Below are 56108 nucleotides of genomic sequence, written 5' to 3'. Positions count from 1 at the left end.
TCGCGAATCCGCCCCTCAGGCGGCGCGGGATTGCTTGCCCGCCGGCTTCGCGCGGTCCACGTCGCCCCGCTGCGCGATCTCGCGAAGGGCTTTCACCATCTGGTCCGTTTGATCATTGACCGGTTCATCGTCTTCGCAATCCTCGCCGGCCCAATCCTCACCGCGGCGCGCCATCAGGACGAAGGCTGCCACGGCGGCGCAGAGGCTCCCCCCGGGAATGGCGCAGGCCAGCGCGGTGCCGAGACCGTAGGACAACATCAGGGCACCGATCCCCACGCCGCCGCCGATCGCCGATAGGACAATGAACGCCATGACGCATCTCCTTCACCCCGCTCTCGCGGGACCAACGCCGCCACACGCACGAACCGAGGAGCGCGCTGAACCTACCAGAACAACCGGCCGGTTCTTGGCCGATGATACCTTCGCCTCATCTCTGCGCAAATCGGCTTAATGCGTCGCTAATAGAACGGACCGGTATTGTCGTGAATCGACGCCACCATGGTCCGCTGTCCGGGGCAAGATCGCGGAGGCCGCGGACGACGGGGGAAGCAAATCAACGCCTCGCGTTCGCGCCCGCCGATGCGAACGCCCGCACGGCGGTCCCTCCCCAGGGGCAAGTCTCGGCGGCCGGGGGACGCATCCTCCGAAGCGGTCACATCACCGTCTCTGCTCAGGAAGGCCTGCGCCGGAGGATGGTCGGGCCGGTCAGCCGACGGCCGTCTCTGATGTCGCGTCGGGAAGCCCTCGGAGCACGGCTTCGTGCAGGACTCTCAGCCAGTGCAGGGCTTCCTTGGCCTTGGCCTCGGCGATCTCCGCGCGCCGTTCGGCAGCGAGGGTGGACGTCCGACTCGAAGCCGCAGCCTCCACGATCTTTTCGACATTCGCGAGGGTGACCGACCAGTCGAACTCGTCCCCGGCAGTCGGCTTGTCAGCCTCGTCGCGTTGGGAGAGCGTGCTCGTAAAATTCTTTGGCAGGAGACGATCGAGGTCACTTTCGGGTTGCCGAAAAGACTTCACGAAGATGTCGCGAACGCGCTCGGCCTCGTCATCGACCGATGGCGTGTAATCTGGTTTTATTTCTGCTTTCATGGTGAGGTGGTCCTAAGCCTCAGGCTGAAGCCGCACAGTTAAGCAGGTTTCCGGTGGATATTTGGTTACAGGAAGCTGGATGGAGGGCTCTGCTTCGTCGATCGACGGGATTTATCGCAATCGACGTCGCGAACGCATGGATAAAGTCGCTCTCCGGTTGATCGGAACCGGCGGTGGATCACCAAATCCCGGCGGTGTTCGCGCGACGCCCGCAGCTTGCCGGTGACGAAGCTGACCTTGCGCGCCGTGAACAGTCGGGTCTCGCCCTCGGTTAAATGGGCCACGGGCGGGAAGGTGGCCGCCCCGGCGCGCTCCGCCTCGTCGCGGGCGCGGTGAGCCGAGAGTTCGTCCAGCGCGTTCAGGATGATGTCGAGGCTCGCCCGAGTCTGGGTTTCGTCGAGACGGATCAGCACGTCACCGGCCTGAACCCGTGCCCCTTCTCGCACCCGCAGCGCGCGGCCGCCGGTGGGATGCTGCACCTTCTTGATGTCGGGCTCGACCACGAGCTGGCCCGGCGCGATCACGGCGCCCGAGATCTCGAATCGTCCCTGGGCTGGATTCTTTAGAAAGCCGGATTCTTTAGAAATCGGAGCCGTCGGCAGACGCAGGTTCGCGCAGTTCCGCGCAACCTGGATCGGTCGCCTCGGCGGGCGGTCCTGCGGCTCTCTCGGGCACCGCTCCGTCCCGCGGCGAGACGACCGACGCTCTCCTGCCGCCGGCTCAGGCTTGGCGATATTCCTCCAGGATCCGCGGCTTCAGACAGTAAACGAACGCGCCGGCATGCAGGGCGCCGCGGGCGAGCCACCAGATCGCACGGGTCGGCCGCGGCAGGACAAGGGCCGCCCTCAGGACCGAGTAGACGGCCTTGGCGGTGGAGGTCAGCGGCAGCCGGGCGCGCGCCCGCTTGTCGAACCGCGACAGCATCAGGGCATGCGTCTGCCCGGACCGGAACTTACGCCGCATCACCCAGGACAAGGTCGCGCGCCCGGGCGTGACGTCCTCGTAGACGATGCTGTCCGGCCGGTAGGCCATGCCGCCGCCGGCGGTCGTGATGCTGCGGAAGAACAACGTATCTTCGCCGCCGGTCACCCCGCATTCCACCGCGAACCGGATCTGGTGTCGACGCACGAAATCGAGGTCGATCAGGGCATTCGAAGTATAGGCGTTGTCGATCCGTCCGGCATCGGCGATCCGGTTGCTGTGGAAATCCAGGCGGGGAGCCCAGCCGGGCAGCCCTTCCCCGTACACCGCGACCACCTGCCCGATGACGGCGGCCTGCCCGTCCCGGCCGGCGATCAGACGTTCGAGCCAATCGTGGGCGGCGACTTCATCGTCGTCGAGAAACGCGAGCCAGCGCGTCGGCGTGGCGTCCAGGGCGGCGTTGCGGGCGATCGAAATGTTGCGGTCGGGGGCGTGCACATAGGTCACGGCGCAGGGCAAATGCTCGTCGCACCACGCCACCAGGGACCGGGCCGATCCGGCCGCATCGTTGTCGATCACCACGACGTGGCGACATTGGGTGGCGACAGACTGTATCGCCTGCACAAGGGTCGCCCGCCGATAGGTGCAGATGCAGACCGTGACGTCGTCGGGGGCGAGGCCATCCATTCGCGTGGGATCCTGAGTTTGACCGTAGCCGTGTGATCGATCGTAGAGGATGTGCTGCTCCGAATCCGCTCCGCAACCCGATATCTCACGGCGTGCAGGCGGCATCACGACATCGGGCGCGCAGGGCCGCCTTCAGTCGCGCGGGATTGACCCGCGTCAGCAGGACTTCGCTCTCGCCCTCGCCGGCGAAGCTCGCGAAGGCGAAGCGCCCCTGCGCGTCCCAGGCATCGTATCCGGTATGGACGTTCAGGGCGCCGAGCCGGGGATCGAGGTCGGCGAGGCTGCATAGGCGCGTCGAGCGTCCGGTCGCGAGGTCGACCTCGTAGAGCAAGGCGGGTCCAGCATCGGGCGCGTAGCTCGTCGCGGCCGCATAGGCCGTCGCCCCAGCGGGATCGACCTGGAACATCCAGAGGAACGAGCCGGGCCGTTCCATCGTCACTTGGCCGATGGCAGTCCAGGCGATCGTGTCGCCTGCCGCATCCTCGCTGAAGCGGTAGAGGTGGCCCCGGCTATCGGCGGCGAAGCAGAGATGGCGATCAGGAAAGCAGCGGCCGGTCTCGAGGGCGCGGGGCTCGACCAGCGGCGAGATCGGGCCGCGGCACCGGGCCAACTCCCGGCTCGTAGCGGTAGAGATGGGCATAGATCCCGGCTGCGTAGCCCGACCCTGCTCCGGCCGAACCGTACAGGCGTCCCTTCGCGTCGGTGAACATGAAGCGGTTCAGGTAGAGGAACGGGCGATCGTAGCCCGCGGGGCGGCCAAGCGATGCGGTCACGCTGCCGGTCGCGTCGTATCGCACGACCTCGCCGGTCGGCACGATGGCGCCGAACAGCGCGTTCCGGGCGGGGTCCGCGGCGAGGGTGACCACGCTTCCGTGCGGAAGGCCGGTGCCGCCCTTCTCCCGTGCGCTGAGGTCGGTGAAGTGGTCCGTGTCGGGATCGTAGGCGTACCAGTGGAAGCCCCGCTTCGCCTTGTAATCGGCATCGAGACCCGAGGAATCCATGGTCGCGACATAGACCTTTCCGTTCATGAAGGTCGGGCGGGTGTGGAACTTCTCCGCTGTCTCGCCCCGGTGCCAATTGCCCGCGGCCTCCGAGGCCGAGCGGGCGTCGCCGACGAGGCGCAGGTCATCCCGGCCTGCTGGCAGGCGGTACAGGGCCGCATTGGTGCGATGATCCATGCCGGCCACGTAGAGATCGCCGTTCGGCGCCGATCCGGTCGCATGCCAGCTCTGGGAGGGGACGAGGCCGTTGGGCGTGGACGGCAGCTTCCACAACTGCACGCCCTCGATGCGGCCCGCCTGCGGGGATGCCATCACACCCGGTTCGGCCTGCGCCGGGCTCATCACGAGGGCAAGGCCGAGGGCGAGCCCGCGCGCCACGGCGCCGCCGGACAGGCTCGGCGGACGGTCGAATCGCGCCATGGCCGAAACCCCTGACGGTGCGGACGGAGGAGAGTCGGAGGGGGCCGTGCGCAACACGATCTCAGCCCGGCAGCTTCCAGGCGCTGACGCGCTGGATCACGAATTCCCCGGGCCAGGGTGTCGTCTCGTCCGGCCAGCCGCCCCACTTGCCGCCGATGGCGAGGTTGAGAAGGAGGTACATCGGAACCTGCTTCATGTCGGACGGCGTCGGGACGCGACGGACCTCCTTCCGATCGACGTACCAGACGATCTCGTCGGCCGACCAGGCGACCCCGTAGCTGTGCCAATCCGCGCCCGGGCCGCCGACCTTGAACGGCAGCTTGATCGGCATGGACGAGGTCAGGTGATCGGCGCCCGAGATGATGCCGGCATGGATCTGCTCCGGCTCGCCCAATCCCTCGAAAACGTCGAGTTCACCATTCTGGGGCCAGGCCCCCCGAACCGGAAGAAGCCAGAACGCCGGCCAGAACCCTTTGCCGACCGGGAGCTTCGCAGTGATCTCGAAATAGCCGAACAATTGCGAGAAGCTGAACTTCGTGGTCAGCACGCCCGCCCAGTAGGGGCGATCGAACATGATCGGCAGCAGCGCCATCGGCGTCTTGGAGCCGACGATGGCGAGCGAGGCGCCCGGATCGATCCGGAAGGGATTCAGACCCAGGGGCTTGTCGAGAACCCGCCCCTCCGCGACCCCGGCGAAAGTCGCGTCGACATAGATGCTCGAACCGCTGCCAGTGCGGTAGACGGCCTTGCTCGGGTCGCCCGCACCGAGAACCGTTCTCCAGCGCGTCGGCGCTGCGGGCCGCTTCGCCATCTCCGAGGCGTCGAGCCGCTCCCAGTGTTCGTCGAAGGTCTTGCCGCCGAGGGTGTCCGGATTGATCTGGCTCGGCAGCGGCTGCGCGAGACCTTGGAGCGGCCTCGCAGCCCCGGCGACACAGAGCAGGCAGCCAAGGACGGCAAGGACCCGCTTCATGCTGAGACCAATCGATACATGCAGGAACATGCGGATGATCGAACCTTCGGTAATAATTTAACCTTCGGCGGTGGCCTGAGCTACCGGATGCCGAGGTGGGCGCGAGGACATCGCTCCTGCCTTTGCAGAATTCGCGCCTTCATCCGTTGAACAATGCCCTGAATTGCCCTTCGTCGCGATGCGGGACCATCACGTAGTTCGTACGCGTCGCCTCGAAAGTGGGAGCGCCGAAGGTCATCGCCTCCTCGATCTTGAAGCCCGGCAGTGCTCGGAAACGGAGATAGCCGGCCTCTTCGAGCAATGCTTCCAATTGGAGGCAGCGCTCTTTCCGCCGCTCCATCGTCGCGGCTTCAGCCTCGGCGACCTCGGTCAGGTAGGGAAGGATCTCCATCACGATGATCGGCTGATCACGGCCGAGGGTGCTTCTCAGGCCGCGCAGCACCTCCAGCTCTCCGCCCTCGACGTCGATCTTGATCACGCCCACGGGCCCGGTGCCGGCCGCATCGAGAATCGTATCGCCGGATTCCACGTAGACGCGACGCTCGAACTTGCGCCGGTTGGCGGCCGTCCAGAAGTCGCCGACGAGGGTCGCCTGCGGATCCGATTGGTCGGAGAAATGCAGAGTGATCGTTCCGCGCGATTCGCTGAGTCCGAGCGGCACGACGATGCTGTTCTTGATGTCGTTCTGATCGATGATCTGATTGACGTAGTCGCAGCACGATACGGAAACCTCGAAGCCGATATAATCGCGCTCTCGGTCGAACGAGCGCAGCTTCAGAAGGATCTGTCCCACATTCACGCCGACATCGACGAAGGTGCCGCCCTTCATCTCGACAATCGCTTTGATGAAATCGTTTAGATAATCCTCGTGCCCGTCGAGGTGACTGACATGGAAATTGCCCTTGTGCGGAATGGCGAATGTCCGACCATCGATCTTGACCGGCGATACTTTTCTCAGTCGTCTCCGAAGTCTCGTTACGGCATGAATGAGATTTGCCATTAAATTTAACTCCAGATATGGTCGCGCAATGAAATTGTTCATGTTTCTAGGCTGATTCAACGTGTAAGTCTACTGTGGATCAATAATGCAAGGTCGGCATGATTGAGTTTATGACGGCCTATGCGGAGAATATGGCATGAACATACGCGGATTGATATTTTTATCCGCGAGTTATTGTTACGGAGCGGTGCTTCAATAATAAGGAATGATCGTGCATTAAAAGCTATAGATAGAGCAAGGGTATCATATATATACGGAGTATGTCTGCCGGAAAATTTATTGACGAACGTTCGAGGCGTGATCTGGAAAGATCTTGACCTTCGCTTGTCCCGGCGGCATGGCCGAGAACTTGCGTTTAACGTTGCCCGGGCAGTTTACCCCTGCGGCGCCAGAATCATGCGGGGCATGGAAGCGGATGGCACTTCGTCACCGGAACGATGACCGCAGTCGCCCAAGGCCCACGAGCCTTTGAGGATCCATGTCCCGTCCCGAATCCGTGCGGATCGCCTACTTCGTCCACGACCTGAACGATCCGGCGGTTCGCCGCCGGATCCGCATGTTCAAGGCCGGAGGCGCCGAGATCTATCTCGCCGGTTTCCGGCGCGGCCTGCCCGTCACGTCGATCGAAGGCGTTCCGGCTCATGACCTCGGCCGGACGGCCGATGGACGGTTCCTGAAGCGCGTGGCGGCAACGGCGTGGGCGGCGCTCAACGGAAGCCGCTGGGCAGGCGGCGTCGAGGGTGCGGATCTCATCGTCGCGCGGAACCTTGAGATGCTGGCGGTGGCCCAAGCGGTGCGGGGCGGGCGCACGCGAATCCCCGTGATCTACGAATGCCTGGACATCCACCGGCTCATGCTCTCTCAGGGGCCGGCTGGGCGTGGGTTGCGCTGGCTCGAGGGCGCTCTCGCCCGCCGGTCCGCGGCCCTCATCACCAGTTCGCCGGCCTTCGTGGAGAATTACTTCGAACCCCATTCGCAGGTCGGGCTGCCGGTCGAGCTCGTCGAGAACAAGGTGTTCATCGAGCAGGCCCTGCCGCCGCCTGCAGCGCGGACCAACCGGGGAGATGGAGCGCCCTGGCGAATCGGCTGGTTCGGTGCGATTCGCTGCCTGAAGAGCTTCCGCATCCTCTCCGCCGTATCCCGCCGCCTCGACGGGGCGCTCGAAGTCGTCCTCCGTGGACGTCCGGCCCATCGTGAGTTTCCGGATTTCGACGCGATGATCGCCGCCGAGCCCTACATGCGCTTCGAGGGACCGTATCGGAATCCCGAAGAGCTTCCACGCATCTACGGCGAGGTCGATTTCGCCTGGGTGATCGACTTCTTCGAGGAAGGCCAGAACTCGGAGTGGCTCCTGCCGAATCGCCTCTACGAAAGCGGCTGGGTTGGCACGGTGCCGATCGCGCTGGAGCGCACGGCCATCGGTCACTGGCTGGCCGCCCGGCGCATCGGCCTTTGCCTGGGAGACGATCTCGAAACGGCGTTGACCGAGACCCTGCAGGCGCTGGATCGTGAACAGTTCCGGTCGCTTCAGGAGGCCGTCGGCGCGCGCGTGACCGAGGACTGGGTCCATACACCGACGGAGTGTCGGCACCTGATCGCGCGCCTCATGGACGCCGCTCCCGCGGCCGACCGCTAGCGATCGGGCCGTGTCGCCGATCCGACCGAGGCGCGTAGTCCTCGTGGTGCTCGCCTTGGGCGCCTCCTGCGGGGCGGGCGGCGCGCAGGAGGGGCGCCCGATCCACCCCGCAGAGTCGCCCGGCGCCCGCGCTCGGCTCGGAACAGCCCAGAGCGCGCGCGCGCGACTAGCCCCCCCGGCGCTTGCGACGTCCCTGCGATCGAACCTGGTCGGGCGCTGGGAGGGATCCGATTTGACGCTGACGGTCGATCAGGATGCGATGCAAGCCAATCGCGACCCGGAAAGGCCGTTCCAATGGGATCCGCTGCATATCCTCGATGCCCGCGAGAACATGTTGGTGTTCGAGCTGGGCGGCGACCGCTACATCGCCCTGATCACAGGGGAAAGCATGACCCTGACCCAGGCGGGGTTGGCGGGCTACCGAAGTCTCACGCGCAAACGTTAGATCGCGTGTTTCGGCATGCGGACCACCCTGATGGCCGGCGGGAACGGCGCCAAGGCCCGGGCGCCTTCCGCACCTGGGCCGCGCGGTCAGTACGAGCGGGTCGCGGCGACGGCGCTCGCATTGCTGGTCAGTCCCGACAGGCTCGCCGTGAAGCGCTGAAGCCCGACAGCCGGAGCCTCCGCCACGAAGATGATGTCCCGGCTACGCATCAGGAACTCGCTCGAAACGAAGAACGCATCCGAACGGCCGAAGTCGCAGGTATAGATCGTCGGGATCTCGTTGCCGGCATAGCCGGTCAGATCCACGCCCATCTCCTCGAGCGCCCGGCGGGACTCGAGCCGGTACAGGAAGACGGCGCCGGGATCGGCACGGTTCGGATCGAGGCCACCGGACTTCGCGGCGGCTTCGGCAAGGCTCATCGTATCATTCTCGAAGGTGAAGCGGCGGTTGTTCAAGCCACCGAGCGAGCCCGGAGCCGGGGTCGCACCCAACGTTAGATAAAAGCGTGGCTCCTTGGTCAGGAAAACGATATCGCCCGGCGAAAGATAGGGATTCTGGTCCGGGATCTTCACGACGCTGCTCAGGAGGGTCTGGGTCGTGCGGTTGCCCCGCTTGAGCGTGACGATCGTCTCGTAGGGGGCGCTGCGTGGCCCCCCGCCCCGGGTAATGGCTTCGAGCAAGCGCAGGCCGCCGGGATCGATCTCCACCCGCGTCGGCTGGTTGACGTCACCAAGGACGCTGACCGAACCCGAACGGCGATCTCCGATGGAGACGACGACCTGCGGCTCGACGGCACGCTGCTTCAGGCGCTCCGTGATGTCGCGCGCCACCTGCTGCGGAGTTCGTCCCGCCGCCGCGACCTGACCGGCATAGGGCACCGTGATTGAGCCGCTTGCCTCAACCTGCTGCGGAGGAATCGCCACGAAGTTGCCGCCCCGCGGCGCACCGCCTTCCGAGGCGATGAACAGGCCACCCGCACTGGCCTCGAAGATCGTGATGTTCACGACGTCGCCTACGCCGATGCTGCCGTGCCGGCTCTCAGAGCCGCTGAGGACACGTGCCATCAGCGGCGTCAGCGCATGGGTCTGCGCATTGGCCGCGTTCACGGCGGCGGCGCTGAGATCGAGCTGGACGAACCCGACGGGCGCGCGCCGTTCCGATTTGATGACAGCGCCCGTCTCGACCGTCGCGCGGGCGGGACCGTCACTGGACAGGTAGGTACAGGCCGCGAGCGCCTCCATCAGCAGCAATCCAGCAAGGGCTGGAGCGACGAGCCGACGGCACATGCCCTGCCATCCGCCGGACGCGGACATCGACCCATTCGAATCGCCTCGGCAGGACATGTTCATGCGCTTCAAAGTCTAGCTCCCTGCCCATCCCGCCACCTTCGCGAAGCATCGAGCAGTCATTTCAATAATGTCGCGCGCCGTGATTGTCCTTAGCTTGATAGCCGTTATCCGCGTTATGCATAGCCTAATGGCTGATGAGCAACAGAGGTCTATAAAAATCGCTAGATTTTGGAAATTGTAGAGTTGACTGGGCTATCGGGTTTAATTCCGCCGGTCCGGTGATTATCGACCCGCGCTGAGGTATCGCGTTCCATCGGCGGAGATGCCTCCAGTCCGGGGCGGGTGCTGCCGACCGGTCCTTTGTCTGGATCGCGCCGGCTTTGACAGGGCCGGACGGTGCGCCTCGAACCCGAGTCTTTAGATCGTGGCCGAAAACCCCAACTAAATGTTCGCGGTGCAGGATGATGGCGTCGCAATCCCGGCTGCGACGAGGCCTGCGTCGGTTCATTGCGCGAGCGCGATACGCCGGTACATGCTCGTCGACGCCACGTTGGGATGCAGCCCGAGGTCGACACGACCGCTTTCCCTCGTGACACGCACCCGACGCAAACGTCGGACCACCTTTCCGCGAGCGGCCTTGCCCGTACAGTCCGGGGTGAGATGTCGGCGCGCTGAAGGCCCACTTCTGTCGCGCTGATATATTTTTCTTACAATACGAGATTGGCGCTGTGACGAGGCGCGACTTAAGCCGGTGCCAATTTTGCAACGAGTGCTAGGCATGAATTGAGAATCCGGCGATCTATTGTCTGATTTGATCTCGCCATGTCGCCATCAGCACGGCCGAATATCGATCAAAAGTACGTAGGATCTGGTTTTTTATTTCGATATCAGCCGTTTCAGCACACATTCGGGCCACAATCGGAAAATTTGTCTCAAAATAGGCTGTCATCGCAAGATTTGTACTGAATTCATTGGTTGACAAATCCTTAAGGCTGTCGATACAAAGCGCCGTCAGGCTTTCGAGTTTGAAAACCTTTTCGAGCGCAGGAGAATTCAAATGGCACTTCCTTCCACTGGTCCTGTCCTGACCGGCGTCAAGTACTTCGGCACCAATGGAGCCGATACCATTACCGGCACAGCCGGCGGCGATCTCATCGACGGCCAGCTCGGTAACGACCTGATCAACGGCAACGGTGGCGCCGACAAGCTGTACGGCGGCGCGGGCAACGATCGTCTGAGCGGTGGCGCAGGCAACGACCTGCTGCAGGGCGGCAAGGGCGTCGACGCGCTGTACGGCGGTGCCGGCAACGATACGTTTGCCTTTTCGAAGGCGGATTTCGACGTGTCTCTGGGCGCTAAGCCCCAGGATTTCGTGTGGGACTTTGAAGGTGCCGGCGTTGCAGGCGGCGACTTTCTGCGGTTCAGCGGTTTCGGTGCCGACTCGACGCTGACGAAGGTCACCACCGATTCTGTCGTGAATGCGCTGGCCAAGTACAATCCTGGCCTCGACTACTACACGCTCAAGGACAGCAACGACGGCGCATCCTACACCATCGCGATCAAGACCGGCGGCGTGGCGCTGAGCGACTCCTTCGACTACCACTTCTACGACACGGGCGCACTCTTGGTCTGATACAAGCCTCGCCCGGCAGCGGGGTTGCGCGGCGGTGATCCCGGAGGGTCGCCGTCGCGCCTATTGTATGGTCGTCGAGCGTCCGCCGTCCGAGATCGCGCCGCTAGCCGTTCCGCCGGCTGATGCGGAAGAATGTGACGGCGAGGGAGATCTCGTTCCGGAAGGCGTGGCTTCAGTCGATCGTCGATCGGATCGAGGTCGGCGCGGACGTGATCCGCATTATCGGCGACAAGACCATTCTAGAGGCCGCCGTCATCGGCGCAGGCTCATCAGTCGCGCCGAGTGTTCGCAGTTCTGCGTGGAAATGGCGCACCCGACACGATTCGAACGTGTGACCTTTGCCTTCGGAGGGCAACGCTCTATCCAGCTGAGCTACGGGTGCTGACCGTGGCTCGTGAGTAGCCCAACTGGGCGGCGGACGCAACGGTGCTGCGCGGGCCGAGCGAATGCCCTGATCGCTCAAAGGGATGGTAGCGTAGCCCTCCTCAGGCAAAGGTCACACATTCGAATCGTGTCGGGTGCGCCAGGGAGGGGTAGAGGGGCCGCTCGCGCGCCGGCAATGTGTCCGCGGTTGCGGACGCGGCGCCGATGGTGTGCCTTGGGTGCGCCGCTCTATCCTGTCTGCTGTCGGCACAGCAGCGGCGTAGGGGCTGGGATGATGGGCGCAATCGATCGCGGGACGCTCGACCGGCTGATTGCTCTGGGCCGATCTCGCGGGGAGCTGACCGCCGAGGAACTCCGCGCTGTGTTGCCAGTCGACAGCATGGACGTGGATGCCCTCGTCCTGGTGATGCTGGAACTGGAGGAAGCCGGTGTGAGCGTCGAGCCGGAGGCGTTCGGGCCTCGGGCTGACCGGCCTGTGCCCCTCGCGCCGGACTTGCCCTCGTCCGCCGGCGGTGCTCGGCCACTGTCCATGAGCACCGTAAGCGTTGGGTCGGCAGCGATGACGGCTCAGTCCACGGGCGAAGTCACCGAGGCTCCGGAGCCGGCAGGCGATCCCGGCGAGAGGATTCAGGTAGACCGGATTGTCCTTCTCTCTGGCCTCGCGGCCTTCCTCGTCCTGGTGATGGTGCTGATTCTGCTGTGATCCGCGGCTCTCTGCTGCGGCCTGCATCGCGGAAGGAGGCATTCAGCCGTTCGCTGCCGACGCAATGCGGTTGTGCGGTCAGCTCCCCGATGCGCATGGCTGGCAGCCGCACACGAGCTTCACATCCGTCGCCCGGCATCTCGGCTCAAGCGTTCCAGCGTCGAAAGCGCGTCACTCGTGGCCGCAAACTCCGCCGTGTTGTCGAAGATGCACCAGTTCGGCAGCCCGTCCTTCGCCTCAGCCACGAGACGCTCCGCTAGTGCGTCGAGCACATCCGGCCTGTAGGCCGAGTAGTAGATCCGAGGAGACCCGTGCAGCCGATGGTAGGCCAGGCCTTGCCAGCCGCCTGGTTCGCTCGCTTGAGGCACCGGTGCCGGATCGACTGCGACGCGAGCAATCAGCAGGTCTGCTAAGAGCGTGTTGACGCTGGGCGCAAACCAACTCGGATGCCGCGGTTCGCAGACGATGCTTCCCGAGAATGCCCGCCTGAAGCGCTGCAGGAACTCACCACTCGTCCCGTTCTGAAAGGCAAGGCTCGGCGGCAGTTGCAGCAAGAGTGGGCCCAGCTTGAGGCCGAGCCCGGCGATCTCATCGAGGAATCGCGCGAGCGGTTCGTCCACGTTCTCGAGCCGCCGCTCGTGCGTGATTGTGCGTGGGACCTTCACAGCAAAGCGGAATTGCTCGGGCACGGCCGCGGCCCACCGCTCGTAGGTCGCGACGCGATGCGGCCGATAGAAGGAGGTATTGATCTCCACCGCATTGAAGCGCTGTGCGTAGCGTTCGAGATGACTCCCGGTTTGTGGAAACCGATCGGCGTAAGCCCGCGGCACGTTCCAGCCCGCCGTCCCAACAGAAGTGACGCTCAGCAATTTCATCCCTGATCAGCCAGCTGTGCTGTCTTGGCGTTCCCCATCGGGTTCCAGTCGACATTGGTTGATACGCCGCGGGCAGCAGCGGCAGCTACGAGACGTTGACGGACGTCCAAGCTCGCCCGAGCAACCATGTAGCCCGCCTCACGATCGCCGATCATGATCGAGGCGTCGCGTGGGGCCAAGTGCCAGTGCAGGCCAATCAGCGCACACAGCACGGTATCGAGTCTGTCCTGATCAGCCTTCCACGGGGCCGCGATGCCGGCGAGGCCGTCAGCCTGTCTCTCGCGCTGGAACTGCCGCCTATTGCCGGCCATGTCTCAATGCCGATCGTGCAAGCTGCAGAAGGCACGCCGACAGGGGACCAGCCTAGGCCGGAAGTTCCGGCCTCAACGATCCATACGCCAAGATTTGGAATTCACGCCGAACTGTATCGAATGAGCAATAAACTACGCCTCGTCCGGCGAAACATTCTCATGAATATCGGTGTTCGTTTCCGTCCCACTGAAGCCGCCTGACTTTATTTTAGAGCCAACATTGGCAACGGCCTGCTTGAGAGCCTTATCGAATCTGATCATCGACTCACTCAAGACTTCAATCATTTCCTCCCAGCGCTCCCGATCAAAAACATTCGCTTCAAACTCGAATTTGATGCGGCACGCCCGTTTTGTTTCTAAAAGTTGCCACACAAGGGCCTGGCCAAAAATTGTCTCGATGGAATCCTTTTGCTTCCACAGATCATTGTAGATATCTTCGTTCACAACTTTGTTGCCGCGATCGATATAAAGCTCAACTCGACAAAAGGATTGGGTTGCTACAAAATTCAAGCTGAGCCCACGCACACCGGACGATGTGCCAAGCCAGCTCTGCTTCGTTGGGGCAACAGACGTGTAAAGACCTGAGATCGAATTCATCCTTTTGATCAACTTAGCCCAGAATTCACGCCGAAGAGCATATCGCCCCTTCTCAGCCTCAGCATCTCCCACTTCGTCGAGGGCCTTATTAGCCAGCCCTACCATGAAGTCCTCGGTATCCTTTGTGGGGATAATCTGCTCGATGCTCAAAAACAAATCATCGCCTAAGCGGTAGGGCCTTGTTCTGAAGCATTGAATCCTAATTTTAAAATTCATCAGCCAGAGAACTGTTGATGTAACCTCTTTACGGAAGTTCGCCGCAACCAAAATGATTCTCTGTGTGACACCCTTGTTCAGCTTAAGATCTTCGACATCATCAACCTCGAAGAAATCACAAAGCTTTTCGTCGGCGCTGTCAGGGCTCGCATTCTTGAGCAGATAGTCTTGATAAATTTTTCTAATGTCATCGCGGCCTAATCGAGCGCAATAAGATGCATACTTTAGCGCCTGCCAGGTTACATCACGGCCGGCATCGTCCAGTTTGTTCTCGATAAGAACCAAGGCTCCTTCTTTGTCGAGCGCTAAAAGATCGAGACGCTCATTGGTATCCGAGAAGCCGGCGAATTCCTTTTGTATGATCAGCAAATCCTCACCCAAAGCGCTGGGATGATGTGCAATCCACTCCTGTATATGGGCGCGCTCTTTGAATCCCAGCGCAGAAAATGTTGGGACTTCGAGCGCAATAATCCGGTTTTTATATCTGTCTATTTTATACATCACAACAAAATCCCTAGCGCTTACGCTTGTTTAAGATATCGATAGGTGAAGCCACATCCACAAGGAAACTGAGTTGAAATGCTCCGGCGCGAGGCTTTTACACAGGTGATGTGCATCATGAGGATAGCTGGCGCAATGCTCGGATGCCCTTATTCTCAGCGCTCTCGCAGCACGTCGCCTAGCCGTTTTCGGTCGGTTGTCCGGCTCCAGTCTCCATGGCCGGTCGAGCTACGTCCTTTCACGAGCGCTGAGGCCGGAGAGGGACTCGTGAAGGCGATATCCCTTGTCAATCGCAGGCAGTCATCCTGCGGCACGAGTGCCCTTTCTTCGAGGAGTTGCGCCCGCAGCTTGGCGACGTTCGCCGGGAGACTGTCGGTTGGGCTTGTGCTGATCAGCGACCCCGCCCGCAGCACGTAGCCATCTCCAACCATGTCGAGATAGGCCTTGTGGATCTCGCTGCGGGGCTGCGCGCTCGTGGAAAAGCTTTGCACCGCCGCGGTTATAACAGGGACGGTGAGCGCCTCAGACGTGTCGATCGAGGTTGTGCCGGGCTCCTCGAAGAAGGCGAACCCCAGCGCCTCCAACACGTAGGTCATGTTGCTGAGGAAGGTGCCCATACTCGCGGTCTCAGCCTCAGGCAGCTTTGACCCGGTTGGCGTCGCGCGGTTGGCAAGCTGCACCTTGCCCTCGTTTCGGCCGCTGGGTGCGGCTCCACCCCTACAACATCGCCAAGAAGGTCGAGATCGTAGTCGAGCACTACCGCGAGAACGTCCAGCCGCTGCTTCAGGGCATGGCGAAGGCGATGGTCGTGCTCGGGAGCCGCAAGGAGGCGGTGCGCTGGAAGCTCGCTATCGACGGCTACATCAAATCGAAGGGCTACGGGCTCGGCACGCTGGCGGCGTTCTCAGGGGAGGTGAGCGACGCGGAGTCGAGCGAGGAGCCGCTCACGGAGGCGAGCGCCGCGCTCAATCCGGGGCTCAAGGGGCGCGACATCCGGGAAGCCTTCGCGGGCGCCGACTTCCACCTCCTGCTGGTCGCCAACAAGTTTCAGACCGGCTTCGACCAGCCGCTGCTATGCGGAATGTATGTCGATCGGCGGCTTGCGGGGATTCAAGCGGTCCAGACGCTGTCGCGCCTCAACCGCGCCCATCCCGGCAAGGACACCACCTACGTTCTCGACTTCGTGAATTCCTCCGAAGAGATCCTGAACGCGTTCCGCACCTACTACGATACGGCGGAACTGGAGGGCGTCACAGACCCGAATATCGTCCGCGACCTCAAGGCCAAGCTCGACGCCAGCGGGCACTACGACGAGTTCGAGGTGGACCGGGTCGCCGCCATCGCGATGAACCCGAGGGCCAAACAGGGCGATCTGGTTGCGGCGATCGCGCCTGTGGCGGATCGACTGCTCAAGCGCTTCAGGGCTGCGCAGGAGCGCCGACAGCGAGCGACGGACCAGGAGGACGACAGGGGCGCAAGCGAGGCGAAGGATGAGCTCGACGCGCTTCTGCTGCTGAAGAGCGACATGATCACCTTCCAGAGTGCCTATAGCTTCCTGTCCCAGATCTTCGACTACGCGAACACGGCCGTCGAGAAGCGCTTCCTGTTCTATAAGCATCTGGTGCCACTGCTCGACTTCGGGCGCGAGCGAGAAGGGGTCGATCTCTCGAAGGTGACGCTGACCCACCACAGCCTCAAAAATGAGGGTCAGCGCCGGCTCGATGTCTCGGGCCGCGACGAGACGAAGCTGATGCCGATGACCGGGATGGGATCGGGCTCGGTGCAGGAGAAGGAAAAAGCGCTCCTCGCCGAGATCATCGCACGCGTGAATGACCTGTTCGGCGGCGACACGACCGACGGCGACCAGTTGAGCTACGTAACGACGCTTCGGGATAAAATGCTCGAGTCTGAGGCTCTCGTGACGCAGGCTGCCAACAACACCAAGGCCCAATTCGACAATTCGCCCACGCTAAAGGCCGAACTGATGAACGCCATCATCGATGCGTTCGAAGCTCACGCGGCTCTCAGTAAGCAAGCACTCGACTCGCAGAAGGTTCGTGAGGGGCTAAGAGAGGTCTTGCTTGGGCCAGCTCAGCTTTACGAGGCCCTTCGAGCCCGTGCAGGTCAGGAACATGCGGATGCATGAGGCCAGCACAGAGCACGAGCATCGCAGACCTGTAGGCAATTTAATATGCGAGGAGAAGTAGAGCCAGGTCTGCTCTACGAGAGACCCTTCACGGACGTGGCGCCTCAGGGGCCGGAGCAGGACTTTGACGGTGCGTAGACGAACCGGCTGTTCGAGGTCATCGACGCGCTGAACAGGCGCGCGGTGGCATAGGGTTCTGGTCCGATACAAGCGACACAGCTGAAGTTGCCCTCAGGGCACCGCAGGCTGGCCCTAAAGCTGGACCGCTGTGTCACGGACTCTGAGAAGGATAGAAGCTGCTAGTGCGGCCCTGATGCGATCTGAAGGGCATCCTACGCCAAGGATGCTGCCTTTTTGGATGGGGAGGCAGACGGCACTCCCTTTCGGCATCCGCGGCCATCTAGGACTTCGTGTCTTTGCCGACGCTGGTTCTCACCGTCCCGGCGGTTTCTGCGTTCCGGAACAGCACTCCTAGAATCGCCGGCCAGCATAAGCCTGGCGGAGCGCTGGGAGCGCGCAGCGCGACCGGAGCAGCCGCGAGAGGTTGCTGCATGTGTCCTGTAGCTGAGCGGGCGCAGCCCGCGAAGCGCTAGCCGGAGGGTGTCTGGAGCCTGTGCTCTCGAACGACTCCCGGCGATGGAAGCTGCGGACCGATGGTGAGCGAAGCGAACCTCGGTCCGGCGAGCGAAGCGAGCTTGCTGTAGATATAGATAAGTAGATGCATAGAATACATACATACTAAGGAAAAACTTGCCATGCCCTCATCGCGAAAAATCCTGCGAAGACAGCAGTTTGGCTCTCGAGGGTCACGCACCCCTTCTCTGGGAGGGTCACGCAGCAATCTTGCTCAAAAAACCAGGCTCCAACCGCTATAAGCAGACCGACAGGAGCCTTTTGTGAACAAGGCAGCCTTAAAAATTCCAACGTCAAGTGCAGAGCGATACATTCTCCTCAGAACGAACTGGACCGCTTGCTGGAGGAACTTGTGCTCTTCGATGCGGACAAGTGCATGGATGAGCCTGCATCTGAAGTAGAGAACGGAGCGCTGCCACCCATATGGAGAAAAAACCGAATACCTGAGAAACATCTGATCGCCAGGTTGAAAAACCCGACTCATCCGGCTGTTCAAAAATACGTGGAAGTTCGAAAAAAACAGGCGGAGAAGAAAAGGCGCAAATCCAACGAAAATGGCAATGAAAAAAAGAGAGATAGCAGAGCTGATTATAAGCTATCTCCAGAACATGAGATTGCGCAGGAAGCTGGGCGGAGACTGAAAGCGCTGATCCGCGCCGTCAAATGGCGATACGGGGACAAGTTCTTGGAGCAACTCGCCGGCCGCGAGGAAGAGCTAACGCTGTTTTGGCAGTCGATGCGTCTTGCTGCTCTGCAGACATCCGGCCGCGCCCCAAGTGATCATGAGATTGCGACTAAGTTTTCAGAACTTTCGAAAAAAAACCTACACCCGACACCAAGCTCGCGCGCGCCGGGGTATCGTTGAGAAGCTTCAGCAGCGAGCGGGGATCTGGCTTGGAATGAGCTGAGTTGTTGAACGTCGTTGCCGGTTATCCGAGGCGCTTTGCTAGATCATCAGCTCGCAGGTGTGTGTAGCGTGTCAACATCCTCAGCTCTCGATGCCCGGAAATCGAGGCGACCTCGACGACGTTGAGGCCTTTTTCAAACAGCCGGGATACTGCCTCGTGCCGCAGATCGTGCAGGTGCAGATCCTCGAGCCCCACACGTCGCCTCAGGCGCTCCCAGGCAAGCCTGACAGCGTTCGGGGCAGCGGTGAACACCGTCACGCTCTCGCTCGTCCTGAGACTCCTGAGCGTCTCCACGGCGCGTGTGGACAGGGGCACATCCCGGCTGGTCCCGTTCTTCGTGAGCGGCAGATGCGCAACACGCCGGTTGAGATCGATATTGTCCCAGCGCAAGCTCAGAAGTTCACCTCGACGCATTCCGGTCTCGACAGTAAGCTCGATCAGCGGGCGCAGGTAGGGCACCCGGCCCTTGTCAGCAGCAGCGAGCAGGAGCTTCTCCTCGTTGCCCTCTAAACGACGAGTGCGGCCCTTCGGGGGAGATGGTCGGCGCACGAGTTTGCAAGGGTTTGTCGCGATGTGGATGCCCCACTCACGCCGAGCGGTGTCGATGGCGTGTGAGATCGTGTTCAGCTCGCGGATCACGGTCGCGGGCGCCACGGTCTTGAGGCGAGATCAGGTTGAATGCATCGATCGTCTCATCCGCGAAGCGGTCGGGATCAAAGCGATCCGGCGCGTGCCACAGGCGCGGGTCATGATTGGTCCCGTAGAGATCCATGAGCACCCACTCGCCCCCATGGAAGTCGTGGCCGCCCCAGGTGAACGGTTCCCGCACGCGACCGCCGATGAAGGGGATGAACGGAAAGAACCTGCGCACTTCGTAGGTGAAGCGGTCGGCCGCCTCCTCGTCCTCTGCGATGGCCGTGCGCCAGCCCGGATAAACGTGTCATCCTGACCGGCCTGCCCCGCAGGAACTGGGCCGAGCCGCAGAAGCGGTGCTGGGCCGAGCGCCACTTCCCCGGCACGCCGACAATCACGACGACCGCTGCGCTGAAGCGCGAGCATTGTCGTCCGGGCGACGCGCTGGTCGACGACCGGGACACCCATCGGCACCGTTGGGAAGAGGCCGGTGGCCACTTCATCCATCATCAGGGCGCGGCCACGTCGATCCGAGCGCTGCGCGCCCACGGCTTCCTCTGATCACCGGGCGCCAGAGACAACCTCAACGAGCGTTCGGGCAGCACTAGGGAGCAGCCTGGGGCGTGTCCGGGCATTAGGAGCAGACGTTCATTCGAACAAGCCTTGCGGGGAGCCTCTTTACTGGAGCTGACCAAAAGACAGGCTATCGCTGAGCTTGCATGGATGCAGCCTTCCACCCTGATACTTCGGTGAAGTAGCAAGTTAACCCCAACACCCTAGGTCGCCCCCGATGCGCATCGCTGCCTCCCCTACGCGGCCGTAGCCTGAGACTGCTTCGAGGCAAGCTCCGCGGCGCGGACGTAAGGTCAGCAATTGCCAGTCCGATGAGTAAGTTGCTCGATGCTCACTTGCGCCGGGCAGGCGTCTTGTGGGGAAATCCGATGAAATGCCTTCGATGCGCCAAGGACAGTTCGGCGAAGCTCGTGGGCGCAGAAGGCACTCCCTTGCCGGACAAGCAGCTTTTCTAGGATCTTCGCTCTGTCCCCTTTCTCCGCCCCTCAGGATGCTCGATCCGGTCACGGCCCGCCTGCGTTAGCTTCTGCCGAGCTTGCACTCACCGCGGTCTGAATCGTCCGCATGCGCGCGTCGGCGACCATCGCAGTGTGAGCGAGCTTGAGCGGATCGACCTTAGGTGCCGGAGGCCCGTTGAAGGGGCGCCCGTGCATCGCGACCATTCCGAGCATCGTGATCATGGCGGTTGGGAAGATTGCGAGCGTGGTCGCCTGGGCTGAGGGCCGCTCCGAGTGGACGAGGGCAATCGCTGTCAGTGTCAGCACGGCTAGCACGGTCAGCGTCATACATTTGCTCTTGTCGCTCTATGCGGCGCTTAGAGCGGCGGGCTCACCGCAGGTGCGTGACCGTGTCGAGCAACGCCGTGCGCACGATCTGGCCTGCCTCGTCCGCCATGTGTGGCAACTTCGATGCGAGCGGGTGCCGTGCGCAGGGCAGCAGTCACTATGGCGGAAGCGGATTTGTGAGGTCCTGCATGAGGCGACGCTCATCCATCACGGGTCCCCTGAGGCCTCTAGGTCAGAACCCAGTAGATCACAGGATCAGATGATAGGTTGGGCACCAGTGACTGCGATGGTCGCACCTGAGACGTAGCTCGCTTCCGGGCTCGCGAGCATGACGTAGACCGGTGCGAACTCGCAGGGCTGGCCGGGCCGCTGCATCGGCACCAGCAAGCCGAAGGTCCGCCAATTTAACAATCTATGGCCGACCGCATCGGGGCGGCATCTGCAAACCTACGTGCCACCCCATCGTCGCGGTGACCGGCTAGTGCGGGGAGAGTATGGCTGGATTATTGGAAGACTATTCTAATTATCTTTTCTTTTGAGCAACAGAGCATTGTTGATCCTCCAGAATCCAGGCTTCTCTACGATACGACCATCTGACCCGAGAGAAAGCTGAGCCGAGGGACCGCCATCTAAATTCAAGGCAGAGTCGCAACCAAGCCCTCCGCTGCCCTCAGGGGATACTAAAAGTTCAGAGAGATCATACAAACTTAACCCAGATCCGCCGACAAACACCAAGATCAGGATATCTTTATTGACGCATATTGCGGCTCTCTCGAGCCGAACACGATCATTTCGGTAAACACCCATTCTTCCGCCGGTTTCCACAAGTATCGGTCCGGATTGGAGGCCAAATGTCAGGCTGCTGAGGCTGCTCGATCGCGCATCCGCGATGCTGGTCATATCTTCGCTGATTGCCAGCACTCCTGTTCCCGCGCCCTGAGTAACCTGCTTGATCACGGCCTTGTCTACTATGACGAGGCCAGAGGGACTGAGATTATTATTGGGATCGCGCTCAAAGAAGCCGCCAGGCAAAGCCGCAACGGAGCCGGTTTTCTCTCTTAGGGCTTTGGCAGTAGATCCCATCGGTTGATCTGCAATTGTCACACCCAGACCATATATGCCAGCGTCAGCTTTCACCGAAACCATTTCCAAATTATATAATCTAGAGCGAATTTCTTTCAGCCACAGGCCATCACCAATCGTCTGCCATTTTGAGTTCAGCATTTCGGTGCGAACTGCGGGCAATGGATCTACGGCCTGATATACAATCGATCTTTTAGGGTGATCAGGGTTTATTGATTTTGCCCTCTCTATAGCTATATCGGCTGTGTTAACATCTCGATTCTGCGATCTTAGTTCAGATATGTTAAATAATGCGGCAGAAAAATCTGGGTCTATCTCCACCGCTCGCAACAGAAATGTGAGTGCAAGATCCTTCTCATTCGATTTCGCTCGGCGATGTGCCTCCAACCAAAAGGCGTAGGCCAATGGTGATCTGGAGAAGCGTGATGATATCTCGGCTTGCAGGCACCCGGGAGAAGACGGCTGCATAGAGTTAATGAGAGCAGCTGGAAGAGATTGGTAAACCTGTTTAAAGTCTGATAGTGCGCCGTCTACGGTGGACTTCGCTCTCCAGACTCCATCCACGGAGCATTCGACAGTGATCGTGATGTCTCTGGCTCGAGAATGCGACCCCTCGGATAGTTCGATTACTCCGGATATTATCGCATCTATCGGTCGTCTTGACGGATTGGTGATGTTGCCCGCTAAGATTCTCGCTCCAAGTTCACTTAAGAACATTGCAATGTTCGTCTCCACCTTGTTTCTCAGCCAGCCTAGTTCATCATCTCCTGCTGGTGAGGAAAATCTCGTTACCTGAACTGTTGCTCCGGCGGAGAGGTGTGTCTGGCCTGATCTCTGCTCGCCCGCGCTACAGCTAGAATGAGAAACAGGTGTGAATGCAATCGCGGCTGTCAAGATCAGGCACTTGATCAGAGTTTGGAGGCTCCGAACCGCTGCTCGGCGCGGATTGCTGAATCTGCCGACGTTGCCACCTTTGAGGTGGCACTGGTTTTTCCTGCCGTCTGCGAGCCTTCCCGGCATCGACCTACTCCGAGCGACAAGTTTGTGGGGTTAGATTTTAGATGGCTTGATCGTGCTGGAAAAGCCCGATGCTTCGGGTTCTTAGTAAATCGTGCTTCCTCGTTTCTGTCGGCATCGCTGCGGAATGACCCTAATAACCTTGGCGGCAGAGATATCGATTCCTTCGTGCGCATCCGAGATAACGAGCTTTCCCCCGGCGCAGACAGCAGCACGTCCATTTCGGGAGGAGAGGCTTCCAGAAGATCTCGGCCTTGCTGGAGCGCCGTCCATGCTCTGCGCCTCGAGTCAACCGTCGGTGTTCATGCTCTTGCCAAGATCACGGCCGCTTAGACATCCTGCCGTCTCGGCGCACCTATACGAAGTTCGCGTCGATTGAGAGATCCGGCCGCTCCCTCGGCCGAGCGGTCACGATGTGCATTCACCCGCTAGTCGATCTCCCAGAGCCGTTTCTGATCAGCGTGAATCGGTTGTGGTTTCGGCGCGGTCCGGGATGTAACTGGATGCGCGGCTTACCGATGAGGAGAGCCGCATGCCCTCAGCCCTATCCACCGATTCGCGCGAGCAGGTTGTCGCCACGATCGAGGGCGGAGCCTCGCGACGGGAGGCGGCGCGGCGCTTCGCGGTCAGCCCAGCTAGCGCAATGCGCTGGCACGAAGCCTTCATGCGGGAGGGCCGCACGCGCGCCAAGCCGACGGACGGCGACCAGCGCCAACATGCGGTTGAAGCCCAGACTGAACTCATCCGACAGATCCACGAGGCGCAGCCTAGGTTGTTTCTGCTAGAGTATCGCACCCAACTGTCCGAGCGCGGAACACGGATCGGCGTGAGCAGTCTGCTCCGCTTGGTGCCAGAAACCTGTCCTATGCGACAATCGCAAGCTTCCAGCATTGCAATGGACCGTGACCCTGGCTGCTCAATCACCGGGATGGGGCACGGCGAACTGCTGCGCAGGCCCACAGAGCGAGAGGATGCAGCTCACCACAAACGACCGCTCAGCACCGAGGGCCTAACGAACCTGTGAGTGTTCGCGACTTCGAGAGACGCGGGCCCTCCGCGCCTATCCGTCCCATGTCACTGACGAAGAATGGGCGCTGGTCGCCCCATACTTGAAGCTACAGCCTGAGGTGGCCCGACAGCGCGAACAAAGCCGGCGGAAGGTGTTCAACCGGCCGCGCTACGTGGTTCGTTACGGCGTGGCTTAGCGCGCGATGCTCCGCGACCTGCCACCCCGGCACACCATGTATGATTAGGCTCAACGCGGGCTCAGGGCTCACTCCTTCGCGAGCTTGTCCGCCAACCTGCGCGCCGTGTTGCACCTGGCCGCAGGCCATGCGGAGGAGCTCACGACCGTGGTGCTCGACAGCCGCACCTGGCGATCGCTGCCGGATCGGAGCGCTCGCTCCGCCTGTGATGGACACAAGCGCACCCGCGGCACCAAACTGCATACGGCGGTCAATACGCAGGAACGAGTCCTGACACTGCATCTTAAGCTCGCCGATGCAGATGACCACGCCGCGGGGCCATTCTGGCAGATGCCGCGCAGGAGGCGATCGGCGACAGCGCGGATGCCGCTTATGTCAATCACGGCTATTTAAGCCAGGCTCGTCGCCCGCCCGCAGTCAAACCGACAGAAATAAGTCCGTTGTGAAAAAACCACTGCCCGCAATTATTGGAACAACTCTCGGAGAGCTATTTTCCGTCAGGCTCCCAATCAAATACTAACCGATTTTCGTCTGCAGATTGAACCTTCACCTTTGCGAACCGGTCTCCTGACCTCAGCCTCAGGCAGTAGGTAGCTCCGATAACGGCATCTTGCCAGTGTGCTTTATAGCCAGCTTCAGGACACCGCACAATTTTGTTCAGGTCATCTTCTTTCATTGCGATAACGCCACCCTTAGCTTCTTGATCACGAGGTCCATTATAAGGATCGGAACTGTTAGGTATAAAAAATGAAAGCTTCTTGTCAGTTGTCCTGTCTGCTTTTGCCACAAGTAGATCAGCATCTGGGGAGTCCCACGCCACCACCTTGGCTTTAGAAAAACTAAACCCACTTCGATTGTAATTCGTCCATCCGTCGAACACGATTGCACTTCCGCCCGCCTGAATGGCATTGTGGGTAGCAGTTGGTAGAGAAGAAGGCGCAGGCGGCCGACGATACCATTGAGCAAGCGCAGCATATGGCTCGAGTGCAGACTCCGGATACATGTAATTAACGCTAGTTGCAGGAACGCCGCCGGTTACTACACCGATCACTTCACCAGCGGAGTTGAAGACCGGTGCCCCGCTGCTTCCGTTTGTTACGCCAGCGCTCAACTCCCAAAGAGTATTTCCTCCTGGTCCGCCTCCATGGTTGGAAGTCAGGACTCCCGGACTTAAGCCAATAGGTCCAGTGAGCCGGAATCCGACTACATACAAAAAGTCTCCTATCGCCGAAGAGCGAGAGTCACCCCGTTTTAAAACGGGATACTCTGAAATTCCGTAGCTACTTGGATGTCGTAAGTTCAGTATGGCAATATCCAAGCCTATATCGAACATCTGCGGCTCTGCTGAGACTTCCTTCCCGTCGAGGGACCCTATTCGAACTTTGATTGGCGTCTCCTGACTATTTTTGTAAGCGCTCAGCAAATGTTTAGCCGTAACTGCAATACCATATTTGCCGATGATGAAGCCCGATCCAATGACCGAATTTTTGCTCGGGGAGTCGGGTGCAGCCGGAATCTCGACACGAATAACCGCCCCAGAATTCTCAGAAAAAATTTTTTTTGCTGGAGAAATCGCCTCTTGCCCATTCGCATCTTGCATTCCTAGCGCCAGGCAAGCCAGGAATAATAAAGTCCAGGATGATGGGCCGCAAGTTTTCATCTTAGCCTCACGGAAATAGAATCTTTACGGACTTTATATCTTTTTGACTCAACTTCCCGTTGTTGTTATAAACGGCGTTGCAGTAGTTCATAATCGAGTCTGGGTCATATGATGTGAGCGTCGTCTCATGGCCGGTTGGCCATTCCCACTGGCCAGTTCTCTGCAAGTGTTCTTTACACTCTGGCGAAGCATCCGGATGTAGCTGCTCGTGCTGGAACCCGATTGCATGTCCAAATTCATGTGCTGCAATCGAAATGATACACGATTTGCGATTACTTTGACATGAAGGCGACCAGCTCATGAAAGAGAAGTTTAGCCACATGCTAGGGTTTTTTGCTTGACTGTCCTTCCCGACATGTGACCTGGGATTGGAGTCGTCTATTTTGATTTTTATACCGGAAGGATTTTTAGCGCAGTGAGACCACCCCGTGAATCTTACGTTAGAGTTGGCTTCCCACGTATCTGCAATCGCTTGCCTGACCCAACCCCGTTCTTCTTCATGATCCGGACCCATTGACACCCAGCAAACGGGTATCACGTTGTTAGTCCACCGAGCCTCCCAGCTTACTGTGCCATACCGCGAAAGTTCCGGATCTACATCGGAAAATCTGATACTCTCCTGTGACGAAGCCGGCACGCTAATCAACAGAAACGTTGTTACTCCAATTATCATGCATGCGCCCGAGTTCATTGTATCCTCCCTAATCCGGAAGCCGGCGGCTGTAGGATCAAAAAGTTTGCATGCGAATCCAGCTTACGATAGCCGATTTTCTGGTCGGATGCTACCACTTTGTGGTGATACCGTTCGCAGCAATCGCTGTAGCCTGTCTATCGCATCGACCGCTCGTTTCCCGGGGCCGGTAATTCTGAGCTATAATAGGAAAACAGTTGCATTGCGCTCCAAGCAGATCGCGTGTTTCGCTGACGCTGCGGCCACCTGTTTCCGGAGAAGAAGCCATGATGCTGGGATCAAAACCTGAGATGGGTGACCCTATGAGCGAGCTGATGAGGTGGCTTCAGTTCGGAAAGAAAGCTGCCTATTTGACTGTGACTGATAGTTTAGGTTTGATTTTGATCGCAGCAGGCGCATTGACCTTATTGATGTTTACTTTGTCAATTTACAAGTTGATTTCTCATGCTGCCGCTTGGCGCAAGGGCGCTAACGTTATCCTAGGGATTGCTTCTCTCTGCCTAATTTCAGCAGGCCCGGCGGTTTCGTTGCTCCGGTATGGCAAATCTCAGGAAGAACTTGCCAAGCAGCGTGGTGATGCAATTGCTTCAATACTGAAGAATGACTTGAAGCCGCACGATATATCGGAACGCTTGAGGGAAAACCGAAAAGTTAAGTATGTGATTCGGCTGATATCGTATGACCCTACGTTGCAGCCTGAGCTTGCATTAGATAGACTATCTTCTGCTTTCCTCGGACCGCCGCAGCAGCGATTCACGTTTGTTGGCGATTACGATGAACTTAAAGGCTACACAGCTGCAGAAGCTGTGCGTCGCACCGGACTTCCGTTCCAAGAGGGGCAGAGAGTAACAGCGGTTATCTTCCCTGTCTTGAGCCCTCGGCAGCTGCTTCCAGTAAACGCCCGAGGGCTTCTTCAATTGATTGACATGACTGAGGCAAACTCGACGAAGATGAAATTCGATGTAAAATCTCGCCTGAGCAAGCCGGCATATGAAAGTCTTTCTGAGCGCCAAAAGAGCAGCTCCTGGGCATTTGAGGCGTATAAAAGGCACTATGGGGAATACTGTGAAGCTTCTTTCAAGTTCGTGTGCAATAAATCTGACTTCAATACGTCTAATTTAATCGGAAACGTAACACACGATTGGCATCCGTTAGGATTTGCCCGATCTGAGGCGCTTGCTATAGATCCATGCGATCAAGAGGAACTGAGAAAGTCTTACTGCATCATAAAAGAATGGCCATCGGAAGACACCAGAATTCTCGATCATATTGGGAGCCGGGTATTCATGACTGAAAATTCGGCCATAAGCAGCCTGGATGGCAGAATACTTATCGACTTCAACTACCCCTCGCGTCAAAAAATCCCCGCAATTAATTATGAGGATGGAACGGGTAGATAGACGTTGGCTTGCCGGTTGAATCGAATTTCTGCGGCAGGGTTGCTTCAACTAGCTCTGCGCAAGCTTGGTGCAGCGTCAAGCGTGGCCTTCAACCTGAGGCTGCCTGGCGATCGGCTACGGTGTGCGCCATGCTGCGTGACCAGTTCTACACGAAGTGCCGCAAGCGCAAGGTGGAGGATGCAGACGGAGCCGTAGCCGTAGCCGATCAGCTGGTGATGCTCGCAGCTCAGAAGCATGTGTCATATCTGCAGGTAGTCGGTGTGCACGTGGCGGGCTTGGGGCGTCTGATCTCGGCGCCGTGCCCGCCCATGCAGCGGTGCGTAGGCTGTGCCTTACTGGGCAAATCGTCGTCTTAGCCAACAGCCTCAGCGTGATCTTGAGCAAGCCTGAGAGTTGAACCCTCGTTGTGAGCACTGATTGAGTGCACTCTCCAGCTGATTCGGTTCCAACCCGCGCCGCTCGTAGCTTCCCCATGCTAATGAAATGACTTCGGAGAGCCAAGGATAGCTCGGCGAAGCTCGTGGGCGCAGAAGGCACTCCCTTGTCGGGCAGGCGACTTTTCTAGGACTTCGCTCTGTCCTGCACTGCATAGGAAGCGGCTCGGCCTGAATTGCACCGCACGGAATCTGCCTACTCGCATACGCATCAGGAGCGCCGATGTCGGGTTTTTGGTTTCCACTCCCGAGCGCTCGGGGATGTGGCCCTATTGCGCCGTGTAGCGCTCACAGCAGTTGAGTCGAAGATGCTCGGCGAGCTAAGTCTTTGATGTGGCAGGAAGCACTTAGTGGTCTGGAGAGCCGGGTCCTCCGCCTTCGGAGGGCAACGCTCTATCCAGCTGAGCTACGGGTGCTGACCGTGGCTCGTGAGTAGCCCAACTGAGCGGCGGACGCAACGGTGCTGCGCGGGCCGAGCGGATGCCCTGATCACTCAAAGGGATGGCTGCGCGCCCCTCCTCAGGCAAAGGTCACACGTTCGAATCGTGTCGGGTGTGCCAGTAAGCGGTGGAGGGGCCGCTCAAGCGCCGGCCATGTGCCCCGGATGCGGACGCGGCGCCGATGGTATGCCGCTGCTAGGGGCAGGTCGCTGCCGCGCATGCGCCGCCGGACCGCAGCGGCATCAGTCGGTGATCCTTATCGATCAAAGCTCAAGCCGATCGACGGCATGCTCGATCCGCAGTTGCCGAGAGCACCAAGGCAGATCACGTCGGAGAACATGGAGATGGCCGATGACGTGCCCGAACCCGTTACACGCTAGGCATGAAGCGCGAGACACTTTCGGCCCGACCTGCCGGCACGTTCCCGTAAGCGAGGGTGTTTAGCTGTCCGCACTCTCACCAAGCGAGATCATCCGCTCAACGACGTGCTCGAGTGGCGCGTTCTCGGCCACGAGTGTCAGGCGCAGCTTCCTTGTTGATCCCGAGCGCGCTTTTGCGGGTTGCAGGGTGAGGCTTGGTCTGGGGAAGCGCTTTGATCCGTATTCTCATTGCGACCGCGGCCGTGCTCACGATGGCTCTGCACCCTGCCGTGGCGCGGCCGCCTAAGCGCCTCAGCACCGAGAAGGCCGAGATCGCCATAGAGACCGTTGCCTGCAATCTTGACCATCCCTGGGGTCTAGCCTTTCTGCCGGATGGAGGCATGCTGGTCACCGAGCGCGCTGGCCGCCTGCACATCGTCTCAGCAGGGGGACAAGTCTCAGCCCCTCTCCGCGGAACTCCACCCGTCCATACCGGCGAAGGTGGGCTTCTAGACGTAGCGGCAGATCCCAACTTCTCAGAGAACCGCTTTATCTATCTAACCTACGGCGAACCGCGCGAGAACGGAGCGGCTACAGCCGCTGGGCGCGGAAGGCTCAACTCAGACCAAACCGCGTTGGAGGACTTCCAAGTCATTTTCCGACAGCAGCCGGTGGGTAGCAGTGACGCTGGCCACTTTGGCTCTCGCCTTCTCTTCGCGCCCGACGGCAAGCTCTTCATCTCAACCGGCGACCGGTTCACTCCGGACCTTGCCCAGGACCTCTCGACCGACGTCGGTAAGCTCATCCGCGTCAACCCGGATGGCTCCATGCCACCCGACAATCCGTTCGCGAACCATAAGGGCGCTCGGCCCGAGATCTGGTCCTACGGTCACCGCAACATCCAAGGCCTCGCGGCCCAGCCACAAACCGGTGCTCTGTGGGCAGGCGAGTTCGGACCGACCGGTGGGGACGAGATCAACATCATTGAGCCCGGGCGCAACTATGGCTGGCCTCTGGTCAGTTGGGGTCAGCACATGGATGGAAGCGCAATTCCAAGGCCACCGGCACGGCCGGACCTTGACGATGCCGCTTACCACTGGTCGCCCTCGATCTCATTCTCAGGAATAGCGTTCTACTCCGGCAGCTCTTTTCCGAGCTGGCGTGGGAACCTGTTTCTTGCTGGACTGACTTCACAGGCTGTCATTCGTCTGACGCTCGTCGCGTCGCGCGTCACCGGTGAGGAGCGCATTCCAATGGGTGAGCGCATCCGGCAGGTTGTTCAAGGACCAGACGGTCTCCTCTACCTCCTGACCGACGAAGATCAGGGATGCATCCTGCGTTTCAGGCCGGGCCGCTGAACGAGCTGACCGGCTGGCTTTGGGCCGAGTTGTCTACGTCGCTTGGAGCGACGGCTCTCGGCGGGCGCTCGCCTCGCAAGCAGCCCGGCGAACTTCTTCGAGACCGGCCAACACTCTGTGCGGTGCGGTGTGATGAACCATGTGGCCACACTCCTCCACAAGGTGCAGGCTGCTCTGCAGCACCTCGCCGTGGAGGCGACGGGATTGACCGTCGACATCGACCATCCTGTCACCGATCCCGGCGATGATGGCGATAGGCATCCTCAGCTTACGATAGTGCCTTTGGAGCACCGCCGCGTTCGGAACCATCAAGGCGGACTCTGCCGCACTCGCGTGAAGCTGCGACGGACGCATCGCCATCGATGAGGGAAATCGTGCAAACGAGGGAGCGACGGCGGCTGGGCTGAACAGGTTGCGCCGCATGATCGGCCATAGCAGGCGCGCTGTCAGCGGATATGCCGTGTAGCGCAGCACGTCACCGATCAACGGGAGGGCCGCTATCGAGAACAGGGCAAGATCGGCACGGGGTGACGGATAGTAGTAGCCACTCTCCAGAACCAGCCCGCGAACGGCGTCTGGGTGGCGTAGGGCTGCTACGATCGCAACCGAAGCGCCCCAGGAATGGCCGAGGGCGATCACTCGGTTGACGCCAATCTGAGCCAGCGCACCGATCAAGAGGTCGGCTTGCGCCGCTGGCGTCCAGACTTTGCTGTGCGGGCGCTCGCTGTAGCCGTAGCCCGGACGATCGAACACGATGACGCGGAAATGCTGCGCAGCCAAGGTGGCGAAGCCACTGAGGATGAATTCCTCCGCCATGCTCCCGTTGCCGTGGAAGATGACCAGCGGCTCGCCGGCACCGCACTCGATATAGTGAAGGCGCACGCCGTCGGCCTCGACGAAACGGCCCAGGGGCGGATGCGCGTCCTCGGCCTGTTTTGCCCGGGCACGGACGATGAGACCGGTGGCCATGGCTGCAGCCGCCACAGTTCCGAGAGCGACACGGGAGTGCACAGACGGTCTTCGTCGCGGAGACACGGTTGCGATTACCGAATGGAGCAGCCGGAAGGCAGGGAGAACGCTGGTGATCCCGTCTATGTTGCTCCGTAGCCATAGAGGGCAACAAGCAGATCGTCCGTCACTGAAAACCTGGCACGCGCAAAGCTCACACGATCGAACCGTGTCGGGGGCGCCAGGGAGCGGCGAAGGGCCCGCTCAAGCACCCGGCACTGTGTCCGCGGATGCGGATCACGTCAGTGAACACGGACATGGCTGATGACATGCCCGAGCCCGCTACACGCTGGGCATGAAGCGCCAGACGCTTTCAGCCGGACCTGCCACCAACTTCCCGTAAGCGAGAGTGTTTAGCTGTCTGCACCCTCACCAAGCGAGATCGTCCGCTCGACGACGTGCTCGAGCGGCGCATTCTCGGCCGTGAGTGTCATACGCAGCTTCAACGTGCCGCCCTGCGCGAGACCCTCGCGGGCGACACGTTCGATCTCACGCTGCGAGGTGACGCCGACTTCCTTCAAAAACTTGCGCAACTCGATGTTAAAGCGATCTTCGTCCATGGCATTTCTCCCGGTGTGATGTGCTCAGTCGTCAACTCGCAGAGCCGACGATCGATGCCACGCCTGCGGCACACAGCTCCCCATCATTCCGGCGCGGCATAACGAGCGCCTAAAGAGGGAGCTCCGCGGTCAAGACCAATGGCGCAGCATGCGCCAACCATGAGAATTCGCAGAGGGCTCACCCGCGGCAAACCTTTCGCTCCTGAGCCGGCGCGCACACGCATCTTCGGCATCGACCCGTCAACGCTTGCCTCGAATGCTGATGTTGAAAGGAGCCGCGATAGCGCGTCCCCCGCCGGCCCTGTTGTCGATAACAGAAGGCGTGGGAGATGAGCGATTTCGCGGGTGTTATGGTCTTGCCGAAATTTAGCTTCGCAGCCTAAGATCTGGATAAAATTCCTCGTGGGAGGGGCTGGTCGTTTTCTTTGCGCGACGCGTAACGGGAGCACCGGTGCGGGCATGCCCGTTGAGAGGGGACGATGAGCGACCGATCGAGTGGCGCTGGGTCGGGCCATGCGCTTTCGCGCGTGCCGCAGAACGTGGCAGCTGGCCTTGGCCTCGTCCTGCTCGGAATGTCCGGCGTCTGGGCCGCGGGCGATCTATCGCGAGGCACCCTCGGTGCGATGGGGCCCGGCATGCTGCCGCACTGGGTTGCAATCGGCGTGGCCGCCTGCGGGGTCTTGCTTGCCGCGACGGGCTTCGTCCGTGGCGGCGCAGGGCTTCAGACGTTTGGCCTGCGCGGCCCGATCGTCGTCGTCCTGGCGATTCTCGCCTTTGCCGCGACGATCCGGCCGACCGCCCTCGGCCCCATCACGACACCCGGCCTCGGCCTGATCGTCGCCGGCCCCCTCGCGGTCATTCTCGCGGGCTACGCGTCTCCTGAAGCGCGGTTTCGCGAGCTTGTGATCCTGGCGCTGCTTCTCACGGCCGGGTGCATGCTGCTGTTCGGCGATCTGCTCAACCTGCCGATCCCGCTCTTTCCCAACGCGCTCATCAAGGCGGCGAGCGGAACGGTCTCCTCACGGGTGCTCTTGCGACTGGCGGCCGGGGCGCTCGCCCTGGTGGGACTGGGTCTGCTGCTCCTGCTGCGCCGGTCTGCGCGGCGGGGCGGGACCGATGTCGCCCGGCACGCGATGACCGGTTGATGGGGAGCGCAAGCCCGTGCCGGATCTCCTCTCCAATCTGGGTCTCGGCTTCGGCGTCGCGCTGAGCCTGCAGAACCTGCTGCTCTGCTTCCTCGGCTGCCTCGTCGGCACGCTGATCGGCGTGTTGCCCGGCGTCGGGCCGATTGCAACCATCGCCATGCTCCTGCCGATCACCTTCGGCCTCGATCCGGTAGGCGCGCTGATCATGCTCGCGGGCATCTATTACGGGGCGCAGTATGGCGGCTCGACCACCGCGATCCTTGTCAACATCCCGGGAGAGGCGACCTCTGTCGTCACCACCCTCGACGGGCATCAGATGGCGCGCCAGGGCCGGGCCGGCATTGCGCTCGGCACCGCCGCGCTTGCCTCGTTCTTCGCCGGCACCGTTGCCACCGTCCTGATCGCGGCGCTCGGCGCACCGCTCACACGCCTCGCGCTGATCTTCGGACCGGCGGAATACTTTGCCCTGATGGTCATGGGGCTGGCCTTTGCCGTCGTCCTCGCGCACGGCTCCGTTCTGAAGGCCGTGGCGATGATCCTGGTCGGCATCCTGTTCGCGTGCGTCGGCACCGACCTTGAGACCGGCGAGGAACGGATGACCTTCGGCTTCACCTTCCTGACAGACGGCGTCGACTTCTCCGTGCTGGCGATGGGCCTGTTCGGGGTGGCCGAGATCCTGCGCAACTTGGATCAGTCCGACACGCGAGAAATCGCGCAGGCCCGTATCGGCCGCCTGCTGCCGGGGCTGGCGGAACTACGGCAGGCGGCGCCCTCTGTCTTCCGCGGCACCGCAATTGGGGCGCTGCTCGGAATCCTGCCCGGCAACGGCGCCGTCCTCGGCCCCTTCGCAGCCTACACCGTCGAGAAGCGCATCGCCCGCGACCCGAGCCGCTTCGGCCGCGGTGCCATCGAGGGCGTCGCCGGTCCGGAGAGCGCCAACAATGCCGGCGCACAGACGGCCTTCATCCCGCTCCTCACCCTCGGCATCCCGCCCAATGCCGTGATGGCGCTGATGGTCGGCGCGATGACCATCCACGGCATCATCCCGGGGCCCGGCGTGATGACCAAGAACCCCAATCTCTTCTGGGGCATGATCGCCTCGATGTGGATCGGCAACCTGATGTTGCTCGTCATCAACCTGCCGCTGGTCGGCATCTGGGTGCGCCTTCTGAAGGTGCCCTACAGGCTGATGTTCCCCGCGATCCTGATGTTCTGCTCGATCGGCATCTACTCGATCAACGCTCTGCCGACCGACGTGATGCTGATCGCGGCCTTCGGGGTGTTCGGCTACGCGCTCATCAAGTTCGGCTTCGAGCCGGCACCGCTTCTGCTGGGTTTCGTGCTGGGCAAGCTGATGGAAGAATACCTGCGCCGTGCGCTTACGCTGTCGCGCGGTGATCCCATGGTCTTCCTGGAGCGTCCGCTCAGTGCGCTGCTGTTCCTCGTCGCCTTTACCATTCTCTCGGCGGCGCTGCTGCCGTCGCTGCGGCGAAGCCGCGACGAGGTGTTTACGGAAGCCTGACCGGCTCGGCGCCCGGTGGGCGCAGGGATCTCCGGCGACAGGAAAACAAGAAAGGGATGAGGAACATGAGAAGGGCTTTCGCCATCGGCCTCCTGTCGGCGCTCGCCGCATTCGGCGCTGCGGCCGACACCTATCCCCAGCGCCCGATCACCATGGTGGTACCCTTCGCGGCCGGCGGCCCGACCGACGTCATCGCGCGGATCGTCGCTGAGCCGATGTCACAGGCTCTCGGTCAGCAGGTCGTCATCGAGAACGTGACCGGCGCCGGCGGCACGACGGGCATCACGCGGGCTTCGCAGGCCTCGCCCGACGGCTACACCATCATGATGGGCCATATGGGCACGCACGGTGCAGCACCGGCTCTGTTCAAGGGCCTGAAATACGATCCCGCCAAAAGCTTCGATCCCATTGGCCTCGCCGCCGGCACGCCGATCGTCATCGTCGCCAAAAAGGCCATGCCGGCGCAGGACCTCAAGGGCTTCATCGAGGGGCTCAAGGCCGGTGGCGCCTCGATCAACCAGGCCCATGCGGGCGTCGGCTCCGTCTCGCACTCGACCGGCGTGCTGTTCGACTCGATCGTCGGTGCCAAGCCCACCCTCGTCGTCTATCGTGGCACCGGGCCGGCGCTGAACGACCTGATGGCCGGACAGGTCGATTTCATGACCGATCAGATCGTCAACGTCGCCCCGCAGATCGCCGGCGGCACAATCAAGGCTTACGCCATCGCGACGCCCGAGCGCTCCCCGAGCCTGCCCGATGTGCCGACCACCAAGGAAGCGGGCCTGCCCGACTACGAGGTCAGCGCCTGGAACGCCGTCTTCGCACCGAAGGGGCTGCCGGTGGATGTCAGGGCCAAGCTCGTCGCCGCCCTCGATGCGGCGCTCAAGGATCCGGGCGCGAAGAGGCGTATCCTCGAGCTCGGCGGCACGGTGCCGAAAGACGCGGAGGCCGGACCCGACGCGCTGCAGAAGCTCGTCGAGCGCGAGGTTGCCCGCTGGACGCCGGTCCTTAGATCAGCCGTCGACGCCAATCCTTGAGGCTTGCCTAAGGGCCCGCTCCGAGCAGAGTGCCATCGGAGCTGGCTCAAGCCGCGCGAACATCTCCCACATGAAATCCTGATTGCGGATTCACCGAACCCGGGCGAAAGGGCGCCCTGAACCAGATCCTATTGCAGGCCGCGCGGCGCATCGCTTCGCCGATGCGATGAGGGGCCTCACACCCTACGCGTTCATCTGTCAGGCCTGGACGAAAGAGCCCAAACGCTTCAGGCTCGACCCGTCACACCACATCCGGGGATCGTTACACCGAGAGCGCCCAACAGAAGTGCCGGCCTGAGAGGAGAACCTCGTGGCACAGCCCGAAACCAGGGTCGCAATCGTCACGGGGGCTGCCTCTGGCATCGGCCTGGAGACCGCCAGAGCCTTGAAGGCCGCGGGCTACCGGGTGTTCGGCACGAGCCGAAAAGTCGACCAAGTCGTGGAGGGCGACATCACGATGCTGCCCTGCGACCTTACCTCGGATGCGTCGGTCGCCGGCGTAGTCGAGACAATCTCCTCGCGGACCGGGCGGATCGACCTGCTGGTCAACAACGCCGGCTTCGGCATCAGCGGCGGCGCGGAGGAGTCCTCCATCGAGCAGGCGCAGGCCCTGTTCGACGTCAACCTGTTCGGGGCCATCCGCATGACCCGCGCCGTCTTGCCCTTGATGCGAGCCGGCAGGGGCGGCCGCATCGTCAACATCAGCTCGCTCTTCGGGCTCGTCCCCGCGCCCTACATGGCGCTCTACGCCGCGAGCAAGCACGCGCTCGAAGGCTATTCCGAATCCCTCGATCACGAAGTCAGGACACAGGGCATCAGGGTCGTCCTCGTCGAACCTGCCTACACGCGCACCGCATTCGACCAGAACCTCGTCTCTCCGGACGCGCCACTCGCCGTCTACGACGCCGCGCGCGCCGGTCAGGAGCGCCTGATGCGCGACGTCATGGCGGCCGCCGACGCGCCAGCGGCGGTGGCCGAGACGGTCGTGAAGGCGGCGAAAGCGACGGTGCCGAAGGTCCGCTATACAGTCGGCAAGATGGCCCGGCGGGTTAGCCTGCTACGTCGTTTCGTGCCGGCAGGGGCCTTCGACAAAGGCATCCGCAAGCAGATGCGGCTTCCGCAATAACCGGGGCGCACTTCCACGGGGCATTCCCCAGGAGCGCTCCACGAGCCGCGACGCCGCAGGGGGACATCCGGACGTGGCGGCTCCTCGAAGCGCCGCTCATGTCGACCTTGGCAAGTCTCGCCCTTCCCAACGTCCTCGTCATACCGAGAGCACCCGGCGTGTTCCTCTTAGAGTCAAAGCGATCCGAGCCGAACGCACCAAGGTTGATTTCGGCCTCGCGCGAGATTTCCCGCTGGCCTTGAGCAAAAGAAAAGCCCCGCCAGGATCTGGCAGGGCTCATCAATTTGCAGGGTCAGTGCAGCGTGAGGGCTGGCTTATGCAGCGAGCTTAGCAGCCTGGGCCGGAACGTTCTCGTTGCCGGCCCGGACAGCACGGGCCTGGGCAGCAGCAGGAGTGGTCTCGGTGATGGCAACGAACTCGCCAGCGGCGCTACCGTTCGGAGATACACGGTCAGCCATGAAGGCGACCAAGGCAACGTTGGCAGCACCAGCAGCGACAGCGGCAGCAGCGAGAAGAGCGATCATGGTAGGCGTCCCGTTTGGTTGCTTGCGTTGGCAGGGTTATGCCACCGCCCGAGACTATCTGGTATACCAGATACCAAATACCAGATACCAAATGCCGATTATGCGCTCGGCGCATAGGTTGCCGCGCCTCTTGGCTGAGACTCAACAATTTTGCATCATGCTACTGCGACGATCGCGATCACGCATTATCTTTCCGACGGGCTCAGCCTCATCGCTCCACTCGTTCGCCTAATCATCACGAGCTGCGCAGCCCTCCGCTGCGCGTCTCCGTCAGATGCCCGGCTCACTAGCTCACTCGCTGGAGGTCCATGAAATTGGCCGAGGCATGTGAGGGGCTGGTGGTGTCCCTGCTGAGGTCGTGAGAGATCCGTACGCAGCCAGGCATGTCATCGGGTTGCACGAAGCAGGTGGCGGCCTCGAGGTCTCCCGGCCGGCGCAGTTCCCAGCTCATGTCGCCCTCGATGGTGCCAATCGGTGTCCAAAAGGGACTGACCGGCCACTTTACATGAGCGCCGACACAGGGGCCGATGTCGCGCAGCCGGTCGGGTCGAGCGGAGCGGCATCCGCCGCGACTCGCCCCTACGCGAGACGACCCGATTTCTGAGGCTTCCTCTCTAACTCGAACAAGCGATCGCAGCGGCCCGGACGAGCGTTTGATCATCTGTGTTGCTGCGGTAGATGAGCATCTCCGCTGTACCAATGTTGACATCTTCGATGTCTGCGGGGGCGACTTGATCGAGTTGCATGAGCAGGGATCGTAGCGAGTTTCCGTGAGCTACGACGAGCACGCATTCGCCGCTTTGAACGCGAGGTGCGATGGCACGCTCGAAGAACGGCCACAGGCGCGCTGCCGTCATGGCCAAGCTCTCGCCGCCGGGCGGCACCGCGTCGGAAGATTTCCGCCAGGAGCGGACCTGCTCGACGCCGAACCGGGCACGAGCCTCCGTCTTGTTCAAACCGGCAAGCGCGCCGTAGTCTCGTTCATTCAAGGCCGCGTCCGCATGCACGGGCAGGTCGGTTTGGCTCAGTTCATCAAGGATCAGCGCGAGCGTGTGCTGAGCACGCTGGAGCCGGCTCGTGAACGCGTGGTCGAAGCGATATCCGAGCGTCTTCAGCCTGCGGCCGGCGGCACGCGCTTCGTTGACGCCGCGAGCGGTCAGGGCAGGGTCTCGCAAGCCTGAAAACAGCTCCCGCTCGTTGTCCTCGCTCTGGCCGTGCCGCACGAGCACGAGAGTATGTGTGGTGCTGTCCATGTCCGTCCGCCCGCTTGGTGCCGCCATCGCGTCTCGACGCGATGGCGCGACGGCACGCGCGGAGGTCACCTATGGCTCCGCCCCGTCGCTGTCCGGCTGCGACGCCTATGACGTTGGCGGTCCGGCGCTTCAAGTCTCGATCCGAGCGCAGTGTCGCGCTTCATGTTGCCCGTGATCCGAAACCCGCGCCGCCTCGTTACACATCTGGCCGCGCTCGCGCGACCGCCAAAGCAGGACAATGAGAGAGTGGGGCGCGAGGATGCCGACGGTGTTTCTTGACTGCGACGGGGTCCTCGCCGACTTCAACGGCGGAGCGTCACGCGTACTCGGGATGTCCCCGGAGGATTTTCAGCGCCGGTTCGGAATGAAGCAATTTTGGAGCCGGCTGGCGGCGGAGCCCGACTTCTTCGCGGAGCTCGCACTGTTGCCGGACGCGCGGGAGCTCTACGAGGCCGTCAGGTCCTGCGAACCTGTCATCCTCACCGGTTTGCCCCGCGGAAACTGGGCCGAGCCGCAGAAGCGGTGCTGGGCCGAGCGCCACTTCCCTGGCACGCCGATGATCACGACGACCGCTGCGCTGAAGCGCGAGCATTGTCGTCCGGGCGACGCGTTGGTCGACGACTGGGACACCCATCGGCACCGCTGGGAAGAGGCCGGTGGCGTCTTCATCCATCATCAGGGCGCGGCCACGTCGATCCGAGCCCTGCGCGCCCACGGCTTCCTCTGATCACCCGGGGCTGAGGCACGCTCAACGAACGTTCGGGCAGCGCGAGAGGGAGCTAGCAGCCGACGACGCGTCTCCCGTGCTTTCGCCGTTCCTCAGAAGCTCAAGGAGCGAGAATTGCTGTTTGCCCCGTGGCCGTCCGGAAGCGACCGGATTGGCATCGGAACCTGACTGTTGCGGAAGGTCACGAGCATCCGCGCAATCGCGGCTGCCGTCGCTCTGGCGGCTAACGCTCGGCGCGTAGGCTTTTGAGGAAGCGTCGGGCCACCTCCCGCACCGCCTCGTCGTCTCGATCGTCGCCATGGGCCTTGTCCCACAGGTGGTCGAGGCTGCCGTCGAGTTCATCCAGGAGATCGGGATGACGCTTGGCGACGAAGCGGATTGTGCCGAACAGGAGATGCTCGATCGCCATCTCGCGACGGCGCGCGTCGATGGCTTGGTCGGAGGCTGGGGCAGACGATGGGTCGGACATACGTGCACAACGACGTCTCCCTCCTCTCGGTTCGCGCTCCGCACGTGCCGTAAGTGCCGCATCTCGCCCTGCACCGATTTTCGAAAAATGAGGGGAAGCGCCTCTCGTGGCACAGGCTCGCCGAGGCGTGCGGGGGAGCGGATCGTGTTGGATCGCGTTGAACGCGTATCCCCGATGCCCAGGATAACCGCGATGGACGTGAACCGATTGAACGAGACCGAAGCCGTTCTGGCTCGAACCGATCGCGCGTGGCGATCCGAGATGGTCCGCCTCTACGGTCCCGACGGCGTCCTCCGGTTCGGCTACGGTTGCGAGGGACGGGGGGAAGACGGCACACCCGTTCGGCGGGCCTTCGAGGCGCGACAGCACGCGATTGCGTCCTGGCGGTGGGAACGGCGTGCGCAGGCCTGAGCGCGAAGCGGGGCCGTGCCGACCTTGACCAGCGCCGTCTTGAGCCTGTGGTCCGCCTACTGGGCGGCGATCTTCGCACAAGTCGCCCACTTGCGAGCGCTTGATGATGGCGTGGGCGTCAGCGCGTTTGCCCGACTCTCGAGAAGCCTCCTGGCCGTGGGGTTCGGGTTCCTCCTGATCGCCAAGCTCATGTGAGGGTGCGTGTCCGGCAGATGGCGGATTGGGCGCGTTCCGACGCGTGGCGCAAGGCAGGCCATGCCGGCGGCGACCGGTCGATGAACTTGCAAGGCGAGCGCCGGGTTGGCCCCTCAAAGCGCGGCCGATGACCTGCCGGCCGGCCCGACCAAGGATCTCGCCGATGGCTCGCCCCGATGTCGATCCCGATCGTCCTGGAACAGACAAGCGCAGTGGGGCGGCCGGCGGTGTCCTGGTCCGAGGTCTGTTGGCAGGGGCGGCCGGAGTGGCGGCCATGACCATCGCCGAGAAGATCGAGCAGAGCCTGACCGGCCGGCCGAACTCGTTCGTGCCGGCCCATACCCTGCAACGGCTGCTTGGTCGCTCGCAGCCCGACCGAGACGATATCGTGATGAACTGGGCCATGCACTGGGGCCAGGGCATCGCCCTCGGCCCGCTTCGAGCCCTCATGGCCGAGCACGGCATGCGAGGTTCGGTCGCCTCGTTCCTGTTCCTGAACGCACGGCTCTTCAACGATCAGGCCCTGGAGAACGTCACGGGAGCCGGTGCCCCGCCGTGGACCTGGCCACTCGACGAGCAACGCGTCGATCTCCTGCATAAGGCGATCTATGCCTTCGTGACCGGCTACGTGGCGGACCGGCTCGCGGCGGGCGAGGACCGAAACAGGGAGCACGGACGCGCCTTCTACGACGAGGGCGCCCCTTGATGGCCTTGCGATCGAGAACGAATGCCGCCTCGCCCGGTTAGCCCTGCGAGATGGCCTCGACGCCCGCAGTGGCCGCAGCGACCGATGAGCGACGACGTGGAGAGCCCAGCGCATGACCCGGTTCAGCGGCAAGGTGGTGATCGTGACGGGATCAGGCTCCGGCATCGGGGCCGCGACGGCGCGGCGCTTCGCGCAGGACGGCGCATCGGTCGTGCTCAACGGCCGCACGCGGGAGAAGCTTGAGCGCGTCACCGCCGATCTCGAACCGGATCGCGTTCTGGTGCAGACCGGCGACGTGTCCGATCAGGGTGATGCCGAGGCTCTGATCGCCGCCGCCGTCGAGCGCTTCGGCCGCCTCGACATCCTCGTCAACAATGCCGGCATCGTTCCGACCGGCCCGCTCCTTGAGGCGTCCGTCGCCGATTGGCGCAAGGTCATGGCCATCGACGTGGACGGCGTATTTTTCTGCACGCGCGCCGCCCTGCCGCATCTGATCCGGAGCGGCGGCAACATCGTCAACGTCTCATCCGTATCGGGGCTCGGCGGCGACTGGAACATGAGCTTCTACAACGCGGCCAAGGGTGCGGTGTCGAACTTCACGCGCTCGCTGGCCCTTGAACTCGGCGAGAGAGGCGTGCGGGTCAACGCGGTCAATCCCGGCCTGACCTTCACCGACCTGACCGAGGACATGAAGGGCGATGCGGGCCTGATGAAGCGCTTCGCGGAGCGGATCCCCCTCGGCCGTGGAGCTGAACCCGATGAGGTTGCCGACGTGATCGCCTTCTTGGCGAGCGGGGATGCGCGCTACGTCACCGGCGTGAACCTTCCGGTGGATGGCGGCCTCACGGCATCGAACGGGCAGCCGAAACAGGCGTGAGACCTCGCAGGGGCGTGTCTCTCAACCTGCGCGACCGCGACGCTTGGACATGCGACGTCGGACGACCCGATATGGAGGATACATCATGGACCTGCAGACCACGCTCAGGGACGCCATCCTGACGGAACTTCAGCGTCAAGCGGAGGCGACGGATGCTGCACCGAAGGTCAGCCTCGCGGAGGACGGCTTTGTCGACATCCAAGGGCGGATCGATATCGACGCGTTGATTATGGTGATTACGGGCTCTCTCGCCGGAGGACCGTAAATCCGCTCCCAGCAGAGCAACCGCGACGGCCGCGATACTGATCAGGAATGGTAGACAATGAACAAGGCCTACGGTGTGCAGGTGACGGCGCGGGGACTTGACGGAGGCGAACCGAGGACCGTGCCGGTTCTGGTGGTCGCAGGCGACGAGCAGGACGCCCTTCTGGTCGTCTCCGAGGCGGTCGGTGCCGACGCCGAATCCGAGGTGCTGCGCGAACTTACCGATGCGGAGATCCGGGAGCACGGCCTCGATCTGGAGCAGCGCGGGGCCGCGAAATCGCTCGCGGTGTTGAAACTCTGAGATGTTCGGGCGGCCGGAACGCTCCGCGGCTGAGGGTTTAAGAGACGGCACGCAGTCGCGGGGGGCGGCTTGTCGCATCCCGGCCGTTCAACGACCGTCGAGACTGCTCTGGCTCCAGAACCGAAGGGACGATCGAGGCGCGTAGCGGGCGCGTCTGCGAAGGGCTGCAGGCACTCGGCCACGCTTCACGCCAAAACGAACGATCGGCTCATACGCGCTCAAGGATCAGCCCGGAGAGCACGTCGACGGATGCCTCGGATGGACGAGCGGGCTTGGCCAAGAAGCGCCGCAGCATCGAATCCAAGGAGACGACGGTCGCGCTTCACGAACCGGCCGCCGACCATGACGTCCGCGACATCCTCCGGGCGGGGCCGAGTAGACCAGCAGTCCCGATGGATCGCCGCCGTCGAAGCCGGCGAGGTGCCATGCGTCGAGCCGAACGATCTGCAGATCAGCCGCGCGGCCCGGCACGAGGGCGCCGATCTCCGCGTCCAGGCCCAGAGCCCGGGCGCCGCCGACCGTCGCCAGTTCCAGGAGCCGACGGGGCGAAACGGCCGTCTCGTCACGCGTGGCGCCGGCCTGGGTGAGTGCGACGAGGCGCATGAGGGCGAACATATCGGTGAAGCCCGCCAGCGCGCTCCCGTCGATGGCCGAAACCGAGGCGCCGAGTCCCGGCGAAGCGATCGATCCGGGTGAGGCCGTAGCCGACCCGATGCTCGGTCAGGGGCGTGACCACGAGGCCGGAGCCGGCCTCCTCCAGCGCGGCGAGTTGGTCGTCCCGGGCGTCCGTCGCGTGAATGACCTGCAGACTCGGATGCAGCATCCGCCGGCCGATCAGGGCGTCGAACATCGCCGCCGCCCGTCCCGGCACCGTGCCGCTGACATGGACCTGCATCGGCAGCCCGAGCCGTCGGGCCGCGTCCCATTCCCTCTGTTTGATCGTCCAGGCCTGCGCGTCGTCGAGGTCCTGCGGCAGGCGCCAGGCGAGTCCGAGGGAGAGGCGGCCGCCCGCCGAGCGCTGTGCCCAGCCCCGCTGCCATTCCTCGACATGAGCAAGATCGATCGGGTCCGCCGTGGTCTTGCTCTTCATCCCGTAGAGCAGCCTCGCCCGGATCGGCGCGTCCTGCAGCGCCCTGAGGCCGGCCTCGGCCGTGATCGCGGTCGCGCACGATGTCGAAGAAGTCTGCGGTGGTGGTGATGCCGGACGCCACGTTCTCCACGGCGCTCAGCAGCATGCCGAGATAGGTGTCCTCCGGCGTGTAGTGCGCCGAGAGCCGGTTGGTGACGGGGAAGAAAGCGGTCTCGGGCGTGTTGCCGTAGAGGCCCCGCATCTGGCTGATCGAGCCATGGGTGTGGGCATCGACGAAGCCCGGCAGGACCACCGCGCCCGCCGCGTCGACGATGTCGGCGCCCGCCGGTACCGGCAGAGCGCGATCGAGTGCAGCGATGCGCCCGTCACGCACGAGGATGTCGGCTTCGGGCAGGTCGCCCCGCGTGGCATCCATGGTCATGACGTAGGCGCCGCGGATCAGGGTCACGTTTCCGCCTGGGGCACCTTTGGGCGTGGCACCTCCGGGCGCGGCCTCGGCCGCCGCATCCGTCGAGGCCCCCGCCAGCACGGCGCCGTACATTGCCTTCCCGAGGTCGCGCCGACTCATCGCCATCGTCCTGACGAACCCTCCCCGGGATCCCATCCGTCCCGAGATTAGGGCATCGATGATCGGGCCGTCATGGCCGGGTTCGACAGGGTGTGTTGCCATTCCGGACAGTTCTGCCGGCCGCCGCTGCGCGTTAGTGGGTGACACCATGGACGGCAGCGATGGCCGGCCATGGTGCGCGCAAGTGAGATCCGTCGCCGACCGTGGACGGCAAGTTCCTGCCGAAAGGGAAGACTTTTGAGTTCGGACGTAGACGTCATCAATCGGGCTGCCAGCGTCAGCGCCGGCGATCGCTTCGTGCGCTGGCTCGGCTGGATCGCGACCATCACCGGCGTCCTCATGTTCGCGTCCTATCTCGACCAGATCCAGCTGAACCTCTCCGGTCAGAAGGGCTCGGTCATTCAGCCGCTCGCCACGGTGGTGAATTGCGGCCTGTGGACGACCTACGGCGCGCTGCGCCGGGACTGGCCGGTTTCTTTCGCCAATGCCCCGGGGATTGTCCTCGGCGCTCTCTCCCTGATCACCGCGCTCTGACGGGCCTGTCCGAAACCCGTCTTCAGCGGGTCTGTCAGCCCGGCTCCGCCTCGGCGAGGCCGGACCCGGTACGGCACCGGGCGGCCTCGATGCGCGGCTGCAGCTTCGCCAGGGCCGCAGCCTCGAAGAGACCGAGATCTGCGCTCGCGGCCAGGGCTTGTGTCATCTCGTCCTCCATGAAGGCGATGAAGGCGCGAACCCGCCGGGGCTGGTGCAGACGCGCGGGATAGACGATGCGGACCCATCGATCCGTCCCGCCCCACCATTCCGGAAGGATGCGCACGAGGCGGCCGGCCCGCACGTCGTCAACCACGTCCCATGCGGCCTTCATCGCGATGCCGAGATCCGCCAACGCAGCGACATGGCAAATCTCCCCGTCGTTGCCGCCGGCCGCGGAGCGGATCGGGACCGCGGCCGCTTCCTCACCGCGCCACAACTGCCACTGGGTCGGCGCCGGATCGCCCACCGTCAGGCAGGCATGACCGACGAGGTCGAAGGGATCGCGCGGGGTTCCGGCCTGCGCGAGATAGGCCGGCGAGGCGCACAGAACCCGCGCGTCCGGAACGAGGGCACGGGCGATCAGGCGACTGTCGACAAGGGGCGCTTGCCGCATCGCCACATCGATGCGGCGCTCCACAAGGTCGAGAACGTCGTCGCTGGTCAGGATCTGGACCGAGATGCCGGGATGGCGGGCGAGGAAGCGGGGCAGGCGCGGCGCGATCTGCCGCTGCGCGAAGGCCGCTGTGGCCGTCACACGGACGATGCCGCTCGCCCCGTCGCCGCAGACCTCCTCCGCCGCCTGGATGGCGTCCAGGGCCACCCGGCAGCGCCCCAGGAACTCCTGCCCCTCCTCGGTCAGCCCGAGTTGGCGTGTCGTTCGCTGGAGCAGACGGACGCCGAGTTGCGCCTCCAGGCGCTTGAGCCGCTTAGAGACCAGGGTGAGCGAAACATCGAGGTCCTGCGCGGCACCGGACAGGCTACCGGCGCGCACGATGGCGTCGAAGACGCGAAGATCATCGATACTGTCGAGCCGGCCCATCCGGCGCATTAGATCGCCGGATCTGGCGGTATCAAGCGCCCGCGAGGACCGTTGCCCTCCATTCACATTTGATTGTCAGCGGAATCGCTCGGTCGTGGCCGCGGGCTCGAACCGGCTCCGGTAACGGTTGAGACCGGCCGGCTCCCGCCATTCTTGCCTGCGAGCGCAATCAGCCTTGCCGGATCAAGGCGGAGCAGATCGCCCCCCGGCCTGTTGTCCGATCATGTGCGGCCCGAACGCGGTCTGCCCAACGGGGTCTGCCCCGAGGGAGGCAACGACATCGCGGCCGCCCGGCTCGTCCCGACCTTTCGTCAGCCAATCCCGCCCACGGAAAAGTCTTCCATGACCGGCCAGACCATCCCCCGCCCCGTCGAGGGCAAGACCGTGCGATATGCCTTCGTCGGCCTCGGCGACATTGCGCAAGAGGCGATGCTGCCGGGCGTGGCGCATACCGGCAACTCGGAGGTCACGGCCTTCGTCACCAGCGATCCCGAGAAGGCGCGCCGGGTCGGCGAGCAGTACGGCGTCACCGACACCTACGGCTACGAGCAGTTCGACGCGCTGCTCGCCTCGGGCACGATCGACGCGATCTACCTCGCCACCCCGAACTGGCGCCACGCCGAGTTCGCGATCCCGGCGCTCAAGGCCGGCATCCACGTGCTGGTGGAGAAGCCGCTCGAGATCTCCACGGAGAAGTGTCGGGAGATCATGGCGGCGCAGGCCAGTTCCTCGGCCAAGCTGATGGTCGCCTACCGGCTGCATTTCGAGCCGGCGACGCTGGCCACGATCGACCTGATCCGCTCCGGCAAGCTCGGCGAGATCCTCACCTTCTCCTCGACCTTCACGCAGATGGTCTCGCCGGAGAACCACCGGGCGAAGAACGGCGTCGTGGCCGGCCCGATCTTCGACGTGGGCCCCTAATCCGATCAACGCCGTCCGCTTCCTGTTCGGCGACGAGCCGACCGAGGTGGTCTCGGCCGTCGGCGTGCGCCACCCGGAGGCTGGGTTCGGCGATTTCGACGACACGGTCGCGGTGACGCTGCGCTTTCCGAACAACCGCCTCGCGCAGTTCGTGCTGTCCTATTACGGCAACGTGCTGGACAGCTACGCCGTGGTCGGCACCGAGGGCAGCGTCGAGGTCAATCCGGCCTACATGTACGGCAAGCCGCTGGAGCGCACGGTGACGCTCGGCGAGAAGAAGAGCCACGAGAGCTTCGAGAACACCGACCATTTCGGCGGCGAGCTGAAATACTTCTCCGATTGCATCCTCAACGGCACCGATCCCGAGCCCGATGCCGAGGAAGGCTACGCCGACCTGCGCGTGATCGAGGGCATCCTGAAGGCGCTGGAGAGCGGTGGCCCGGTTCGGCTCGAGCCGTTCACCCGCACGAAGCGCATCGATACGGCGCGACAGGTCCAGAGCCTGCCGGCGCAAGCCCCGCCGGACCTCGTGAACACCTCCAATCCGGGCCGGGGCAAGGACAAGTCGCCGCTGAACTGAGCGGCAGCGGGCCGAAGCTGCACCGGGAGAGACGAGGCCGGGACGGATCGGGCGTAACCGACGCCCGGTCCGTCCCGCTCGCCCTCTTTTCGTCACCTCTGCCTAGCCTGGAGCCGCGGTCGCGTCGGGGCTTGGCGCTTGCAAGCGATCCACGATGACCCTGACCGAGACGACCGAGAACCGCCCTCGCGATACAGAGGCTCCCGAGGAGGCGCTGCCTGCGCGTGCCGAGCGGGGGCGCCATCCCAGCATCGTTCTGCTCGCCCTCGCGGTCGGGGGCTTTGCCATCGGCACCACCGAATTCGCCGCGATGAGCCTGCTGCCGGCCTTCGCCCCGGAACTCGGTATCGATGCGCCAACGGCCAGCCACGTCATCAGCGCCTACGCGCTGGGCGTGGTGGTCGGCGCGCCGCTGATCGCGGTCCTGGCCGCGCGCTTCGCCCGCCGCACGCTGCTCGTCGTCCTCATGCTGCTCTTCGCCGCCGGCAACGCCCTCTCGGCGCTCGCGCCGGACTACGGCTGGATGCTGGCCTTCCGCTTCATCGCCGGGCTGCCGCACGGCGCCTATTTCGGCGTGGCTTCCCTGGTGGCCGCCTCGCTCGTGCCGCGGGAGCGCCGGACGCAGGCGGTCTCGCGGGTGATCCTCGGCCTGTCGGTGGCCACCATGGTCGGCGTGCCGCTCGCCAACGGCATCGGACAGGCCGTCGGCTGGCGCTGGAGCTTCGCCCTCGTGGCGGCGCTCGCCACCCTCACGGCGATCCTGGTGCAGCTCTTCGCGCCCCTCGGCCAGCCCGTCCAGGGCGCCAGCGCCTTGCGCGAACTCGGCGCCCTGAAGCGGGGGCAGGTCTGGCTCACCCTGATGACCGGTGCCGTCGGCTTCGGTGGCCTGTTCGCGGTCTATACCTATCTCGCCTCGACCCTGCTCGAGGTGACGCAATCCTCCCCTTCGGCGATCCCTGCGGTGCTCGCGGTGTTCGGCCTCGGCCTCACCGCCGGAACCTTCGTCTGCGCCTGGGCCGGCGACCGGGCCCTGATGCCGGCGATCGGCTTCACGCTCCTGTGGAGCGCCGGCGCACTCGCCCTCTACCCCGTCTCAACCGGGAACCTCTGGACCATGGTGGCGGCGGCGTTCCTGATCGGCTCCGGCGGCGGCCTGTCGAGCCTGCTGCAGGCTCGGTTGATGGACGTGGCCGAGGAGGCGCAGACGATGGCGGCGGCCCTGAATCACTCCGCCTTCAACACCGCCAACGCGCTCGGACCGTGGTTGGCCGGCCTCGCGTTGGCGGCCGGGTTCGGCCTACCGGCGACGGGTCTGGTCGGCATGGGCCTCGCCCTCTCGGGCTTCGCGATCTGGGCGGTGTCGTACCTGCTGGATCGCCGGGACGCCGCGCCGCGACCTTAGAGCGCTTTCCAACGAAGTGGTTGGCGTCGGCGAAAGAAAGCGGGTCACAGCAAAGACTTGTCGCAGCAAAGACTTGGGGGCGTGATCGGATCCAACGTGGTCGGGCACGTCTCTCGCGCATAGCCTCCCGTCCGGTCGAGCCGTAGGTTGGCGGATCAGCGATCCTGCCAGTTCTGCTTCGCGTCGACCGATCGCGCGCAAGTCGGTGCCGGCCCGGGCCGACACCTGTGCCCGGATCAGCCGCGGGCCGGGAACCGGCGCTCCTGGGTCGCGCCGGCGTCGTAGCGGAGCGGCGAGCGGAAGGTCATGAACTCGACCCAGGTGCCCCACGGCATCCGGCCGAACCAGAGCTGGTTGCCCGCCCCGGTCTCGTTGAGGCCGAGGTCGTTGGGGCCTTCGAGCAGCGTCCCGCCCGCGGCCGCGAACCGCTTCGTCGCCTGGGCGATGTCGTCCACGACCATGCCGAAATGGTTGAGGCCGATGTCGTTGATCCCCGCCGCCTCGGTGCGGCCGATCCCTGTGAGCTGGAACAGCTCGATATTCGCCCCGTTGCCGAGGCGCATCTGACAGGCGCCGCGCATGGTCGCGGTCTCCGGCAGGCCATTGATCCGGCCGACATCGGCCGCCGTGAGCGGCTGGTCCGTCAGCTTGAGGTGGCGGTAGAGCAGCGTCGCGCCGAAGGCCTTCTCAAGGAAGCGGATCGCCGCCTCCATGTCCGGGACCGTCATCGCGACATGCTCGATGCCGTAGATGTCGGACAGGCCTCGTGACGGCGGGCGGCCGGTCACCGCGTCGCCGAGCCGGATGCCGGCGAGCTCCCGCGGCAGTGGCAGGGAGAAGACCTGCCAGGGGGCCCGCGTGCGGTCGTCTCCCCCGGTGTTGGCGGCGAGGTTCTCGAGCTGGGAAGCCGGGATGCAGAGGCACCGCTGCCCGTCGATGAACAACGCGTCGGGCGAGGCCAGCCGGTCGTCCTGCACCAGCGTCAGCATTCGCCCCTGCGGCGTCAGCACGGCGATCCGGCGGTTCTCGGCATCGGACAGGTAGAGGTTGCCCAGCGTGTCCATCGCGGTGCCGCCGATGGTCGGGATCTCGGCGATGGTCTGGATCGCTGCCGCGAGTTCGGCATCCGTCAGGGTCTCGTCCGCGAGCAGGGCCGTCGCGATCCGGCGGACCGGCCCGGTCGGCGTCGCCCAGTAGAGCCAGGCCCCGTCGGCATCGAGTTCGATCATGTCGCTGGCGACCGCCGGGCGGCGGCCGGCGGCATCGGCCAGGATGCGGCCGGCCTGCCCCTTCTGCGCCGCGCCGTCGGGCTTGCGCAGCAGCGGATGACCGGAGAGCCGGCGCAGGGTCCGGTTCGCCGCCAGATCGTGGACGATGATGCCGCCGAGCCCGGAATCGGTGACGTAGAGCATGTGGTCGTGCAGGCGCAGGTCGTTCATCGTCGCGCCGGCCGGCAGGATGCCGTCACCGAAGCGGAGCACCGCGAGCACGGTCCCGGTGCGGGGATCGAGGCGGACGATCTTCTGGGCCCCCGGCACGGCGCGTCCGCCCACCGCACCCTGATCAACGACCCACAGCGTCCCATCGTTGAAGACGTGGATGGCGTTGACCATGACGAAGGCGTCGCGCCCGTCCTTGCCCTGGCTCCAGGCGTTCCACGTCCCACCGGGGAACGGCGACAGGGCCCCGTCCGGCTCGACCCTGACCAGGGAGGGTGTCTCGGTGTGGTCGGGAAAGCGCGGCAGGCCGAGGAACAACGTGCCGTCCGGCGCGGCGGCGACGCCGTTGCATAGCCAGCGGGACTGCGCCGCGACCGTGAGGACAGGCGTCTGCGCGGAGGCGGCGTTCGCCTCCGGTGCGGTGGTCATCGACATGGAAGGCAGAACTCCGCTGGCGGCAAGCGCAGCAAGCGCGGATCGACGGGTGAAATTCGGGGGCGCCATGGGGAGGGAAAGAGGAGGCGGAATCATTGGTTGCTGGCGGTCGGAGCAAGGGACACTTGCGCGCTGGGCGAGAGCCGTCAGGCAGGAGCGCGCGGCCGGTCAGGCACACCGCGCTCCGAGCGAGCACCCGGTGAAGATGCCCCTATCCGGCTCGACGAGCTTGATCGCGTGACCTCGTGGGGTCCGTCGCGAAGAAAGCTGCGATCCCGACATCGAGCCGGTCACCCCTACCGGTGACGGCGTGGATCTCCGATTTGCGGTACCGGACCGCAGGCGATCGGTTGCCGGAGCAGGGACGCCCCGGCCGTCAACCGCCCGGCGCCGCGCGGATCTCACGTCGACGGGATCAGACTGTCTTGCCGTGTGAGGACGGGCCGCGACGCACCGGCGCCGGATTTCCGCCGGCGCGGAGAAACACCATGTCCGTTTCGGCAAGAGACCGCCACGCGGGCTTGATTTATAGATATGATAATTCAACGAGAGGTCAGGCGGTTCCGGCACAATGATGACGCTGCCGTAACTGCCTAGCGTGCCGCTGACGCTGCGCGCACTCACGTTCTCAAGTCTTATGTGACGCCCGACCTTATTGCTTGCTCCGGATCGCATCGCGCTTCCGGCAGGTGAGCGATAATGCGCGTCGCACTCTCAAGGCCGTGCGCATGTCGACTGAATTGTCGACACGGGGGACGTATGAACAGAAGGCAGATACTCGCCTCGGTGGCGGCTCTTGCTGGCAACGCCTCTGCCGCGCAGGCCGCGGAACTCAGCGGCGAGATGCCCTGGGAACCGGGTCAGGCCAATGTTCCGCCTCTGCCCGAACCCGGTCCGGAGCGCTGGGCCTTCTTCACCCCCGCGGAGGCCGAAGCCATCGGCGCCATGGCCGATCGGATCGTCCCGGCGGACGACCTGAGCGTCGGCGGCAAGGAGGCGGGCTGCGCCCGCTTCATCGACCGTGAACTCGCCGGCCCCTACGGCCGGGCGGCGACGCAGTACCGCCTCGGCCGCTTCGTCAAGGGGACCGCCGAGCAGGGCATCCAGTCTCCCCTCGCTCCGGCCGACCGTTACCGGCTCGGCCTCGCCGCCCTCGACCGCCACTGCCGCGCCGCCCACGGCAAGGGATACGCGAACCTGCCGCCGGCCGAACAGGACAAGATCCTCTCGGCAATGGAGGCCGGAACGCTCGATCTCGACCCGGTCGATGCGAAGGAGATGTTCGAGCAAATTCTGCAGAATGTCCGCGAGGGCTTCCTCGCCGACCCGCTCTACGGCGGCAACAAGGACTTGGTCAGTTGGCGGATGCTCGGCTTTCCCGGAGCACAGTACGACTTCCGCGACGTCATCGACTTGAAGGGAAAGAAGCTCGACTTCGTTCCGGTCAGCATGATCGACAAGTCCCTTTGATCTCTGCCCTTCGGTCGTTCTGAAAGCTGTCGTCCGAGATGACCAACGTTCGCCCAAAAGTAGATGCCGTAATCGTCGGACTCGGCTGGTGCGGCTCGCTCATGGCCGAGGAACTGACCCGGGCCGGCCTCACCGTCGTCGCCATCGAGCGCGGTCCCTGGGTCGAGACGGCCGTCGACTTCCCGCCCTCCGTCGACATGGACGAGCTGCGCTGGGACACGCGGCGGGCGATGCTGCTGCCGCCGGCGATCGAGACCATCACCTTCCGCAACGACCCGTCCCAGAAGGCGCTGCCCGCGCGGGACTGGAACTTCAACGAATGGGGCTACAACGTCGGCGGGTCCGGCACCCACTGGGCCGGCATGGCGTGGCGCTTCCTGCCGTTCGATTTCCAACCCTACAGCATGACCGTCCAGCGCTACGGCGCCGAGCAGCTCCTCGACGGCCTGATCGTGCAGGATTGGGGCGTGACCTACGACGACCTCGAACCCTTCTACGACCGGTTCGAGAAGATCGCCGGCGTCTCCGGCAAGGCCGGCAACCTCAAGGGCGAGAAGATTCCCGGCGGCAACATCTTCGAGGGCGCGCGATCGGACGAGTATCCGCTGCCGCCGCTCAAGACGACCCGCCTGACCGACCTGTTCACCGAGGCTTCGGCCAGCCTCGGCTATCATCCCTTCATGGTCCCGGCGGGCCAGACCTCGGCGGCCTACACCAACCCGCTCGGCATCCGGATGGGGCCGTGCACCTATTGCGGCTACTGCCTGTATTACGGCTGCGGCAACTGGTCGAAATCGACGCCCAACAACTGCGTCGTCCCGGCGCTGATGCAGCGCGAGAACTTCAGCGTTCTCACCGAGTCCACGGTCCTGCGCGCCAACCTCGCACCCGACGGCAAGACCGCCACCGGCGTGACCTATGTCGACAAGGACAACCGGACCTGGGAGCAGCCGGCCGACATCGTCGTCTTCTCCGCCTTCCAGATGCAGAACGTCCGGCTGATGCTGCTCTCGAAGATCGGCAAGCCCTACGATCACGCGTCCGGGGAAGGCGTCGTCGGCCGGGCCTACAGCTTCCAGACCGTGTCCGGCGCGAATATCTTCTTCGATAACGAGTACCTGAACCAGTTCATCGGCGCCGGCGCGCTGTCGGCCCAGGTCGACGACTTCAACGGCGACAACTTCGATCATGCCGGCATGGGCTTCATCGGCGGCGCCGGCATCCTCGTTGTCTCCCGCGGCGCCCGCCCGATCGGCAATGCCGACTTCGTCCCGCCCGGAACGCCCCGTTGGGGCAGCGACTGGAAGAAGGCCTACACCCACAGCTTCCAGAACGGGACCTTCATCTTCGGCCAGGGCACGAGCTTCGCGCACACGGACGCCTTCCTCGACCTCGACCCCGAGTACAAGGACATCCACGGCCTGCCGCTGCTGCGCCTGACCTACGATTACAACGAGAACGACCGCCGCTCGGCGAAGCTGATCGAGGACAAGAGCGTCGAGATCGGCCGGAAGATGGGGGCGAAGGTCGTCGTCGGCACCAACGCGACCAACCAGCACGCCTCGCCCTATCAGCTCGCCAGCGACCACACCAATGGCGGGGCCGTGATGGGGCTCGATCCGAAGACCAGCGCGCTGAACCGCTTCCAGCAGAGCTGGGACGTGCACAACGTCTTCGTCCTCGGCGCGTCGTCCTTTCCCAACAACGCCGGCTACAACCCGACCGGAACGGTCGGCGCCCTGACGCTCTGGACTGCGAAGGCGATCATCGAGACGTATCTCGACAAGCGCGGTCCGCTGGTGGCGAATTGAGGTGACGACCGTGACCTTGCGCTTCCGCACCCTCCTCGCCACGGCGGCGCTTGCGCTCTGCCTGCCGCTCGGCCTCGTCGCCTCGGCCGAGACCGAGCCGGCCCCGGTTCAGAAGAACGACGTCGATACGCCTCAGGTGGTGGAGGCGCCGAAGACGGAGCCCGATCCCGCGATCGAGCGCGGGCGCTACATCGCGGTCGCCGCCGACTGCGTCGCCTGCCACAGCAATCCGAAGAGCGGGAAGCCGTTCTCCGGCGGCTATGCTCTGGAGACGCCGTTCGGCACGCTGCTCTCGAGCAACATCACCTCGGACGAGGAGACCGGCATCGGCCGCTGGACCGAGGCGGAGTTCACGCGCGCCCTGCGCGAGGGGCTCGGCAAGGACGGGCAGCACCTGTACCCGGCGATGCCGTATACGAGCTACACCAAGATGTCCGATCAGGACGTTCACGACCTGTGGCTCTACATGAAGACGGTGCCGCCGGTCCGCAACGCCGTCGTCACCAACCAGCTCCCCTTCCCCTTCAACATCCGCGCCCTGCTGATGGGCTGGAACCTGCTGTTCTTCGAGCAGAAGCGGTTCGAGCCGCGGGCCGACCGATCCGCCATCTGGAACCGCGGCGCCTACCTCTCCGATGCCCTCGCCCATTGCGGCGCCTGCCACACGCCGAAGAACGTCCTCGGCGGCGACAAGACCAGCAAGGCCTATCACGGCGAGGTTCTGCAATCGTGGTACGCCCCGGACATCACCACGAGCAAGGCCGGCGGCATCGGCGACTGGTCGAAGGATGACATCATCCAGTATCTCAAGATCGGCAGCAACCGGATGGCGGTCGCCTCGGGGCCGATGGCCGAGGCGGTGACGAACTCGACTCAGCACCTGACCGACGCCGACCTCGCTGCCATCGCCGATTATCTCCAGACCCTACCGCCGGGCCCCGCGACCGAGACGCCGCGCGCCACCGTCACCGGTCCCGTCATGGCCCAGGGCAAGCGCGTCTTCGACTCGCAGTGCAAGGCGTGCCACGCCTCCGACGGCACCGGGATCCGGCACATGACGCCGAGCTTCCCCGGCAACAGCGCCATCCAGTCGCACGAAGTCGCCGGCATCGTCCGGACCGTGCTCGCGGGCGCCCGCGGCGCCATCACGAGCGAGAACCCGACGGGGGCGGCGATGCCGTCCTTCGCCTGGAACCTGTCGGACCAGCAGATCGCCGCTGCTCTGACCTACATCCGCAACAGCTGGGGCAATTCCGCGCCGCCGGTCACCGCCGAGGCCGTCGCCGGCACCCGCAAGACCCTCAACCTGAATGCCGTCGGGCGTGCGCCCCATCCGGCACCGTGAGCCGACGCCCGGTCGCGCGCCGGGCGAACCCTTCGCTCCAAGGCTGATTCAGATCGCCGCCATACGGCGATTGGTTGGGCAAGGGACGACCTGACCGAGCAGGCCCTATCTCAGATCGGGCGATCTACAGATTTGATTGAAATATAAGCAGCAATACCGATCAGTATCACATTATAATTCCGTCTATCCAGCACCTTGACTCAAGCAAAAACAATAACCGGCCGAAACATTTCATTAGCACAAGTTAAGGAGGACATATGTATAGCAGCTTTGAGCTGCTGGCCTTATGCAGTACTGCAGTTTCCGCTTTTAGAGAGGGCGGATCTGTAAAACTCCATCCGGATCACTGCATAGATCGGCCTACTGCCCGGATAGTGAAGACGATGACGCCCCCAGGAAGATGCCTCGTTCTGTCGCTCTCGCTTGCGATGGTGCACCTCATCGCGTCAGGGAACGCCCCTGCCCTCGCGCAGGCCGGTCCCGAAATCGGGTCCGTTCCCCCTGCCGAGAGCGGCGGCTCAATTTCGCGCCAGCGCCGTCCCTCCGTGCCGGGACGACCGGCCTTCGATACCATCCCGTCTTTGGCGCGCCCCTCGACGGCGGATTCGGCCCGCCCGACCCCACCCGGCAGCCTCGACACCCTGAGCGCCACGCCGCAATGGGGCGTGCTGGGCAATTTCGGAGGCCTGCGCGACGACCTCCTCCGCGCCGGCATCCGCACGGATGGCAGCTTCGACTACCAGACCTCGACCAATATCCAGGGCGGTCCCTATCAGTCCCTGCGCGGTGCCGGACAGCTTGCCCTGCGCGCCGCGGTGGACATGGACCGCTTCGCCGGCCTTGCGGGCGGCACCTTCAACCTCGCCCTGACCTACCGCTTCGGTCGCGGCCTCACTGCGGACCAGCGCCTCGACGTGCTCCAGCAGACCGAGGAGATCTTCGGCCGCGGTCGCTTCCCGCGCCTGACTCAACTCTCCTACACGCAGCGCTTCAGCGAGTTCGTCGATCTCAAGTTCGGCCGCCTGCCCGTCAGCGCTGACTTCGCCGGCTTTCCCTGCGAGTTCCAGAACCTGACCTTCTGCGGCAACCAGCCCGGCAACCTCGTCGGCAATTACTGGTACAACTGGCCGGTCTCGCAATATGCCGCCCGCCTGCGGGTCGGCAATCTCGACACCGGCTACCTCATGGCCGGCGTCTATCAGGTCAATCCGCGCGACCTCGAAGACGGCTTCAACTTCGATCCCACCGGCGCCAACGGTGCGCTGGCCATCGTCGAGGCCGCCGCCTTCCCGACGCTCCCGCCTTTCACCTATCGCGGGAGCTACACGGTCGGTGCGTGGTACCAG

At 63.3% G+C, this 56108-nt stretch carries 55 protein-coding genes, 1 tRNA gene and 5 pseudogenes (1 of these 61 only partly in view); 29 read left to right on the top strand and 32 right to left on the bottom strand.

Annotated features, from left to right (window positions below):
* Positions 1-15: 15 nt before the first annotated feature.
* The 8 genes and pseudogenes from M2437_RS01440 to M2437_RS01405 all read right to left on the bottom strand — a co-directional run bounded on the left by M2437_RS01440 (position 16) and on the right by M2437_RS01405 (position 6088).
* Positions 16-312 carry a hypothetical protein gene (locus M2437_RS01440; RefSeq protein WP_209688039.1) on the bottom strand — a complete coding sequence of 99 codons (297 nt, stop codon included), beginning with the start codon at positions 310-312 and terminating at the stop codon, positions 16-18.
* 393 nt (positions 313-705) lie between these two features.
* The gene (locus M2437_RS01435) at positions 706-1089 is read right to left on the bottom strand and encodes a hypothetical protein (protein ID WP_209688040.1); all 384 of its coding nucleotides are present in this window, start codon (positions 1087-1089) and stop codon (positions 706-708) included.
* A gap of 239 nt (positions 1090-1328) precedes the next feature.
* A pseudogene (locus M2437_RS01430) lies at positions 1329-1628 on the bottom strand (HlyD family type I secretion periplasmic adaptor subunit); the annotation flags it as partial.
* A gap of 181 nt (positions 1629-1809) precedes the next feature.
* Positions 1810-2697 (bottom strand): glycosyltransferase family 2 protein, encoded by an 888-nt coding sequence (locus M2437_RS01425; RefSeq protein ID WP_253389200.1) that lies wholly within the window; start codon positions 2695-2697, stop codon positions 1810-1812.
* 85 nt (positions 2698-2782) lie between these two features.
* Complete coding sequence (locus M2437_RS01420) at positions 2783-3307, bottom strand: hypothetical protein (protein ID WP_499006384.1); 525 nt, start codon at positions 3305-3307, stop codon at positions 2783-2785.
* The gene (locus M2437_RS01415) at positions 3234-4118 is read right to left on the bottom strand and encodes a hypothetical protein (protein ID WP_499006383.1); all 885 of its coding nucleotides are present in this window, start codon (positions 4116-4118) and stop codon (positions 3234-3236) included. The genes M2437_RS01420 and M2437_RS01415 overlap by 74 nt, the downstream gene beginning before the upstream one ends.
* Before the next feature lie 61 nt (positions 4119-4179).
* Entirely contained in the window at positions 4180-5088 is a 909-nt protein-coding gene (locus M2437_RS01410; protein WP_209688043.1) for a glycoside hydrolase family 16 protein, read from the bottom strand.
* Between the two features lie 139 nt (positions 5089-5227).
* Complete coding sequence (locus M2437_RS01405; protein ID WP_209688044.1) at positions 5228-6088, bottom strand: FkbM family methyltransferase; 861 nt, start codon at positions 6086-6088, stop codon at positions 5228-5230.
* A 478-nt stretch (positions 6089-6566) separates the two neighbouring features.
* Between M2437_RS01405 and M2437_RS01400 the strand changes: the two genes are divergently transcribed.
* Both M2437_RS01400 and M2437_RS01395 read left to right on the top strand, forming a co-directional pair.
* Entirely contained in the window at positions 6567-7724 is a 1158-nt protein-coding gene (locus tag M2437_RS01400) for a glycosyltransferase (RefSeq protein WP_209688045.1), read from the top strand.
* 232 nt (positions 7725-7956) lie between these two features.
* A complete protein-coding gene (locus M2437_RS01395) occupies positions 7957-8169 on the top strand; it encodes a hypothetical protein (protein ID WP_209688046.1) in 213 nt (70 codons plus the stop codon).
* Between the two features lie 86 nt (positions 8170-8255).
* On the opposite strand, the gene M2437_RS01390 is transcribed toward M2437_RS01395, so the two are convergent.
* The gene (locus tag M2437_RS01390; protein WP_209688047.1) at positions 8256-9482 is read right to left on the bottom strand and encodes a polysaccharide biosynthesis/export family protein; all 1227 of its coding nucleotides are present in this window, start codon (positions 9480-9482) and stop codon (positions 8256-8258) included.
* A 775-nt stretch (positions 9483-10257) separates the two neighbouring features.
* Positions 10258-10515, bottom strand: coding sequence for a hypothetical protein (locus tag M2437_RS01385; protein ID WP_253389199.1), 258 nt, complete (start codon positions 10513-10515; stop codon positions 10258-10260).
* On the opposite strand from M2437_RS01385, the gene M2437_RS01380 reads away from it, so the two are divergent.
* On the top strand, positions 10516-11091 hold the full coding sequence (locus M2437_RS01380) for a calcium-binding protein (RefSeq protein WP_209688048.1): 576 nt from the start codon (positions 10516-10518) through the stop codon (positions 11089-11091).
* Positions 11092-11396: 305 nt separating this feature from the next.
* Here the strand turns inward: M2437_RS01380 and M2437_RS01375 are convergent.
* Positions 11397-11473: transfer RNA gene (locus M2437_RS01375), tRNA-Arg, on the bottom strand.
* Positions 11474-11749: 276 nt separating this feature from the next.
* On the opposite strand from M2437_RS01375, the gene M2437_RS01370 reads away from it, so the two are divergent.
* Positions 11750-12178, top strand: a complete 429-nt coding sequence (locus M2437_RS01370; protein ID WP_253389679.1) for an RNA polymerase sigma factor region1.1 domain-containing protein — start codon at positions 11750-11752, stop codon at positions 12176-12178.
* A gap of 119 nt (positions 12179-12297) precedes the next feature.
* Here M2437_RS01370 and M2437_RS01365 read toward each other — a convergent pair whose 3' ends face one another.
* The 4 genes from M2437_RS01365 to M2437_RS01350 form a co-directional block, all read right to left on the bottom strand.
* A complete protein-coding gene (locus tag M2437_RS01365) occupies positions 12298-13053 on the bottom strand; it encodes a DUF72 domain-containing protein (RefSeq protein WP_253389197.1) in 756 nt (251 codons plus the stop codon).
* Positions 13050-13364: a hypothetical protein gene (locus tag M2437_RS01360; protein ID WP_253389196.1), complete on the bottom strand. Its 315-nt coding sequence runs from the start codon at positions 13362-13364 to the stop codon at positions 13050-13052. The genes M2437_RS01365 and M2437_RS01360 overlap by 4 nt, the downstream gene beginning before the upstream one ends.
* Positions 13365-13496: 132 nt before the next feature.
* Entirely contained in the window at positions 13497-14678 is a 1182-nt protein-coding gene (locus M2437_RS01355) for a DUF4268 domain-containing protein (protein WP_253389195.1), read from the bottom strand.
* Positions 14679-14833: 155 nt separating this feature from the next.
* Positions 14834-15295, bottom strand: a complete 462-nt coding sequence (locus M2437_RS01350; protein ID WP_253389194.1) for a DUF4357 domain-containing protein — start codon at positions 15293-15295, stop codon at positions 14834-14836.
* A 26-nt stretch (positions 15296-15321) separates the two neighbouring features.
* On the opposite strand from M2437_RS01350, the gene M2437_RS01345 reads away from it, so the two are divergent.
* Positions 15322-16824, top strand: coding sequence for a type I restriction enzyme subunit R domain-containing protein (locus tag M2437_RS01345; protein WP_499006378.1), 1503 nt, complete (start codon positions 15322-15324; stop codon positions 16822-16824).
* A gap of 970 nt (positions 16825-17794) precedes the next feature.
* On the top strand, positions 17795-18322 hold the full coding sequence (locus tag M2437_RS01340) for a hypothetical protein (RefSeq protein WP_499006377.1): 528 nt from the start codon (positions 17795-17797) through the stop codon (positions 18320-18322).
* Between the two features lie 64 nt (positions 18323-18386).
* On the opposite strand, the gene M2437_RS01335 is transcribed toward M2437_RS01340, so the two are convergent.
* Entirely contained in the window at positions 18387-19004 is a 618-nt protein-coding gene (locus M2437_RS01335) for a site-specific integrase (protein ID WP_253389191.1), read from the bottom strand.
* The gene (locus tag M2437_RS01330) at positions 18952-19236 is read right to left on the bottom strand and encodes a cytochrome P450 (protein ID WP_253389190.1); all 285 of its coding nucleotides are present in this window, start codon (positions 19234-19236) and stop codon (positions 18952-18954) included. Before M2437_RS01330 ends, M2437_RS01335 begins: the two co-directional genes overlap by 53 nt.
* A gap of 68 nt (positions 19237-19304) precedes the next feature.
* Between M2437_RS01330 and M2437_RS01325 the strand changes: the two are divergent.
* Positions 19305-19559: pseudogene (locus tag M2437_RS01325) on the top strand (hypothetical protein); the annotation flags it as partial.
* 515 nt (positions 19560-20074) lie between these two features.
* On the opposite strand, the gene M2437_RS01320 reads toward M2437_RS01325, so the two are convergent.
* From M2437_RS01320 to M2437_RS01310, 3 genes and pseudogenes are all read right to left on the bottom strand, one after another.
* On the bottom strand, positions 20075-20356 hold the full coding sequence (locus M2437_RS01320; RefSeq protein ID WP_253389189.1) for a hypothetical protein: 282 nt from the start codon (positions 20354-20356) through the stop codon (positions 20075-20077).
* A gap of 255 nt (positions 20357-20611) precedes the next feature.
* Positions 20612-20755, bottom strand: a pseudogene (locus M2437_RS01315) (SDR family oxidoreductase); the annotation flags it as partial.
* A gap of 120 nt (positions 20756-20875) precedes the next feature.
* Positions 20876-21844 carry a phosphodiester glycosidase family protein gene (locus M2437_RS01310; protein WP_253389188.1) on the bottom strand — a complete coding sequence of 323 codons (969 nt, stop codon included), beginning with the start codon at positions 21842-21844 and terminating at the stop codon, positions 20876-20878.
* A 1144-nt stretch (positions 21845-22988) separates the two neighbouring features.
* On the opposite strand from M2437_RS01310, the pseudogene M2437_RS01305 reads away from it, so the two are divergent.
* Both M2437_RS01305 and M2437_RS01300 read left to right on the top strand, forming a co-directional pair.
* A pseudogene (locus tag M2437_RS01305) lies at positions 22989-23300 on the top strand (IS630 transposase-related protein); the annotation flags it as partial.
* 445 nt (positions 23301-23745) lie between these two features.
* Positions 23746-24054: a hypothetical protein gene (locus M2437_RS01300; RefSeq protein ID WP_253389187.1), complete on the top strand. Its 309-nt coding sequence runs from the start codon at positions 23746-23748 to the stop codon at positions 24052-24054.
* 94 nt (positions 24055-24148) lie between these two features.
* Here the strand turns inward: M2437_RS01300 and M2437_RS01295 are convergent, their stop codons facing one another.
* Both M2437_RS01295 and M2437_RS01290 read right to left on the bottom strand, forming a co-directional pair.
* On the bottom strand, positions 24149-25261 hold the full coding sequence (locus tag M2437_RS01295; RefSeq protein ID WP_253389186.1) for a S1 family peptidase: 1113 nt from the start codon (positions 25259-25261) through the stop codon (positions 24149-24151).
* A gap of 67 nt (positions 25262-25328) precedes the next feature.
* The gene (locus tag M2437_RS01290) at positions 25329-25994 is read right to left on the bottom strand and encodes a M57 family metalloprotease (protein ID WP_373691187.1); all 666 of its coding nucleotides are present in this window, start codon (positions 25992-25994) and stop codon (positions 25329-25331) included.
* A gap of 320 nt (positions 25995-26314) precedes the next feature.
* Between M2437_RS01290 and M2437_RS01285 the strand changes: the two genes are divergently transcribed.
* Both M2437_RS01285 and M2437_RS01280 read left to right on the top strand, forming a co-directional pair.
* Positions 26315-27412 carry a hypothetical protein gene (locus tag M2437_RS01285; protein ID WP_277570179.1) on the top strand — a complete coding sequence of 366 codons (1098 nt, stop codon included), beginning with the start codon at positions 26315-26317 and terminating at the stop codon, positions 27410-27412.
* Between the two features lie 1466 nt (positions 27413-28878).
* On the top strand, positions 28879-30003 hold the full coding sequence (locus M2437_RS01280; RefSeq protein ID WP_253389184.1) for a PQQ-dependent sugar dehydrogenase: 1125 nt from the start codon (positions 28879-28881) through the stop codon (positions 30001-30003).
* 33 nt (positions 30004-30036) lie between these two features.
* Here the strand turns inward: M2437_RS01280 and M2437_RS01275 are convergent, their stop codons facing one another.
* Entirely contained in the window at positions 30037-30972 is a 936-nt protein-coding gene (locus M2437_RS01275) for an alpha/beta fold hydrolase (protein ID WP_253389183.1), read from the bottom strand.
* Positions 30973-31364: 392 nt separating this feature from the next.
* The gene (locus M2437_RS01270; RefSeq protein ID WP_003604821.1) at positions 31365-31571 is read right to left on the bottom strand and encodes a DUF6494 family protein; all 207 of its coding nucleotides are present in this window, start codon (positions 31569-31571) and stop codon (positions 31365-31367) included.
* Between the two features lie 479 nt (positions 31572-32050).
* Between M2437_RS01270 and M2437_RS01265 the strand changes: the two genes are divergently transcribed.
* The 4 genes from M2437_RS01265 to M2437_RS01250 all read left to right on the top strand — a co-directional run bounded on the left by M2437_RS01265 (position 32051) and on the right by M2437_RS01250 (position 36401).
* A complete protein-coding gene (locus tag M2437_RS01265) occupies positions 32051-32716 on the top strand; it encodes a tripartite tricarboxylate transporter TctB family protein (RefSeq protein ID WP_253389182.1) in 666 nt (221 codons plus the stop codon).
* A 16-nt stretch (positions 32717-32732) separates the two neighbouring features.
* Positions 32733-34238, top strand: a complete 1506-nt coding sequence (locus M2437_RS01260) for a tripartite tricarboxylate transporter permease (RefSeq protein ID WP_253389181.1) — start codon at positions 32733-32735, stop codon at positions 34236-34238.
* A 65-nt stretch (positions 34239-34303) separates the two neighbouring features.
* Positions 34304-35275 (top strand): tripartite tricarboxylate transporter substrate-binding protein, encoded by a 972-nt coding sequence (locus tag M2437_RS01255; RefSeq protein ID WP_253389180.1) that lies wholly within the window; start codon positions 34304-34306, stop codon positions 35273-35275.
* Between the two features lie 310 nt (positions 35276-35585).
* Positions 35586-36401: an oxidoreductase gene (locus M2437_RS01250; protein ID WP_253389179.1), complete on the top strand. Its 816-nt coding sequence runs from the start codon at positions 35586-35588 to the stop codon at positions 36399-36401.
* Positions 36402-36715: 314 nt separating this feature from the next.
* On the opposite strand, the gene M2437_RS01245 is transcribed toward M2437_RS01250, so the two are convergent.
* Positions 36716-36925 (bottom strand): hypothetical protein, encoded by a 210-nt coding sequence (locus tag M2437_RS01245; RefSeq protein ID WP_080577098.1) that lies wholly within the window; start codon positions 36923-36925, stop codon positions 36716-36718.
* A gap of 614 nt (positions 36926-37539) precedes the next feature.
* Positions 37540-38178: a 2,3-bisphosphoglycerate-dependent phosphoglycerate mutase gene (locus M2437_RS01240; RefSeq protein ID WP_253389178.1), complete on the bottom strand. Its 639-nt coding sequence runs from the start codon at positions 38176-38178 to the stop codon at positions 37540-37542.
* 259 nt (positions 38179-38437) lie between these two features.
* Between M2437_RS01240 and M2437_RS01235 the strand changes: the two genes are divergently transcribed.
* A complete protein-coding gene (locus tag M2437_RS01235; protein WP_253389177.1) occupies positions 38438-38905 on the top strand; it encodes a 5' nucleotidase, NT5C type in 468 nt (155 codons plus the stop codon).
* 223 nt (positions 38906-39128) lie between these two features.
* Here the strand turns inward: M2437_RS01235 and M2437_RS01230 are convergent, their stop codons facing one another.
* Entirely contained in the window at positions 39129-39374 is a 246-nt protein-coding gene (locus M2437_RS01230) for a hypothetical protein (protein ID WP_012252957.1), read from the bottom strand.
* A gap of 426 nt (positions 39375-39800) precedes the next feature.
* Between M2437_RS01230 and M2437_RS01225 the strand changes: the two genes are divergently transcribed.
* The 5 genes from M2437_RS01225 (at position 39801) to M2437_RS01205 (ending at position 42128) form a co-directional block, all read left to right on the top strand.
* On the top strand, positions 39801-39980 hold the full coding sequence (locus M2437_RS01225) for a hypothetical protein (protein WP_042508749.1): 180 nt from the start codon (positions 39801-39803) through the stop codon (positions 39978-39980).
* A gap of 163 nt (positions 39981-40143) precedes the next feature.
* Positions 40144-40686, top strand: a complete 543-nt coding sequence (locus M2437_RS01220; RefSeq protein WP_499006373.1) for a hypothetical protein — start codon at positions 40144-40146, stop codon at positions 40684-40686.
* Positions 40687-40798: 112 nt separating this feature from the next.
* Positions 40799-41563: a meso-2,3-butanediol dehydrogenase gene (budC, locus tag M2437_RS01215; protein WP_253389176.1), complete on the top strand. Its 765-nt coding sequence runs from the start codon at positions 40799-40801 to the stop codon at positions 41561-41563.
* An 85-nt stretch (positions 41564-41648) separates the two neighbouring features.
* The gene (locus M2437_RS01210; RefSeq protein ID WP_253389175.1) at positions 41649-41828 is read left to right on the top strand and encodes a hypothetical protein; all 180 of its coding nucleotides are present in this window, start codon (positions 41649-41651) and stop codon (positions 41826-41828) included.
* Between the two features lie 57 nt (positions 41829-41885).
* Positions 41886-42128: a hypothetical protein gene (locus M2437_RS01205; RefSeq protein ID WP_253389174.1), complete on the top strand. Its 243-nt coding sequence runs from the start codon at positions 41886-41888 to the stop codon at positions 42126-42128.
* A gap of 225 nt (positions 42129-42353) precedes the next feature.
* Here M2437_RS01205 and M2437_RS01200 read toward each other — a convergent pair whose 3' ends face one another.
* The 3 genes and pseudogenes from M2437_RS01200 to M2437_RS01190 form a co-directional block, all read right to left on the bottom strand.
* A complete protein-coding gene (locus M2437_RS01200; protein WP_499006371.1) occupies positions 42354-42731 on the bottom strand; it encodes an amidohydrolase family protein in 378 nt (125 codons plus the stop codon).
* Positions 42691-43218, bottom strand: coding sequence for a hypothetical protein (locus M2437_RS01195; RefSeq protein ID WP_499006369.1), 528 nt, complete (start codon positions 43216-43218; stop codon positions 42691-42693). Before M2437_RS01195 ends, M2437_RS01200 begins: the two co-directional genes overlap by 41 nt.
* Positions 43219-43315: 97 nt before the next feature.
* Positions 43316-43633: pseudogene (locus tag M2437_RS01190) on the bottom strand (amidohydrolase family protein); the annotation flags it as partial.
* A 390-nt stretch (positions 43634-44023) separates the two neighbouring features.
* Between M2437_RS01190 and M2437_RS01185 the strand changes: the two are divergent.
* Positions 44024-44320, top strand: a complete 297-nt coding sequence (locus M2437_RS01185; protein ID WP_253389172.1) for a SemiSWEET family transporter — start codon at positions 44024-44026, stop codon at positions 44318-44320.
* Positions 44321-44354: 34 nt separating this feature from the next.
* Here the strand turns inward: M2437_RS01185 and M2437_RS01180 are convergent, their stop codons facing one another.
* Complete coding sequence (locus M2437_RS01180; protein ID WP_253389171.1) at positions 44355-45368, bottom strand: LysR family transcriptional regulator; 1014 nt, start codon at positions 45366-45368, stop codon at positions 44355-44357.
* A 333-nt stretch (positions 45369-45701) separates the two neighbouring features.
* Here M2437_RS01180 and M2437_RS01175 point away from each other — a divergent pair, with 333 nt between their 5' ends.
* The 3 genes from M2437_RS01175 to M2437_RS01165 all read left to right on the top strand — a co-directional run bounded on the left by M2437_RS01175 (position 45702) and on the right by M2437_RS01165 (position 48262).
* A complete protein-coding gene (locus M2437_RS01175; protein WP_499006368.1) occupies positions 45702-46280 on the top strand; it encodes a Gfo/Idh/MocA family protein in 579 nt (192 codons plus the stop codon).
* 46 nt (positions 46281-46326) lie between these two features.
* Positions 46327-46860, top strand: a complete 534-nt coding sequence (locus tag M2437_RS01170; RefSeq protein WP_499006365.1) for a Gfo/Idh/MocA family oxidoreductase — start codon at positions 46327-46329, stop codon at positions 46858-46860.
* A 154-nt stretch (positions 46861-47014) separates the two neighbouring features.
* Positions 47015-48262 carry an MFS transporter gene (locus tag M2437_RS01165; RefSeq protein WP_253389169.1) on the top strand — a complete coding sequence of 416 codons (1248 nt, stop codon included), beginning with the start codon at positions 47015-47017 and terminating at the stop codon, positions 48260-48262.
* 236 nt (positions 48263-48498) lie between these two features.
* Here the strand turns inward: M2437_RS01165 and M2437_RS01160 are convergent, their stop codons facing one another.
* Entirely contained in the window at positions 48499-50136 is a 1638-nt protein-coding gene (locus M2437_RS01160; RefSeq protein ID WP_253389168.1) for an L-dopachrome tautomerase-related protein, read from the bottom strand.
* Between the two features lie 759 nt (positions 50137-50895).
* Here M2437_RS01160 and M2437_RS01155 point away from each other — a divergent pair.
* The 4 genes from M2437_RS01155 to M2437_RS01140 all read left to right on the top strand — a co-directional run.
* Positions 50896-51606 (top strand): gluconate 2-dehydrogenase subunit 3 family protein, encoded by a 711-nt coding sequence (locus tag M2437_RS01155; RefSeq protein WP_182570229.1) that lies wholly within the window; start codon positions 50896-50898, stop codon positions 51604-51606.
* Between the two features lie 38 nt (positions 51607-51644).
* Positions 51645-53417: a GMC family oxidoreductase gene (locus M2437_RS01150; protein WP_253389166.1), complete on the top strand. Its 1773-nt coding sequence runs from the start codon at positions 51645-51647 to the stop codon at positions 53415-53417.
* 10 nt (positions 53418-53427) lie between these two features.
* Complete coding sequence (locus tag M2437_RS01145) at positions 53428-54762, top strand: cytochrome c (protein WP_277570178.1); 1335 nt, start codon at positions 53428-53430, stop codon at positions 54760-54762.
* 545 nt (positions 54763-55307) lie between these two features.
* Positions 55308-56108, top strand: partial view of a carbohydrate porin gene (locus M2437_RS01140; protein ID WP_253389164.1) — the 5' portion only. 516 nt of this gene lie beyond the right edge of the window; the window shows 801 of its 1317 coding nt (coding positions 1-801); it begins with the start codon at positions 55308-55310; its stop codon lies off the right edge, out of view.

Source organism: Methylorubrum pseudosasae (assembly GCF_029504475.1).
GTDB classification, from domain to species: Bacteria; Pseudomonadota; Alphaproteobacteria; order Rhizobiales; family Beijerinckiaceae; genus Methylobacterium; species Methylobacterium extorquens.
This window is presented reverse-complemented; position numbering and strand designations above follow the sequence as displayed.

Bases quoted from the DNA above. Each gene is read 5' to 3' on its own strand.
- M2437_RS01440 (WP_209688039.1), bottom strand. From the start codon at position 312: ATGGCGTTCATTGTCCTATCGGCGATCGGCGGCGGCGTGGGGATCGGT.
- M2437_RS01435 (WP_209688040.1), bottom strand. From the start codon at position 1,089: ATGAAAGCAGAAATAAAACCAGATTACACGCCATCGGTCGATGACGAG.
- M2437_RS01425 (WP_253389200.1), bottom strand. From the start codon at position 2,697: ATGGATGGCCTCGCCCCCGACGACGTCACGGTCTGCATCTGCACCTAT.
- M2437_RS01415 (WP_499006383.1), bottom strand. From the start codon at position 4,118: ATGGCGCGATTCGACCGTCCGCCGAGCCTGTCCGGCGGCGCCGTGGCG.
- M2437_RS01410 (WP_209688043.1), bottom strand. From the start codon at position 5,088: ATGAAGCGGGTCCTTGCCGTCCTTGGCTGCCTGCTCTGTGTCGCCGGG.
- M2437_RS01405 (WP_209688044.1), bottom strand. From the start codon at position 6,088: ATGGCAAATCTCATTCATGCCGTAACGAGACTTCGGAGACGACTGAGA.
- M2437_RS01400 (WP_209688045.1), top strand. From the start codon at position 6,567: ATGTCCCGTCCCGAATCCGTGCGGATCGCCTACTTCGTCCACGACCTG.
- M2437_RS01390 (WP_209688047.1), bottom strand. From the start codon at position 9,482: ATGTCCGCGTCCGGCGGATGGCAGGGCATGTGCCGTCGGCTCGTCGCT.
- M2437_RS01380 (WP_209688048.1), top strand. From the start codon at position 10,516: ATGGCACTTCCTTCCACTGGTCCTGTCCTGACCGGCGTCAAGTACTTC.
- M2437_RS01370 (WP_253389679.1), top strand. From the start codon at position 11,750: ATGGGCGCAATCGATCGCGGGACGCTCGACCGGCTGATTGCTCTGGGC.
- M2437_RS01365 (WP_253389197.1), bottom strand. From the start codon at position 13,053: ATGAAATTGCTGAGCGTCACTTCTGTTGGGACGGCGGGCTGGAACGTG.
- M2437_RS01360 (WP_253389196.1), bottom strand. From the start codon at position 13,364: ATGGCCGGCAATAGGCGGCAGTTCCAGCGCGAGAGACAGGCTGACGGC.
- M2437_RS01355 (WP_253389195.1), bottom strand. From the start codon at position 14,678: ATGTATAAAATAGACAGATATAAAAACCGGATTATTGCGCTCGAAGTC.
- M2437_RS01350 (WP_253389194.1), bottom strand. From the start codon at position 15,295: ATGGGCACCTTCCTCAGCAACATGACCTACGTGTTGGAGGCGCTGGGG.
- M2437_RS01320 (WP_253389189.1), bottom strand. From the start codon at position 20,356: ATGACGCTGACCGTGCTAGCCGTGCTGACACTGACAGCGATTGCCCTC.
- M2437_RS01295 (WP_253389186.1), bottom strand. From the start codon at position 25,261: ATGCAAGATGCGAATGGGCAAGAGGCGATTTCTCCAGCAAAAAAAATT.
- M2437_RS01290 (WP_373691187.1), bottom strand. From the start codon at position 25,994: ATGATAATTGGAGTAACAACGTTTCTGTTGATTAGCGTGCCGGCTTCG.
- M2437_RS01285 (WP_277570179.1), top strand. From the start codon at position 26,315: ATGAGCGAGCTGATGAGGTGGCTTCAGTTCGGAAAGAAAGCTGCCTAT.
- M2437_RS01275 (WP_253389183.1), bottom strand. From the start codon at position 30,972: ATGGCCACCGGTCTCATCGTCCGTGCCCGGGCAAAACAGGCCGAGGAC.
- M2437_RS01270 (WP_003604821.1), bottom strand. From the start codon at position 31,571: ATGGACGAAGATCGCTTTAACATCGAGTTGCGCAAGTTTTTGAAGGAA.
- M2437_RS01265 (WP_253389182.1), top strand. From the start codon at position 32,051: ATGAGCGACCGATCGAGTGGCGCTGGGTCGGGCCATGCGCTTTCGCGC.
- M2437_RS01255 (WP_253389180.1), top strand. From the start codon at position 34,304: ATGAGAAGGGCTTTCGCCATCGGCCTCCTGTCGGCGCTCGCCGCATTC.
- M2437_RS01245 (WP_080577098.1), bottom strand. From the start codon at position 36,925: ATGATCGCTCTTCTCGCTGCTGCCGCTGTCGCTGCTGGTGCTGCCAAC.
- M2437_RS01240 (WP_253389178.1), bottom strand. From the start codon at position 38,178: ATGGACAGCACCACACATACTCTCGTGCTCGTGCGGCACGGCCAGAGC.
- M2437_RS01235 (WP_253389177.1), top strand. From the start codon at position 38,438: ATGCCGACGGTGTTTCTTGACTGCGACGGGGTCCTCGCCGACTTCAAC.
- M2437_RS01230 (WP_012252957.1), bottom strand. From the start codon at position 39,374: ATGTCCGACCCATCGTCTGCCCCAGCCTCCGACCAAGCCATCGACGCG.
- M2437_RS01220 (WP_499006373.1), top strand. From the start codon at position 40,144: ATGGCTCGCCCCGATGTCGATCCCGATCGTCCTGGAACAGACAAGCGC.
- budC (WP_253389176.1), top strand. From the start codon at position 40,799: ATGACCCGGTTCAGCGGCAAGGTGGTGATCGTGACGGGATCAGGCTCC.
- M2437_RS01210 (WP_253389175.1), top strand. From the start codon at position 41,649: ATGGACCTGCAGACCACGCTCAGGGACGCCATCCTGACGGAACTTCAG.
- M2437_RS01205 (WP_253389174.1), top strand. From the start codon at position 41,886: ATGAACAAGGCCTACGGTGTGCAGGTGACGGCGCGGGGACTTGACGGA.
- M2437_RS01200 (WP_499006371.1), bottom strand. From the start codon at position 42,731: ATGCGCCTCGTCGCACTCACCCAGGCCGGCGCCACGCGTGACGAGACG.
- M2437_RS01195 (WP_499006369.1), bottom strand. From the start codon at position 43,218: ATGAAGAGCAAGACCACGGCGGACCCGATCGATCTTGCTCATGTCGAG.
- M2437_RS01180 (WP_253389171.1), bottom strand. From the start codon at position 45,368: ATGCGCCGGATGGGCCGGCTCGACAGTATCGATGATCTTCGCGTCTTC.
- M2437_RS01175 (WP_499006368.1), top strand. From the start codon at position 45,702: ATGACCGGCCAGACCATCCCCCGCCCCGTCGAGGGCAAGACCGTGCGA.
- M2437_RS01165 (WP_253389169.1), top strand. From the start codon at position 47,015: ATGACCCTGACCGAGACGACCGAGAACCGCCCTCGCGATACAGAGGCT.
- M2437_RS01160 (WP_253389168.1), bottom strand. From the start codon at position 50,136: ATGTCGATGACCACCGCACCGGAGGCGAACGCCGCCTCCGCGCAGACG.
- M2437_RS01155 (WP_182570229.1), top strand. From the start codon at position 50,896: ATGAACAGAAGGCAGATACTCGCCTCGGTGGCGGCTCTTGCTGGCAAC.
- M2437_RS01150 (WP_253389166.1), top strand. From the start codon at position 51,645: ATGACCAACGTTCGCCCAAAAGTAGATGCCGTAATCGTCGGACTCGGC.